The sequence below is a fragment of the Microbacterium azadirachtae genome, assembly GCF_000956545.1.
Taxonomy (GTDB): domain Bacteria; phylum Actinomycetota; class Actinomycetes; order Actinomycetales; family Microbacteriaceae; genus Microbacterium; species Microbacterium azadirachtae.
This window is the reverse complement of record NZ_JYIT01000066.1, coordinates 1-55607: the sequence shown is the minus strand read 5'-3', so window position 1 is coordinate 55607 and position 55607 is coordinate 1. Positions and strand designations below refer to the sequence as shown.

The window sequence follows — 55607 nt, the reverse complement described above, 5'->3', positions numbered from 1 at the left end:
AGTCGGCGGCCACCTCGGGCAGCAGGCCCATGATGACGAACTCCGTGAGGCCGATTCCGAAGGCGCCGAGGGCGAGGGCGATCAGGCCGAGAGGCATGGGGGAACTCCTGGTACAGTGAGATAGCTGCAGACGCGGGTTTTTGCGTCGGTGATCACAATACTTGCACGCGCAAATAAAAAGCGCAAGCAACTACTTCTGGAGGATCCATGGGCATCGCCGATGACGCCGTCGAGATCCGCGCCCGCGGATGGCGCACGATGGCCGCACTGCACGCCATGATCGAGGCGGAGTTGGAACGCGCCCTGTCCGCCGAGGCGGGGCTCTCGGTCGTCGAGTACACCGTGCTGGAGGCGCTGAGCCGTCAGGACGGCTGGCACATGCGGATGCAGCAGCTCGCCCGTGCCGCCGCGCTCAGCCCGAGCGCGACCACGCGACTGGTGAACAGGCTCGAGGACCGCGGGCTGCTGACCCGGATCCTCTGCGCCGACGACCGCCGGGGGATCTACACCGAGCTCACCGCGAGCGGCCAGAAGCTGTACGAGCGCGCCCGGCCGGTGCACGACGAGACGCTGGAGCGCGTGCTCTCCGACGCCGCCGAGCAGCCCGAGCTGCTGCCGATGGTGGACGCCCTGCACGACGTCGCCCGCGTGGGCTGACCGCCCTCCTCCGCGGCCCGAGACCCGGGCTGTGGATAACTTCCGAGCCCGGATCCCGGATCCTGCGACGATGCGGGGATGAGCCTCAGCACCGCCGCCGTCACCGAGAGGGTGCGTGCGCGGCTGCGCGCCGACCGCACGGACCCGTCCGTGCATCCCGAGGAAGCGCACCGCATCGCGCAGTTCGAGGTGCGTCGGCACAACGATCAGGCGCTCGCCCGGGGCACGGCCACGATCGATGACGAGGCGGCCTGCGTGCGCGACATCCTCGCCGGGGTCGCGGGGTACGGTCCGCTGCAGCCGCTGCTCGACGACGACACGGTCGAGGAGATCTGGCTGAACGGGCCGGCACACGTGTTCGTGGCGCGGGATGGGCGCAGCGAGCGGGTGCCGCTCGCGCTGACCGAGGCGCAGCTCCGCGACACGGTCGAGCGCATGCTGCACGCCGCGGGCCGTCGCGTCGACCTCGGTCAGCCGTTCGTGGATGCGTCCTTGCCCGATGGCTCCCGTCTGCACGTCGCGATCGCCGATGTGGTGCGCGGCGCGTGGTCGGTCAACCTGCGGAAGTTCCTGCCCCGGTACCGCAGTCTGGACGCCCTGGTGCGACAGGGCATGGTGCCGGCCGAGGTCGCCGGGACGCTGGCGGAGGCGATGCGCGCAGGGCGCAGCGTGATCGTCTCGGGCCCCACGCACGCCGGCAAGGCAAAACCTGCGATTATGCCTCATTCTGACCAGGGCTTTTCTGGCGTGCGGGATTGCAGCCCTGCGCCGAGGGGTCACCAGACGTCACCAGCGAGCCGTGGACGGCCCTCCGGGCGTCGTGCTACCTCCGTGCAGCATGGCGAGACTTCGCAACGTCTCGCGGGCGCTGAGGCAATCGTGCGTGCGGGTGCTACGCGCCGACCGGCTGATACCCGAGGAGGGCGTTCACGCTCTCGCGGATCTGCGACAGGTCGATGTGATCCCACGGGTGCGCGTTGGGCTGGGTGCCCTGCGGGAGCGCTGCCCAGCCGATCAGGCCGTCGATGTGCTCAAGGGACCGGAGGTAGTGCGGCATCCCCAGGAAGTCGCGGACGCTGAGGGCCATGGCCTGCTGGCCGACTCCCTGCGCTCGGTCGATCGCGGCGTCACAGCGCGGGCAGACCACGCCGTCCAGGGTGTCCGGCATCGGCCTGCCGCCGATGGCTACGCTGTCGGCGGACATGAGGGTCCAGACGCTCTCCGCGTCCTCTCGGAGCGCGTGCACGGCTCCCACGCCGCACAGGAGGCATCCCGAGGGGCTGTCGTCGTCCGAGGGCGCGAACACGTCCACAGGACGCGCCACGTCCCGCGCGAGCAGGGGTGCGACCGCATCGCGGAGCACCTGGCGCTGTCCTTCGGGCACGTGCTCCCACCGGCTGTGGTTGGCCGGCGTGCGTGGGGCACCGCTGTACCCCGCCGCGCGGGCGTGCAGGGTCCACGCGGCGCTGCCACCCGGGATCGTCAGGGTGTCCATGAGCTTGAGCAGCGCGGTCATCGTGCCGGTCAGTCGGTCGATGGTGCTCGCGCTCGTGATGCCGACGATATCGAGGGCATCAAGGGCGCTCTCCAGCCGGTCGGCGGCGATCTCGGGGTCACCGATGCGGCGGCGCAGGTCGGCGTTGGCGCTGAGGAGGTCCAGGGCCACCGCTCGAAGCAGGCGGCACGTCTCACAGCGCGTCGTGAGCAGGTCCACCCTCTCGGGTCCGTGGACGCCCTGCGCGGGCCGGTAGACGCTCAGCACGTCGAGCGCCGAGTCATCCACAGGCCGCTGCACCGCGATCCCACACGCTCCGCAGGGCAGGGCGTAGGCCGGAATCGAGGTCCAGGCGTCCGCGGTCTCGATCTGCTGATCGCGGAGGGTCATGGTGTTGTTCGTGGACATCAGAGGGCACCTCGGGTCTTCGCGTTGAGTTCGGCCTCGGCTGCGCGGAGCCGGGCTCGGGTCTGGGGATCGTTCGTGACCTGGCGGGCCTGGCGGAACATCGACTGGATGACCCGCACATTGTCCGCGTTCAGCGTCGCGCCGCCTTCGGGGGCAGACGGGACGACCACGCGCACGCCGCGCCCCCGGCCACTGCGCATCTGAAGCTGCGCGGGCGGCAGGGTCGGCTCGGGGGTCGCCTCCCACGCGGCGGGCGGCTCCGGTTCCCGAGGGGTCGGGACGGGCTTCGCGTCCTCGCGGTACTGCTCCGCGCGTCGGGTGCCCTCGTGATCGACGGGGATCATACGGGGTTCGTATCGGCGGGTCATCGTTGAACCGCCCGTCGCACGACGCGCCGCCAGCAGACGCCCCGCGTGCCAGTGCGGAAGCAGTAGGTCCCTGCCTCAGCGTCGTGCTCGGCGCACGGGACCGTCAGCACCGAAGGCACCATCGCCGTCCGGCGGATGCCCTCGCGGACGTGCATGGCATACTCCTCACGCGCTCTGAGGGCGGGGTCGGGCTCACCGCGGGCGGCCCCCAAGACCGGACCCGCGGTGAGCCGTCGTCCGTCCCCTGCATGCCCTCGGACAGGGGACGTGGGAGGCTCCCCCGCGGTCGGCGCGTTACCACCGCGGAGGAGCCGGTCAATGGTCGCTGCCGCGTCGGCGTCAGCGAGGTTGCGCGAGCGGTTCGCGCTCTTGAGGTTGCCGCCGTGCGCAAGGACGGTGAGCGCGTTCACGGAGGCGTCCACCTTGCTATCCGAGATGTGCTCAGGACGGCGGGCTTCGTGGACGTGGTGCGGAGAGAGGGCGCTGCGGGTCATGTGGGGGCCTGTTCGATCAGGCTCCGGCCCTGCTGCCAGACGAGCACCTTGCGGGCCGTGGCATCGGCCCTATGCCGGAAGCGTACTACGTTAGGTTTTCGCGTGGTACCCCCGGGGGGTATTTGGGTACGCTGGAAGCGTCGCGAGGGTGCCGAGAAGAGCCCTCGCGACCTCACCGAGAAGGAGCCCGCGATGACCCGCATGCCGATTGCCGCCCGAGACACCATGTCGATGACCGCGCGGACCATGAACATGACCGCGCGCACGATCGACCCGATGCGACAGAACCCGATCACGTCGATCGTCGCGGGCATCCGCGACCTTCAGGCAGGCCTCTCCCCGGCAGGCGGTGCCGTCCGTGACGCGGGCCGTCGCGAGGTTGACGCGCTCGTTGCGACTGGTCTCTACAGCCTCGCGCCCCGGCGCTGAGCACGTGCGGTGACACGGTGGCGCGTGCCCTGCACTGCCCTGCCCTGTCGCCCCTCTACGTAGTAGAGAGGGGCGCAGGGCATGGGCAGGGCAGGGCGCTAAGCCTCCGTAGCACCGCGCTTGCGGCGGGTCTGGGCGGCCTCAATCGTGTTCTTCGCAGGACGGCCAGGCAGGCCAGCGGACAGCCGCCATGCCTCGCGCTGGCTGGCCGTCGGCGGGATCTCGTTCTTGTCCAGCCAGGTCACGGCCTCATCCTCGGTCATCGCCGCCGCGCCGGACGACGCTACGACCTTCCTCGGAGCCGCACCGAGGATTCCTCGCGCCCACTCTCGGCGCTCGGCAAGGACCTCCGAGGCGGTGAGCAACGTGTCGTCGTTCACCTGAACCCACCACGCCAACGCCGCGTCGGGGGCCTGCAGCCAGGCCGTCGCCTCAGCCTCGACCTGGAGGCGCAGGAACGCGTCCAGGACGAAGGAAATCGGCGCCGTGGAGCCGACCACGCCGAGCCTGGGATCGAATGAGTGTCGGAGCCCGTGCCCTGGGCGATGTCGCGGGCTGTTCTCGTCCGCTTCACAGCGCGGACACGTCAGCAGCAGCCGCTCTATGACGTCCGGGGTGCAGTACTCGCACGGTGAGTCCGGATCGACGCTCAGCCAGGCCGTGTCCTCGACGATCATCCGCACGTGCGCGAAGTTGCGTCGGTCCGGGGTGCGGTGCTCGAACGGACACGGGATATCGATCACGAGCGGCAACGTGCGGGTGCTCGAGCCGTATCCCTCCCAAGCCTTGCGCGCCTTCGGGAAGCCCGCGGCCTTGAGAGCATCGATCCAGGCGTCAACGATCATGGTCAGGCTCAGCGTCCGGCCTCCGAGGTGGAGGTACGTCGCCCACAGGATCACGGCGGTGTCGAGTTGCGAGTACGACGGCGACACCGCCCCGTCGATTCGTTCGCTCATGACAGCGCCTCCTCGTCGCTCGGTTCGTCGTACCAGCCCGAGGCCACGCGCTCCTGGAACTCGCGCAGGGCTTCCGCTCCCTCGGCCTGCTCCTTCGGGGTCAAGGGGCCGCGTGCGCGCCGGTAGGTGATGATCTCCTCAGCCTTGATGCGACGGACCAGCTCGGCCTCGTCCTCGCCGGCGCTCATGAGGCACCGCCTGCGGGCCGCCCGAGGGACAGCAGAGCGGCCACGCGGGCGCACTGTGCGTCGGTGAGGGTGATGGAGGGAGGAGAGGCGGCCGGAGCGGCCTGAGGCGCGGCGCTCATTCGGGCACCGCCGTGATCGGCATGGGCTTGACGACGCCGTTGGTGCCGCGCTTGCGTCCGTCGCGCATCGCGCGCGGATTCAGCTTCATCGCGAGCTCGACGGCTTCGAGGTTGTACTTGATCGTGCCGTGATCGTCGTAGCCGTCGATCAGCCCGCGGTCGTGCCACAGGTAGATCGTCCGCTCGGACTTGTTGAAGTGGGCGGCGAGTTCCGCCCGGGTGAGGAAAGCCATGATGGCGTGCCCTTCGGATCGAAGTGACACACGCCCGCTGTTGGTCTCGTATCGGCAGCCAGTTCGCTTCGCTCGACCGTCTCGACGACGGGTGCGGTCCCTCGGCCTCCGTCCCTCTCGCTCTGCGGAGAGGGCCAGCGCTCGCCTCGTGTGAGGCCCGCCGAACGTGGCCTGACGGCCCGTTCAGCGATATGACAATTTTACGGGATTGCGCGCCATGCCGCGAGGGTGCACGGATGCCGGTTTGCACCGTCTTTCCGCCTCCGTGCGGCCCGTGTGGCACCGCAAACCAGCATCCGCACACCCTCGCAGCATGGCGAGATTTCACGGCGTCTGCGGGGCACGTGGCCCAAGAGGGTGAGTTGATGCGTGCTACTGGATGTCGCTTGTTGTCCGGTTACCGGTACTGTCGGGGCAGACTTCCAGCGACTTCATCGACGAATGTGTGTAAAGTTATGACCGAACAAGGTGTGACACCAACACCGGTGTTCGACGGCAGTGACGCAATCTTCACGGTCAGTAACGCCAAGGGAGAGGACGAAGGCGATGAGTTCATCCGATCGCTTCAGGCCCGAGATCAGGCGAAGTTCCAGCGATACCTTGAGTGGCTGAGAGACGGCCATCACATCAAGTCGCCTGAGAACATGCGACACATCGCAGCCAAGGACCCCATGGACCGGGGTGCCGAGGTGCACGAACTAAAGACCCACAACCAGGGCGGACTCCGCCTCTACCTCGTACGCTTCCAAGGCCGTTGGTACATCACCCACGGTGACCGGAAGGGAAGCGACAGGCAGGTTGTCAAGAACGCCAAGAAGGCGTTCGCCATCTTCTGGGATGGCGATATCGAAGGAGAAGCTGATGGGGCTGTTCCCAACCGATGACCCGCAGTACCGTGCGGTATACGCCGAAGAGGCGGCAATGGTGGACGCATCGGAGCTCATCGCGCACGCACTCGAGACCAGCGGTATGAGTCGTGCAGACCTTGCTCGAGCCTTGAACGTGACCCGTAGCGAGGTAACCGAGAGACTCCGGGGTGACCGAAACATAACGGTCCGCAATCTTGCTGCGACTCTGCACGCGCTGGGCGCGAAACTGAAGCTCGACTGCGACCTGCCGGTCGCTGATGTCGTCCGCGAACCCATCGATATGGCGAAGTACCGTGCCTGGTCGCAGAACTCTTCGATGCACGAGCCGCATACGCGACGCGAGAGCGACCCGACTTCGGGCTACAGAATGGTGCGCGGCCGATGAGCGCAGCTAAGCCCGCGCTCACCTTGCTCAGCCCGGAAGTGATCGACGTCAGCTCTGTACGACGACCAGTTGAGAAACCGCACCTCAATTGGCTCGTCGGTTACGCCCCCGAACGGGACGAGGATGATCTGGGCCGCATCGTTTTCGGCACGATTCATGCGGGTGCATCCAACGGTTTCGCGGAAGTCACTGTTGCTTGTCTGATGGGTTACCCAGCAGAAGCCGAGCCGGGGACCGAGAAGTTCAAGAAGCTGCTGAAGAAGTCGGACGCGCTGGAAGCCCTCTACGACGTAGCCCGTATCGCATTCCGATCGACGGCGGCCATCACTGACATCGGAGTGGAACTACCGCGCAAGGCTCCGGATCCGGAGATGAATGAGCTTGTGCGTGCGAGTGATGATTCACAGGCCGAGGAAGCAGCACCCGAGAGCAATTAGGACAGGCCACTGAGCAAGACTTCGGGTCGGGCGGCAACGCCCTCCGGCTCCGCGGGCTCGATGCTCACCCGCTCGCGCAGCAGGTCGTCGTTGAGTCGCTTGCCTCGTGCCTCGGGGCGGCTCTGGGACACGCTCACGCGCACGACGGTCGCGAGCACCGCGCGCTGGATATCGACGGGAGCCGCGAGGAGCGCCGCCCCGGGGTCGGCTGCCGAGAGGATCGGGCTCGACGTGCTCCGCTGGGTCGCGTGGGCCATGCGCTTCTCGATGACGGCGATCTCCGCGTTGAGCTTCGCGGTCTTCACGCGGTGGCGCTGGCCGTCGATCAGGTCGTTGTCGTAGTCCAGATCCGTGCGGCGCAGGCGCTGACGGAGGACGGCGACAGCCTGCCGGTCGGGTTCGAGGTCAACGCCCTTCGGGGTCAGCGCGTCGATGATGCGCGGATCGCGGATGACATCGGCCACGACGCCGAGCACGTAGGCGTCAAGCTGTGGCTGAGCGATCGCAAGGTGCGCCTGGTCGGGGCAGCGGTAGAACCAGCGTGACGGCGACGGGTCCGAGGGCGTGTTGCCCTTCCGAGCGACGCGGAGCGGAGCCCCGCACGCCTTGCCAGTGTCGGGGTCCACGACTCCGCAGCGATAGACGCCGGAGCCGAGCCACGTGAGCGAGGACTTACCGCCGTTGGTCGCGCGGTCGGGGTGGGTGAGCTTGTCCTCCACAGCCCGCCAGACCTCCTCGGTAACGATCGGATCCCACACGGCCTTCTGCTCGTGGATCTTGAAGTTGCCGTGCGAGCGCTGGCCGGTCGAGATGAGGCCCGCATTCCTCGGGCGTAGAACCACGCCACGAAGCGCGTTCGTCTTCCACTCCTTGCCGCTCGTCGAAGGGACGCCGCGCTCGTTCAGCTCGTGCACGAGAGCGCGGATCGAGCGCCCCTCCAGTAGCTGCCGGGAGGCCCATCGGATGATCTCGGCTTCTTCCTCGCGGATCGTGGTGCCGTCGAACTCGAATCCGTACGGCCGCGGTCCGCCCCTCCATCTACCCTGCTCGACGGCCTGAGCTTTCGCGCGCTTCACGCGATCGCCGATCTCCTCAGCTTCGCGGGCGTCCCAGGCCGAAAGCGTGATCGCGAGTCCTCGGCCGGCCGATGTGCCGAGGTCGAGGTCTCCTGATGCCAGCGTGTGGATCTTGGTGCCGTGACGCTCCACAAGGTCGATCAGGTCGAGGAGTTCGCGCACACGGCGCGTGATCCGACTGGTCGAGTAGGCGATGATCGCCTGAATCTCGCCGATTTTCGCGGCCTCGATCATCTGGTCGTAGAGCGGGCGCGGCTTCCGTGATCGTGTGCTCGCGCTGATGTCGTTCTCGATGAACACGAGATCTTCGGAGAGGTCATACCCAAGTCGTTCAGCGAGCGCCCGGCAGTCGCGTTCCTGTCGTGCGACGCCCCGGGCTTCTCCGTCCTTGTCGTCGCTGATGCGACAGTAGATCGCCGCTCGTGGCCGCGTAGGGTTCTTGGTGGTCATCGAGTTCACTCCTCGGTGGTCAGGCCCGTTCGGTGTTGGCGCACCGGGCGGGCCGCTTGCGTCTGGGCCGTGCCTCCCGGCCCTACTTCAATTTTACGGCGAGGGGAGGCATAATGCGAGGTTTCGGCAAGACGACGCTCCTGGCGGCTCTCGTGGCCGAGTGCGCGGATCAGCGGGTGATCACGGTCGAGGAGACGTTCGAACTCGGCGTGCAGGCCCCCGATCTCGTCGCCCTCCAGGGACGCCAGGCGAGCCTCGAGGGCACAGGGGAGATCACGCTGCGGAGGCTGGTCAAGGAGGCCCTGCGGATGCGGCCGGACCGGCTCGTCATCGGCGAGGTGCGCGACGCCGAAGCGCTCGATCTCGTGCTCGCGCTCAACACCGGCGTGCCAGGAGCAGCGACTGTGCATGCGAACTCCGCCGCCGAGGCGCTCGAGAAGCTGTCCCTGCTGCCGCTGCTCGCCGGCCGCAACATCGATCGAGCGTTCATCGCGCCGGCGGTGGCGGCGTCCGTCGACCTCGTGGTGCACTGCGGGAGGGACGCCGACGGGGCGCGCCGGGTCGTCGAGGTGATCAGCCCCGCCGCCGCGGACGCGGACGGACGGATCGGTCACCGGGTCCTCTTCGCCGGTGGGCCTGCGTCGGGGGTCGGCCGGTGACCCTGCTCGTGGGGGCTCTGCTCGCGATGGGCGTCGTTCTGACCGCCTCCCCGTGGCTGTGGCCTGCGGGCGCGCGCCGAGTGCGGACGCCGCGTGCCGGTGCGGCGACGCGGCTCCTGCGCGAGGCGGGGCTCCGCGCCGACGCCCGGGTGCTCCTCGTCGCGGTGGCCGCGGGCGGCCTCGTGGCGGGGTCGGTCGCGTGGCTGGTCACCGGGGCGGCAGCGTTCGCGGTGGTGGTGACCATCGGGGGCGCAGCGGCGCCCGTCGCATTCCTGCGCGCGCGGCGGCATCGCCTGCTCCGCCTGCGGCGCGGGCTGTGGCCCGACGTATGCGATCTGCTCATCGCCTCGATCCGCGTGGGCATGCCGCTGCCCGACGCGGTCGCCGCGCTCGAGGAGGCGGCACCGGGGCCGCTGCGCCCCGCGTTCGCGGCGTTCGCTCGCGACCTGCACGCCACCGGACGCTTCGACGCGGCCTCCGCGGACCTCAAGGAGGCGCTCGCCGACCCGGTGGGCGATCGGATCATCGAGACGATGCGGATGGCACGCGAGGTCGGCGGCACCGAACTCAGCGGCGTCCTGCGGGCGCTGTCGGGGTCGGTGCGCGCGGAGGCGGCACTGCGGGCGGAGGTGGAGGCGCGCCAGTCCTGGATCCGCGGCGCCGCAGTCCTGGGGGCGGTCGCGCCGTGGGTGATCCTGGTGCTCCTCCTGCTGCGTCCCGAGGGGGCGGAGGCGTACACGAGCCCGGAGGGAGTCATCCTGATCCTCGGCGGGGCGGCGGTGTCGTTCGTCGCGTTCCGGATCATGCTGCGGATCGGCCGGCTGCCGGAGCCTCGGAGGTGGTTCCGATGAGCCTCCTGTCGGGTCTCGCGCTCGCCGTGCTGCTCGGCGGCGCGCTCGCCGCCGGTCTCCTCCTCGCGCTCGCGGCGTTCCCGAGCTGGCGCTCGGCCGATCTCAGCGCGCGTATCGCGCCTCACCTGCGCGACGTCGCCGATCTTGCCGGATCGACGGCGCGTCTGCCCTGGCGGATGCCGATCGGGGGATCGTGGGCGTCGAGGATCAAGGGCGTGTTCGGGCTCTTCGGCGGAGGCGACGCCGGCGTCGCTCTGCGGATGGCTCAGGCGGGTCTGTCGGGCGGATCCGCGGCATTCCGCAGTCGTCAGCTGATCTGGGTGCTTCTCGGGCTCGGCGCGGGCGCGGCAGGGACGATCCTCTTCGTCGTGGCCGGCCGCCTTTCCGTGTCGGCGGTGCTGCTTCCCGTGCTGACCGCGGTCATCGCCGGAGTCTGCTGCGACGTGCTGCTGAGCACCCGGGCGAGGGCGCGCGTCGACCGGATCCGGGAGGAGCTGCCGACCGTGCTGGAGTTCCTGGCCCTATGCCTGTCCGCAGGGGAGGGGCTGCCCGAGGCGCTCCGCCGGGTGGGCGCGGCCGGATCGGGCGAGCTCAGCGGCGAACTGCGCGGGGTCATCCTCGCCGTGAACACAGGATCCTCGCTCGGCGAGGCGCTCGGCGACTGTGCGCGCCGCGTGCAGATCGCGCCGCTCACGCGTGCCGTGGACCAGATCGTCGCGGCGCTGGAGCGGGGCGCGCCGCTCGCCGCGGTGCTCCAGGCGCAGGCATCGGATGCGCGCGAGGAGACCAAGCGCAGCCTGATCGAACAGGCCGGCCGCAAGGAGATCCTCATGCTGCTGCCCCTGGTCTTCCTCATCCTTCCCCTCAGCGTCCTGTTCGCCGTCTTCCCCGGCGTCTTCATCCTGCGGCTCGGCATCGGCTGATGCCGCACTGGTCGCATCCACGAAAGGAAACCCCGATGTTCGCAGATCGAGCGCACGCCGCGCCCGCCCGCCAGGATCCCTCCCTCGGCTCGACGGACGATCCGGAACGCGGCGACGTTCCCGGCTGGGTACTCATCACACTGATGACGGCGGGACTCGTCGTGCTGATCTGGGCCCTGGCCGGGCCCGCCCTCACGAACCTGTTCGAGCAGGCCATCGCGCGTGTGAGCGGGCTCTGAGCTGATGAGCCGGAGTCGGAGGGAGCCGATCCGCGGGGGCCGCGGGGAGACGGACATGCGGGGGCTCGATCGGGGATCCAGCCCGGTCGAGTTCGTGCTGGTCGGCGCACTGCTGACCGTGCTCACCCTCGCGGTCGTGCAGTTCGCCCTCGCGGTCTATGTGCGCAACGTCGTGCACGACGCCGCGGTCGAGGGGGCGCATGTGGCGGCCCTCGCCGACACGGCACCGACGGAGGGGACGCAGCGCACCGTGCAGGTGATCGGCCGGGCGGTGGGGAGCGAGTACGCACGAGACGTGCGCGTGCGCGAGACGACGGCCCTCGGCGTTCCCACCATGGAGGTCAGCGTGCGGACGACACTGCCGGTGTTCGGCCTGCTCGGGGTGCCTTCGGCCTGGGAGGTGACCGGTCGTGCTCCTGTGGAGTCGCTCACGGCAGGTCCCTGAACCACGGGGCGCGACGCCGGAACGGGGTCCGCTCGGCGGGGATCAGGGATCCGCAGCCCTGGAGTTCATCGGGCTCGGCGTGGTCCTGCTCGTACCGCTCGTCTATCTCGTGCTCGCCCTCGGCGCGATCCAGGGGCAGCTGCTGGGCGTCGAATCGGCCGCCCGGCATGCGGCCCGCACCATGAGCGGCGCCTCCGACGAGGGGGACGCCGCAGCCCGCGCCGACGCCACCGTGCAGTCTGCGATCGAGGAGTACGGGATGGATCCGGGATCCGTCCAGGTGACCATCAGATGCGCCCCGGAGGGGGCAGGGTGCCCGTCCGCCGGCGCGACCGTCGTGGTCACCGTCACGGCGAAGGTCCCTCTGCCGCTCGTGCCGTCGGTCTTCGGGCTGGACCGGATGGGCACCGTCCCGGTTCAGGCGTCGTCCGCGTACAAGGTCTCGCGCACGTGGACCGGCGGATGAACGGCGGGGCGTGGGCGCGGCAGCGGGTGACCGACCGCGGGGCGGGACGCTCGCAGGCTCGTCCGGTGGGTGCAGACGACAGGGGGAGCACGCTGCCGCTCGTGCTCGGGTACCTGGTGCTCGCGATCGCGCTGATCTACGTCTGCGTGTGCGCGACGGATCTGTACATCGCGCAGAAGCGCCTCGACTCGGTCGCGGATGCCGCAGCGCTCGCCGGGGCGGACGGCTTCCGGCTGCAGGTCGAGGGTGCCGCGGTCCATGCGGAGCTCGAGGACGCGGAGGTCGCGGATCAGGCCGCCGCGGTGGTCGCGGTGCTCGACGACGGCACGGAATTGGTCTCGGCGGACAGTCCCGACGGGCTCTCCGCGCGGGTGACGGTGCGGACGACGTGGACGCCGCCGCTGCTCAGCGACCTCGTGCCGTCGATGGTCACGATCCAGGCCACGGGCACGAGCCGCACCGCACTCGAGTGAGTTCGCCACGCCAGTGGCGATCACCGCGGTCTCAGCCGCGGCGCGGCCGGTACACCGTCAACGCGCGGCGCACGGCCCTGACCCGCAGCACGTCGCCTTCCTCGCCCACCTCGCCGTCGCGTGCGATGCGCTCCGACCCGCCCGGCAGGCCGATCTCGAACTCGGGAGCGGACACCTCGTGGTACTGCTTCACCCGAGCCAGCTGGCCGGTGAGGGTGGCGAGCAGGACGACGAAGCGCGACCAGCGGTCGGACACGTCCAGGATCCGCACGTCGATCAACCCGTCCTGAAGGTCCTCCCGCACATTCGGCGCGAAGCCGTGCGGCTCATACTGCCCGTTCCCGATGAACAATAGGCTCGACTCCCGCGTCGTGCCGTCGACCGTCACCGAGACCGCACGGTCCTTGCGCATCGAGCGCCAGCCGGCGGCCAGCGCCGCGAGCGGCTTGCCGATCCGCTTCTCCAGACCCTCACGGATCCGCACGAAGTCGGTGTACGCGCCCACGCTCGCCGTGTTGAGGAAGATCCTGTCGTTCAGATACGCGACGTCCACCTTCGTCGCGGTGCCGCGCCGGATGGCCTGCACCGTGTGCCGCGCGCTGTCGGCGCCGATCGTGCGGGCGAAGTGATTGAACGTCCCGCCGGGGAACACCGCGAGCGGCAGATCCCTCTCGATCGCCGCCTGCGCGGCCGTCGCGACCGTGCCGTCGCCCCCGGCGACCGCGAGCACCTCGGCTGCGGCGGCCGCTCGGCGCATCACGGCCTCGACGTCGTCCGACCCGCGCAGCTCGACGACCCTCATCGCGGGCAGCGCTCGCCGCAGGGTACGGGTGAGCGCGGCGCCGCGCCCGCTGTGAGACGCGGGATTGACGACGAGCGTCACGCCCTCGCCGCGGGGGCGCGGGGGCAGCTGGTCCAGCTCGCGGGGTGCCGGCACCGAGGGCGGCGGCACGGGCGGCACGAGCCGCCGGCCGATGGCCGCCACCGTGCTGCCCAGCACGAGACCCGCCGCGACGTCGGAGGGGTAGTGCGCGCCGGTCGCGACACGGGAGAAGCCCACCAGCCCGGCGAGCACCTGGAGCGGCACGCCCGCCGCCGGAAGCTCGGCCGTGACGCCCGCCGCGAAGGCGGCCGCGCTGGCGGAATGGCCGCTCGGGAACGAGGACGAGATCGGCGTCCTGCGGGACAGTCGGCCGATCGGCACGAGCGACCGGATCGGGCGCTCGCGGTGATGCAGGCGCTTGGCGAGCTGGTTCGCGATGAGGCTCGTCGCCCCGAGCGTCACGACGCCGCGCAGACCGGCGCGCCGTGCACGGCTGCGTCCGGTCAGGTACAGGCCGCCGGCGATCGCCAGCCAGAGCACCGAGTGGTCGGCGGCGTTCGTGAGCCGGGGCATCCAGCGGTCCAGGATCGGGCTCGGCGTCGTGGCCACGGCGGAGAACACCGCCGCGTCCAGGGCGTGCACCTGCTCCCGGACCTCGGCGGCCGCGCCGCGGACCGGGCGCGTGGTCTTCCTGCGTGCCATCGGACACCTCCTCGATCCACGTTAGCGAAGAGGCTCTGGGGGAGCGGGCCCCGGGCAACGACGGCAGGGGGCCGGCGCCCTACGGCAGGGGCCGGCGCGGAACGAACCGGGGGATGAAGCGCAGGAACCCGACCGCGCCCAGGATCCCGATGGCGCCCATCGCGGCCGCTCCGATCGCGAGCGAGCTGATCGCCGCGATCCCCGAGAACAGCAGGGGTGCGACCGCCCCGCCGGCGTCGGTGAGCGTGCGCCACGATCCGAGGAACGCGGCCGGCTCGGACTGCGGGGCGACGTCGGCGCCGAGCGTGAGCAGGATCCCGCTCGACAGCCCGTTCCCGACGCCGAGCACCGCAGCGATCATGCCGAACCAGAGCACCCGGGTGTCGGCGTCGTGCGTGAGCGAGAGGGTGAGGAAGCCCAGCCCCATCAGCACCATCGCCGGCAACGCCGCCCAGAGCCGCCCGAACCGGTCCATCACCTGACCGCTCGCATAGAAGAGGGCGAAGTCGATCGCCCCGGAGACGCCCACCACGAGCGCGATCGACGAGGCGTCCAGCCCGATCGACACGCCCCACAGCGGCAGCACGACCTGGCGGGCGGAGCGGACCGCCGACAGGCTCGCCGCCGCGAGGCCCAGACGCGAGAGCACGCCGCGGTTGCGCCACATCGTGCGGAACACACCGGCGCGCTCGACGGTGGGGATCGAGCCGCTCACCGCCTCGCCGGTGTCCTCGACCTCCGCCGGCTCGCGGTCGGCGGCCGCCGCCTGGGCCTCCGGATCCGGCCCGAACAGCACGAGCAGCACGAGGGCGACGAGGCAGACCGAGAAGAACCACAGCGCGGCGTTCTCGGTGTGGAACACGGCCAGCAGCACGGCGGCCAGGAACGGGCCCACGAACATGCCGGCGCGGAAGGATCCGCCCAGCAGCGACAGGGCGCGGGCGCGGAACTCGAGCGGCACCCTGGTCGTCATGAACGCGTGGCGGGCGAGCCCGAACGCGGCCGCCGACATGCCGACCACGAACACGGCGACGGTGAAGACTACGAGACTCGGCGCCAGCGCTCCCGCGATCACGCCGATCAGCGACAGGACGCCCGCGATCACCATCGTGTACCGCTCGCCGACCCGGGAGACCAGCCAGCCCGCGGGGATGTTGCCGCACAGCTGGCCCACGACCAGCGCCGACGCGATGAGGCCGGCCGAGGCGAGGGTCGCCCCCCTGCTCGCCGCGATCACCGGGATCAGCGGCACCACGGCGCCTTCGCCGAGCGAGAACAGGAGTGTGGGCAGGTACACCATCGGACCGAACTTCCACAGCACCGACGACGCTCGAACCATCACGCCTCCACGGTAGTCTGGTAGCGCCATGCTCGAACTTGATCTCTCCGCCGAAATCGCGGCCCTCCGTCAGACCTTCGGCGACATCCGCGAGGTCGTCGACGTCGAAGGGCTCCGCGCCGCCATCGAACGCCTCAGCGAGGAGGCCGGCGCGCCCGACCTCTGGGACGACCCGGAGAAGGCGCAGAAGGTGACCAGCGCCCTCAGCCACCGTCAGGCCGAGCTCAAGCGCGTGACCGAGGTCGAGCAGCGCCTCGACGACCTCGAGGTGCTCATCGACCTCGCCAACGAGATGGAGGACGAGGACTCCGCCGCCGAGGCGCGCGCCGAGCTCGCCAGCCTCACCGACACCATCAGCCAGCTCGAGGTGCAGACCCTGCTCGACGGCGAGTACGACGAGCGCGCCGCGATCGTCACGATCCGCTCGGGCGCCGGCGGCGACGACGCCACCGACTTCGCCGAGATGCTGCTGCGCATGTATCTGCGCTGGGCGGAGCGGCACAAGTACCCGGTCAAGGTCATGGACACGTCCTACGCCGAGGGCGCGGGCATCAAGTCCACGACCTTCGAGGTCGACGCCCCCTACGCGTTCGGCACGCTCTCGGTCGAGGCGGGAACGCACCGTCTCGCCCGGATCAGCCCGTTCGGATCGGCCGACAAGCGCCAGACCTCGTTCGCCGCGGTCGAGGTCATCCCGCTCATGGAGGAGGCGACCGAGGTCGACATCCCCGAGGGCGACATCCGCGTCGACGTCTTCCGCTCCTCGGGTCCCGGCGGCCAGTCGGTCAACACCACGGACTCGGCCGTGCGCATCACCCACCTTCCGACCGGCATCGTCGTCTCGATGCAGAACGAGAAGTCGCAGATCCAGAACCGCGCCGCCGCCATGCGCGTGCTGCAGACCCGCCTGCTGCTGCTGCAGAAGGAGGAGGAGGCGGCGAAGAAGAAGGAGCTCGCCGGCAACATCACGGCGAGCTGGGGCGACCAGATGCGTTCCTACTTCCTCTACGGTCAGCAGCTCGTGAAGGACCTGCGGACCGGCCACGAGTCGGGCAACCCGACGACGGTCTTCGACGGCGACCTCGACGGCTTCATCTCCGCGGGGATCCGCTGGCGCAAGCGCAAGGACGACGACGACTGAGCCCTTCCGGACCCGGCCACGGTCAGAGGCTTCCCAGGTGACGTCCGGGGGCCCAGCCCGTAAGGTGGTCTTCCGATGACTGTGACACGGAGAATCCCGATGACTGTGACACGGAAGACGGCAGCCGGCTGCGCCATCGCGGCACTGATCGTTCCGCTCGCGGCGACGGCCGCGTTCGCCTTCGCCCCGGCCGACGTCACCACGCCTCGCCGTGCCGTGTCGCTGGTGGTCGACCCGCAGCACTACACGGTCGCCTCCGTCGCGCAGGAGCCGGTCACGGCCCGCGCCGCCTTCGACGTCTACACCCCTCCGGCTCCCGCCCCAGTGGCGGATCCCGCTCCGGCCGCCACCGCGGCCGCGCCGGCCGCGGCCGCGCAGTCGTATTCGGGCGAAGCCGTCGTCGCGTACGCCCAGACGTTCGTCGGCGTGGTGCCCTACGGCTGGGGCGCGGATCCGAGCGACTCCTTCGGCTGCGACGGCCTGGTGCAGTACGTGTTCGGCCACTTCGGCATCAGCCTGCCGCGTGGCGCCGACAACCAGGCGGCGCTCGGCACCGTCATCTCCGCCGACGAGGCGCGGGCAGGCGACCTGGTGTGGTGGCCCGGGCGGCACATCGGCATCTGGGACGGCGCGGGCGGCATCATCGACTCGCCCGACTGGGGGCGCTACGTCGAGCACCACGCTCCGTGGGCGAGCTCCGGGCCGCCGATCTTCATCCGGCTCTGATCCGGCACGGGATCCCAGCCACCTCATAGCCCGGAACCCGCCGCCGTGGGGTGTCGCTCGCCGACTGCGCGCGGTGCCCGCTTAGGCTCGACACGCCATGATCCGATTCGAGAACGTCACCAAGCGCTATCGCGGCACCAAGCGTCCCGCGCTCTCCGGGGTCGATTTCGAGGTGCAGCGAGGCGAGTTCGTCTTCCTCGTCGGCGCGTCGGGATCCGGGAAGAGTTCCTGCCTGCAGCTCATCCTCCGGGAGGAGTCGCCCACGTCCGGCCGTGTCGCCGTGCTGGGCCGCGACCTCAAGTCCATCGCGAACCGCAAGGTCCCCTACTTCCGCCGCAGCATCGGATCCGTCTTCCAGGACTTCCGCCTGCTGCCGTCGAAGACCGTGTACCAGAACGTCGCCTTCACCCTGCAGGTGACGGGCGCGTCGCGCGGCTTCATCCAGCAGGCGGTGCCCGAGGCGCTCGCTCTCGTCGGTCTGAGCGGCAAGGAGAAGCGGCTTCCGCACGAGCTTTCCGGTGGAGAGCAGCAGCGCGTGGCGATCGCCCGCGCGATCGTGAACCGCCCGCAGATCGTGCTCGCCGACGAGCCGACCGGGAACCTCGACCCCGGCACGTCCGTCGACATCATGCAGCTCCTGGCGCGCATCAACGCCGGCGGAACCACGGTGCTCATGGCCACGCACGAGGCCGCGTTCGTCGATCAGATGCAGCGCCGCGTGATCGAGCTGCGCGACGGCGAGATGGTGCGCGACGAAGTCGGCGGCGGATACGGCGACACGTCCAACGTGCCGCGCCTCGAGCCCGAGGCGATCCGTGGCGCGGCCGCGACGGCCGCGCTGCAGACGGTGCGCGAGGTGCATCGCGAGACCGAGGCCGCGATCGCGGAGCCCGTTCCCGCACCCGCGCCCGCTCCTGAGCCGCAGGCTCCCGCTCGGCCGACGGTGAAGCCCGCCGACGAGGCGCGTCCCGCGACGCACCCGATCACGCTTCCCGCCATCGACGTCGCCGAGCTCGGCGTGGCGGATCGGCTCGGACTCGATACCGGTGACGACGAAGAAGTGGGGCCGGTGTCATGAGGTTCGGACTCATCCTCGGCGAAGCGCTCACGGGCCTCCGCCGCAACGCATCCATGGTCATCTCCGTCGTGCTCGTGACGTTCGTCTCGCTCACGTTCGTGGGGGCGGCCATCCTCATGCAGGCGCAGATCGGCACCATGCGCGCCTACTGGCAGGACCGCGCCCAGGTCGCGATCTACATGTGCTCCTCGGTGTCCACGTCTCCGGGGTGCGTCGACGGCGTCGCCACGGAGGACCAGATCAAGGCCGTGCAGGCGGATCTCGATGGCCCCACGCTCAAGCCCCTGATCTCGAAGAGCTCCTTCCAGACCGCGGATGAGGCCTACCAGGAGACCCTGAAGCTCGTCGGCAAGGACTACGCGGGCGTGCTCACGCCCGACCAGGTCAGCGCCGTCTTCAAGGTCAACCTCAAGGACCAGACGCAGTCGGCGGTCCTCGCCGAGGCGTTCAGCGGGCTCAAGGGCGTGGACGAGGTGAAGGACCAGCTGGAGTATCTGGATCCGCTGTTCCGCGCGCTCACGGTCGCGACCTACATCGCCGTGGGCATCGCGGTGCTCATGCTGATCGCTGCCGTGCTGCTGATCGGCACCACCATCCGCCTGTCCGCCTATGCCCGACGGCGCGAGATCGGGATCATGCGTCTCGTCGGCGCCTCGAACCGCTTCATCCAGACGCCGTTCGTGCTCGAGGGCGTGTTCGCGGCCGTGATCGGATCCGTGCTCGCGAGCGCGGCCGTGCTGCTGGGCGTGAAGTTCGGCGTGCAGGAGTACCTCGCCAAGACGGTCGGATTCGTGACCACGTGGGTGGGGTTCAACGAGGCGCTGCTCGTGGTGCCCGTGCTCATCGGCATCGGCGTGATCCTCGCCGCGCTCAGCGCCGGCTTCGCGATCCGCCGCTGGCTCCGCGCCTGATAAGCTGACAGGCTGCCGTGCGCCCGCGCGGCGCAGAATCAGGAGATCGCCATGCCCAGGGAACGCGGGGAGAAGGTCGTCGCGACCAATCGTCGCGCACGTCACGACTACAACCTCGAGAAGTCGTACGAGGCGGGACTCGTGCTCACGGGCACCGAGGTGAAGTCGCTGCGCCAGGGGCGTGCGAATCTGACCGACGGATACGCCTTCATCAAGGGCAACGAGGCGTTCCTCGACGCCGTGCACATCCCCGAGTACTCGCAGGGACACTGGACGAACCATTCGGCCAAGCGGATCCGCAAGCTCCTGCTGCACAAGGAGGAGATCGCGAAGCTCTCGCATGCGGTGTCCGCAGGCGGCTACACGCTCATCCCGCTGCGGCTGTACTTCTCCGACGGACGGGCCAAGGTCGAGATCGCACTGGCCAAGGGCAAGCGCGAGTACGACAAGCGGCAGACCCTGCGCGAGCGCCAGGACTCCCGCGAGGCGGAGCGCGCCATGCGCCTGCGCAACCGCGTCGGGGAGTGACGCCGGTTCTTCCGCCGGAGTGATGGGTCAGGGCGTCGGCTCGAACCCGAACACCGACCCGAGGAAACGCAGCTCCGCCTCGGCCGCTGCGATGACGGTGTCGGCCTGCCGGAATCCGTGGCCCTCGCCCGGGAACAGCAGGTATTCGTGCCGCACCCCACGTGCCGCCAGCGCGTCGCGGATCGCCTCGGACTGCGAGGGTGGGACCACCGCGTCGTCCGCCCCCTGCAGGATGAGCACGGGCACGTCGATGCGGTCCGCGTGGGTCAGCGGCGAGCGGTCGATGTACGTCTGCTCGGCCTCGGGCAACGGGCCGACGAGCCCGTCGAGGTAGTGGCGTTCGAAGTCGTGCGTCTCCTGCGCGAGCAGGCGCAGGTCGGCGACGCCGTAGCGGTCGATCCCGGCCGCGAACACGCCTCCGCGGACCAGCGCCGACAGCACGGTCCAGCCGCCCGCTGACCCGCCGCGGATGGCGATGCGCGCCGGATCCGCGATGCCGGCGTCGGCGAGCCCCTGTGCCGCGGCGAGCACGTCGTCCACGTCGACGACGCCCCACTGCCCGTCCAGCCGCGCGCGGTAGTCGCGGCCGTAGCCCGTCGATCCGCCGTAGTTCACGTCGAGGACGCCGATGCCGCGACTCGTGAAGTAGGTGATCCAGCCCGCCTGCGCGCCCGCCGAATGCGCGGTGGGACCGCCGTGCACCTGCACGATGTACGGCGGGAGGGCGTCTGGGTCCGCGTCGACGTGGGGGTTCGCCGGGGCGTGATCGAACGCGTGCACGGGCCCGTGCGGTCCGTCGAACGTGACGGACCGCGCGCCGGGCACCCACGCCGGATCGACGGGGTCGCCGCCGCGGATCGTGCGCGCGACGCCGGCGTCGACGTCGAGCTCCCAGAGACCGGGGGTGACCCGGCGGCCCTGCCCGGTGATGAGCACACGCGATCCGTGCGTGTCCTCGAGGCTGAGGTCGGCGTCGAACGGCACGTCGAGTTCGCGCAGCAGCGCGCCGTCCGGATCCAGCAGCGCCAGCGTGTCCGAGCCGTTCGTCCGGATCGCGAGGATCCGCCCGTCGTCCAGGATCCGGAACCAGCGCTGGCCGAGCACCCAGAGACCGCCGCCCGTGTCGGCGTCGGCGAGGGCGAACGGCCGCGTGACCGCCGGCGGCGCCGGAGCGGGCGGCTCGGGCTGCACGCCGATGCGCGCGCGATGCAGGTTCCAGCGTCCCGTCGCGTCGTCGGCGAACAGCAGCTCGTCGTCGGAGATCCACTCGGGCTGCAACGCGGCCCTGGCCGGGATCGCGCTGTGCGCGCCGTCGGCGAGGTTCGCGACGACCCCGATCGCCGCCTCCCACGGCATGCGCGTCTCGCCCCACTCGACGAACGCGAGCCGGGTGCCGTCCGGGGAGAGCGCTGGATGGGCGAAGAAGCCGCTGCCGGAGCGGATCCGGCGGACCGCGGCGTCGTCATCCGCCGCCGAGCCGTCGACGGGGATCTCGGCGATCGCCCGCTCGTGGGGTGTCGGGCGCAGATCCTCCCGGACCGCGAAGAGGCGCCCCTGCTGCAGGCGCAGGCCGCCGTACTGCGCGCCGGCGGCGGTCAGCGGCACCGGGACGTCGGCGCCCGGATCCCATCGGTGCACGCGCTGGTCGTCGCCGTCCACGAAGAACAGCGTCCCGTCGTCGGCCACCGTCCACGCGCCGCCTCCGTACTCGTGCACGCGCGAGCGCGCGTTCCAGGGAGCGGGGAGCACCTCCTGAGCCGGTCCGTCCGCATCCTGCCGGAGCACGCGCATGCGTCCGCGCTCGGCAGGCACCGACTCGCTCCACCAGATGTCGCCCGCGGCGTACTGCGCGCCGTCGATCCGGATGCCGGCCGCGGCGAGGGCGGCGGCGGACAGCGGGGAGGGCCAGGAACCGTATGCAGCGCTCATGTCTCGAGCCTAGAAGAGCCGGTCGTCGGCGAGCCGCGCCGACCCGGCACGGCGGGACCCGACAGGGGGCGGAACCGGGACCCGACACATGGTGAAACAGAGAATGCGTGCGACCCCGGCGCCGCCTAGCGTGGGGGGACCGCCCCGATGCTGGAGAGAGATGTCCTTCGACGTGCCGCCGTTCGCCCCGACCGGGGCCGTCTCGCCGCGCGTGCCGATCTCCTTCGAGCTGTACCCGCCGCGCACCCCCGCGCCGGTCGAGGCGCTTCACGAGACGATCCAGAAGCTGGCCTCCGTGTCGCCGCGCTTCATCTCGGTAACCTATGGTGCCGGCGGCTCCGTGGGCGGCCGGTCGCTGGACGTGCTGCGCTACATCCGCGAGCAGACCGCGGTCGAGCCGCTCGCGCACCTCACCTGCGTCGGCAGCACCTATGCGGGCGCGTCCCGGTTGATCCGGGAGTTCCTCGACGCCGGGATCCTCAGCTTCCTCGCGCTCCGCGGCGATCCGCCGCTGGGCGAGAGCGAGCCGTTCCTGGGGGATCTGGAGAGCTCGGCACAGCTGGTGCAGCTGATCGACCGCGCACAGGCGGAGCGTGCGCCGTATCAGGAGAGGCCGATCCCCGGCGTTCCCGGGGCGGTGCAGGTCACGCCGCGTCGCAAGGTGAACATCGCCGTGGCCGCCTACCCGAACGGGCACCCGCGCTCCACGTATCGCAATCAGGACATCGACGCGCTGCTCGCGAAGCAGGCGGCGGGGGCCACCCTCGCGATCACCCAGCTCTTCTTCCACCCCGACGACTACTTCGCCTTCGTCGAGCGCGCGCGTCGTGCCGGCGTCACGATCCCGATCCTGCCCGGCATCATGCCGATCACCTCGCCCGCCCGGCTCCGTCGCGTGCTGGAGCTCAGCGGTGAGGAGCTCCCGGCCGAGCTGTCGATCGCCCTCGAGGTCGAGCCGACCACCGAGGGGCGCACCGAGATCGGCGTCGCCCAGGCGGCCGCGCTCGTGCGCGAGCTCGTCGACGGCGGCGCACCCGGCGTGCACCTGTACGCGTTCAACCAGCACCGCACCGTGCTCGACGTGCTCGAGGAAGCAGGGGTGCTCGACGCGGCGCCTCCGGCGTCCCGCCATGTCGACCGGCGACCCGCGGTGCCCACAGGCCGGCGCTGAGCCGCATCTTCCCCCTTCCGTCAGAGAGGACCGTCATGACCGCATTCCCCGAGGGCACCGTTCTGGGCTACCCCCGCATCGGCCGCCGCCGCGAGCTCAAGAAGGCCGTCGAGGCGTTCTGGGCCGGACGGATCGACGAGGCCGAGCTCGAGCGCACCGCCGCCGAGCTGCGCGCCGCCACGCGCGAGCGTCTCGCCGCACAGGGGCTGGGCGAGAACGACTCCGCGATCCCCGAGTCGTTCTCGTACTACGACCAGGTGCTCGACGCCGCCGTGACCGTGGGTGCGATCCCGGCCCGCTTCGAGGACCTGCGCGCCGAGGACGGCACGATCGGGCTGCCCGCGTACTTCACGATCGCACGCGGCGAGGGCGATCGCGCCCCGCTCGAGATGACGAAGTGGTTCGACACGAACTATCACTACCTCGTGCCGGAGATCGGTCCGGAAACCGTGTTCTCGCTCTCCAGCGACCGGATCGTGCGCCAGGTGCAGGAGGCGGCGGACGCCGGCTTCCGCACCCGTCCCGTGGTCGTCGGCCCTGTCACGTTCCTCGCGCTGGCCAAGGCCGCAGACGAGGCGCCGGAGGGCTTTGACCCGCTGTCCCGGCTCGACGACCTCGTGCCGGTCTACGCGGAGCTGCTCGGTGCGCTCAAGGCCGCGGGTGCCGAGTGGGTGCAGCTGGACGAGCCCGCCCTCGTGAGCGAGTCGCTGCCGGCTTCCGTCGCGGAGCTGGGCGCCGCCGCGGCGCGCGCCTACGCAGTCCTCGGCGGACTGGCCGAGCGCCCCGCGATCTTCGTCGCGGCGCCCTATGCCGCCCTCGATGCCAACCTCTCCGTGCTGGCCGCCGCGCCGATCGAGGCGATCGGTCTCGACCTCGTCCGCGGCACCGTGCCCGCGGCCGTTCCCGGCCTTGCGGACAAGGTGCTCGTCGGCGGTGTGATCGACGGCCACAACATCTGGCGGGGCGACCTCGCCGCGGCGTTCGACACCCTCGAGGTACTGCGAGGCCTCGGGGCGGCCGGAGTCTCCGCCTCGACCTCGACCTCGCTGCAGCACGTGCCGCACGACGTCGAGGACGAGTCCAAGCTCGACGCGCGCCTGGTGAGCTGGCTCGCGTTCGCCGACCAGAAGGTCGCGCAGATCACGACGCTCGCCCGCGGTCTCGCCGAGGGGCGTGCCGCGATCGGCGCCGAGCTCGACGCCGCCTCGGCCGCCCTGGCCGACCGTCTGAGCGCCCCGGGCGTGCGGGTCGATGCCGTCCGTGCGCGCACCGCGGCGCTGACCGAGGCCGACTTCACCCGCGGCGACTACGACGCCCGCGTGGCGGCGCAGTCGATCGCCCTGGATCTGCCGGCGCTGCCGCTCACCACGATCGGATCCTTCCCGCAGACCGGCGAGATCCGCCGAGCACGCGCGCAGTTCACGAAGGGCGAGATCACGGCGGAGGAGTACGACGGCTTCCTCCGTGACGAGATCGGCCGCGTCGTCGCGCTGCAGGAGGAGCTGGGGCTGGACGTGCTCGTGCACGGCGAGCCCGAGCGCAACGACATGGTCCAGTACTTCGCCGAGAACCTCGACGGGTTCGACGTCACCGAGAACGGCTGGGTGCAGTCCTACGGATCCCGCGCCACGCGTCCGTCCATCCTCTGGGGCGACGTGTCGCGTCCCGCTCCGATCACGGTCGCCTGGTCGCAGTACGCCCAGTCGCTCACCGCGAAGCCGATGAAGGGCATGCTGACCGGCCCGGTGACGATCCTCGCGTGGTCGTTCGTCCGCGACGACCAGCCCCTGGCCGAGACGGCGAACCAGGTGGCGCTGGCGCTGCGCGACGAGATCGCCGACCTCGAGGCCGCCGGGATCGGCGTGATCCAGGTCGACGAGCCCGCCCTGCGCGAGCTGCTGCCGCTCAAGAAGGCCGACCAGCCCGCGTACCTGGATTGGTCCGTCGCCTCGTTCCGGCTCTCCACCGCGGGCGCCGAGATCGCGACCCAGGTGCACACGCACCTCTGCTACTCGGAGTTCGGCGTCGTCATCGACGCGATCCGCGCCCTCGACGCCGACGTGACCTCGATCGAGGCCGCGCGCAGCCGCATGGAGGTCGTGACCGACATCGCCGCGGCCGGCTTCGACCACGGCATCGGCCCGGGCGTCTACGACATCCACTCGCCGCGTGTGCCGGAGACCGCGGAGGTCGAGACGCTCCTGCGCCGCGCGGTCGCCGAGATCCCGACGCGCCAGCTCTGGGTCAACCCGGACTGCGGTCTGAAGACGCGCGGCTACGAGGAGACCAACGCGTCGCTGCGCAACATCGTGGAGGCGACCCGTCGCGTCCGTGAGGACGTCTCGGTCGCCGTCTGAGCGAAAAAGACGAAGCCCTCCCGGATCCGCTCCGGGAGGGCTTCGTCGTGAGGGAGGGCGTCAGACGGCGCGCAGCACCGCGACGACCTTGCCGAGCACGGTGGCGTCGTCGCCGAGGATGGGCTCGAACGCGCTGTTGCGGGGCAGCAGCCACACGTGACCGTCGCGGCGCCGGAAGGTCTTCACCGTGGCCTCGCCGTCGAGCATGGCGGCGACGATCTCGCCGTTCTCCGCGGTGCCCTGGGAGCGCACGACCACCCAGTCGCCGTCGCAGATCGCCGCGTCGATCATCGACTCGCCGGAGACCTTGAGCATGAACAGCTCGCCCTTGCCGACCAGCTGGCGGGGGAGCGGGAAGATCTCCTCGACCTGCTGCTCCGCGGTGATGGGGACTCCGGCCGCGATCCGGCCCACGAGCGGCACCAGCGCGGCGTCGCCCACGGAGGGCGTCGTGTCGGCGGGGTTCTCCGTGGAGGTGCCTGGCAGGTCGATCAGCACCTCCATGGCGCGCGTCTTGCCCGCATCGCGGCGGAGGTAGCCGCTCAGCTCGAGCTGGCCGAGCTGATGGGTCACGCTGCTCAGGGACTTGAGGCCGACGGCGTCGCCGATCTCGCGCATGCTCGGCGGGTATCCGTACCGGGCGATCGAGGTCTGGATGACCTCGAGGATCGCCATCTGCTTCGCACTGAGGCTCTTGCGGCGCCGCGTCCGCGGGGCCTCGGAGCCGGGGGTCGCGCCGTCGCTCATGCCATCTCCTTCGTGTGCGTCGTGCCCCGCGGATCCGGTCGAACGAGCCGATCTCGCGGGCGGCGATTCGAATGTCGGTGGTCCGTGATGGGGTCTTCGTATCGAAACCGTATCCGAGATCGGGGCGGAATCGGTAGATCTGTTCGAGCGTGTCGGCGAAGTGGGTGAACCGAATTTCGAAGAACGCTTGACAGATGTTCGAACTCGAAAGTAGTTTCGGAACGTAGGTTCGCCTCTCCAGAGGCCCGGATCCCCAGATCGTCACACAGAGGATCGGGATCCGGGGAGAGGCGGACCCGCACCACACAGAGGAGAAGCACCATGAGCAGCATCACCTTCGCCGGTCCGGTCACCGCCACGCGCCTGCGGATCACCCCGCGCGGACGACGCGTGCTGGCCGCGCTGGTGGCGCTGCCTGTCGCGGGTGCGATCGCGTTCGCGGCTCTCAGCGGCGGATCGGCCCTCGCCTCGGGCGAGCACACGGCGGGCGACGGCTTCGCGACCGTCACGGTGCAGCCGGGCGACACGCTGTGGTCGATCGCCGGCGAGGTCGCTCCCGACGCCGACCCGCGCGACGTGGTCGCGGAGATCTCCAAGCTGAACATGGTCGACGGCGGCGTGATCGAAGTCGGTCAGCACCTGGCGATCCCGGCCCGGTACGGTGCCACCGGCCGCTGAGCCCCCGCAAGGAGCTCAGCAACCGTGCTTCGACGGAGCTCAGCAACGGTGCTTCGACGGAGCTCAGCAACCGCTGACATCTGTGCTCGGCGCACAGCGGAGCCGCCTAGCATGGCAGGGTGACTGTCTCGCTCGACGACTTACCCCTCCGTGACGATCTCCGCGGTCTGCGCCCGTACGGCGCACCGCAGGCACCGCTTCCCGTGGCGCTCAACGTGAACGAGAACACGCATCCGGTGCCCGAGCACGTCGCCAGCGACATCCTCGACGACATCGCCGTCGCACTGCGCGATGTCAACCGCTACCCGGATCGCGAGTTCACCGAGCTTCGGCGGGCCTTCGCCGGCTACCTCGGGCACGATCTCGACGCATCGAACATCTGGGCGGGCAACGGCTCCAACGAGGTGCTGCAGCACATCCTTCAGGCGTTCGCGGGCCCCGGTCGCACGGTCTTCGGGTTCGCCCCGACCTACTCGATGTATCCGCTGCTCGCGCAGGGGACCGGCGCGACCTGGGTCGCGGGCACCCGGCACCCGGATTACGAGATCACGGTCGACGAGGCGGTCTCCCAGGTACGCCGGCACGATCCCGACGTGATCCTGCTGTGCGCGCCGAACAACCCCACGGGCACGCCCCTTCCGCTCGACGTGATCGAAGCGGTCTACGAGGCCGCCCGGGGGATCGTGATCGTCGACGAGGCGTACCAGGAGTTCGCCCCGCGTGACTCGCCCTCCGCCCTCACGCTGCTCGAGGGCCGCCCGCGGCTCGCCGTCTCGCGCACCATGAGCAAGGCCTTCGCCTTCGCCGGCGCGCGCGTCGGATATCTCGCCGCCGATCCCGCCTTCATCGACGCGCTCCGGCTTGTCCGCCTGCCGTACCACCTGAGCGCTCTCACGCAGGCGGCCGCCGTCGCGGCGCTGCGCAACGCACCGACCATGCTGGCGATGGTCGATGAGATCGTGGCTCAGCGGGATCGGATCACGGCGACCCTGGAGGCCCTGGGGTACGCGCCGCACCGCTCCTGGTCGAACTTCGTGCTGTTCGGCGGGGTCGCCGATCCCGCCGCGACGTGGCGCGCCCTCTACGACAAGGGCGTGCTGATCCGCGACGTCGGGATCCCGAACCACCTCCGCGTCACGGCCGGCACCGAGGCCGAGACCACCGCGTTCCTGGACGCGCTCGCCTCGATAGGATCGGCCTCATGACCGCTCGCACCGCCCGCCGCACCCGCTCCACGTCCGAGTCGACGATCGAGCTCGAGCTGAACCTCGACGGCACCGGGCAGAGCCACATCGACACCTCGGTGCCGTTCTTCGACCACCTCCTCACGGCGTTCGCGAAGCACTCGCTGACCGACCTCACGGTCCGCGCCTCGGGGGACACCCACATCGACGCGCACCACACCGTCGAGGACGTCGCGATCGTGCTCGGACAGGCGATCCGGGAGGCGCTCGGAGACAAGTCCGGCATCTCCCGCTACGGCGACGCGCTCGTCCCGCTGGACGAGGCGCTCGTGCAGGCCGTCGTCGACATCTCCGGACGCCCGTACCTCGTGCACGAGGGCGAGCCCGCCGGCCACGAGCACCACCTCATCGGCGGTCACTTCACCGGATCCCTGGTGCGGCACGTCTTCGAGGCGATCGCTTACAACGCCGCGCTCACCGTGCACGTGCGCGTGATCAGCGGACGCGACCCGCACCACATCGCGGAGGCCGAGTTCAAGGCGTTCGCGCGGGCGTTCCGCCAGGCCAAGGCGCTCGATCCGCTGGTGGTCGGGGTGCCCTCGACCAAGGGCGCACTGTGACCGCCGCCGCCGAGGGGCGCCGCCCCACCGTGGCCGTGTTCGACTACGGCTCCGGCAACGTGCACTCCGCGGTGAAGGCCCTGATCCGCGCCGGCGCGGACGCCGAGCTCACGGGCGACCGCACCGCGGCGCTCGAAGCGGACGGCCTCGTGGTGCCGGGCGTGGGTGCCTTCGCCGCGGTCCGTGAGGCCCTGGCCGCACACCACGGCGACGAGATCATCGAGCGCCGCCTGGCCGGCGGGCGCCCCGTGCTGGGCATCTGCGTCGGCATGCAGGTGCTGTTCGCAGGGGGAGTGGAACGCGGCGCGGAGGTCGACGGCCTCGGTGAATGGCCCGGCGTCGTCACCGAGCTCGACGCCCCGGTGCTGCCGCACATGGGCTGGAACACCGTCGAGCCCGATGCGGGCAGCGTGCTGTTCCGCGGCATCGAGCACGAGCGGTTCTACTTCGTGCATTCGTTCGCCGCGCAGTCGTGGGAGCTCGACGTCATCCCGCCGTTCCCGCAGCCGAGGCTGACCTGGGCCGAGCACGGCTCCCGCTTCCTCGCCGCGGTGGAGAACGGCCCGCTCTCGGCGACGCAGTTCCACCCGGAGAAGTCCGGAGAGGCCGGCATCCAGCTGCTGCGCAACTGGATCTCGACGCTCTGAACACCCGGGCCGTGCGACGGCGGGGGATTGGTGCCCCGTCGACGCCCGGACTACTCTCTTCTCTCGTGCCGCGCCCGCAGCGGGCCGGCGCATCGTGACCCGAAGGACGACATGAACGAGTTCGCGCAGTCCCCCTCCCTGACCCTGCTCCCGGCCGTCGACGTAGCCGGAGGACAGGCCGTGCGCCTGACCCAGGGCGAGGCCGGAAGCGAGACCAGCTACGGCGACCCGATCGACGCCGCGGCCGAGTGGGTCGACCAGGGGGCGGAGTGGATCCACCTCGTCGACCTCGACGCCGCCTTCGGACGCGGCAGCAACGCGCCGATCCTGCGTCGCGTGATCAAGCAGTTCCGCAGCGTCAACGTGGAGCTCTCCGGCGGGATCCGCGATGACGCCAGCCTCGAGGCGGCGATGGAGTCCGGTGCGGCCAGGATCAACCTCGGCACCGCCGCACTCGAGAATCCCGAATGGGCCGCCGACGTGATCGCGCGCTACGGCGACGCCGTCGCGGTCGGCCTCGACGTGCGTGGCACGACGCTCGCCGCCCGCGGCTGGACGAAGGAGGGCGGCGACCTCTGGACGGTGCTCGACCGTCTCGAGGACGCCGGCTGCAGTCGTTACGTCGTCACCGACGTCACCAAGGATGGAACCCTCAAGGGCCCGAACCTCGAACTCCTCCGCGAGATCACCGCGCGCACCCCGAAGCCTGTCGTGGCGTCGGGCGGGATCGCCAACCTCGACGACATCGCGGCGCTGCGCGAGCTCGTGCCGCTGGGCGTCGAGGGCGCGATCGTCGGCAAGGCACTGTATGCGGGTGCGTTCACCCTGGCCGAGGCCCTGGATGTCGCCGGATCCTGATCGTCCGTCCGCAGGCTGCGACCACGGCGATCACGCGGGCGCGGCGGACTCCGCCGGCGTCCCGTGGGCGGGGCGCTCCTTCCAGGAGAACACGCGAGCGGGGGATGACGGGTCGGCCGACCCCGCGCTCTGGGCGGCTCTGACGCGCTTCCGCGCCGGCGAGGGCTCGCAGTCGGAGGTGGTCGACGCGTTCCGCGCCGCCCGCGTGCTCGTGCCCCTCGTCGCGGAGAAGGGCGAGGAGGGGGTCGCTCCCTCGGGGCTCGCCGTCGACAAGACCCAGGAGTTGTCGCTCGTGACGGTCGCCGCACCCGATGGGCGCACCGTGCAGCCCGCGTTCACGAGCGTCGACACCATGCGCTCGTGGGATCCGATCGCACGGCCGATCCCGGTCGAGGCCGCCCGCGTCGCGCTCTCCGCCTCGTCCGGCGACGCGGAGCTGATCGTGCTCGATCCCGGATCCGAGACCGAGTTCGTGCTGCGGCGGCCCGCGGTGTGGGCGGTCGCCCAGGGGCAGCACTGGGAGCCGAGCTTCCTCTCGCCCGAGGTCTACGCCGGTCTCCAGGAGAGCGTGGGCAGCGAGCTCGCCGTGATCGACGTGGCGGTGTCCGCCGGGGATCCGGAGGCGCGACTGCGCGGCCCGGAGCTCGTCGTCACCCTCGAGCTCGTCGAAGGGCTGGACCGCGAGACCCTCGACGCCGTGCTGGCCCGACTGGCCCAGCGCTGGGCGGCGGATGACCGCATCGCGGTGCTCGTCGACTCGCTCACCGTGCGGCTGCGCGCGAGCGCCTGATCCGCGTCACGTCGCCGGGTCCGGGCGACGCGGTCGCACCCCGGCGGGCGCGGCCGCGTCGCGCGCGCTCAGCTGACCGGACCGGTCCACTTCTCGCCCGGACCCTGACCGATCGGGTCGGGGATGACGGACGCCTCGCGGAACGCGAGCTGGACAGAGCGCAGCCCGTCGCGCAGGGAGCGCGCGTGCATGTCGCTGATCTCCGGAGCGGCGGCGGTGATGAGGCCGGCCAGCGCGTTGATCAGCTTGCGCGCCTCGTCCAGGTCCTTCTGGGCCTCCGGGTCATCGGCGAGGCCGACCTTGACGGCGGCGGCGCTGAGCAGGTGCACGGCGGCGGTCGTGATCACCTCGACGGCCGCGACGTCGGCGATGTCGCGCGCGGCGCTCACGGCGCCGTCGTCGTTCGCGGAGGTGGGGGAGACGTGCTCGTGGCCGTCGGGCGCGGGAATGCTCACTGTGCCGGCTTTCCGAAGGTCTTGCCTTCTGATAGACTCTTGCGGGCTCCGGGGCTTATGTCCCGGCACGAAAGAGGATTCACTTCCCACCCGCGCTTGCCGCTCAAGGCTACCGGGTCCAGCACTCCGCCGATTCACGTCGGTAGCCGTCGCGCAGCGAGAGCTGCACGACGGGTCAGGGTGCCGCCGACGTCTGAGTGTCGGCGGGTGGGACGATTCCGCTTTCGCCCGTGATCCGTCCGGATCACGGTGGCCGAAACCATCGTCTAAGGAGTCCGCATCAGCGATCCCCGCACCAATGAGCGCATCCGCGTCCCCGAGGTCCGCCTCGTCGGCCCCGCGGGTGAGCAGATCGGCGTCGTCCGTATCGAGGCGGCGCTGCGTCTTGCGCAGGAAGCCGACCTCGATCTCGTCGAGGTCGCCCCGAACTCGAAGCCTCCCGTGGTCAAGATCATGGACTACGGCAAGTTCAAGTACGAGGCTGCGCAGAAGGCGAAGGAAGCTCGCCGCAACCAGGCGAACACCATCCTCAAGGAGGTGCGCTTCCGTCTGAAGATCGAGGCGCACGACTACACGACCAAGCTCAAGCGCGCCGAGGGCTTCCTCAAGTCCGGCGACAAGGTGAAGGCCATGATCCTGTTCCGTGGTCGTGAGCAGTCCCGCCCCGAGCAGGGCGTCCGGCTGCTACGCAAGTTCGCAGAGGACGTCGCGGAGTTCGGAACGGTGGAGTCCAACCCCACCATCGACGGACGCAACATGGTCATGGTGATCGCCCCGCTGAAGAACAAGTCCGAGGCGAAGGCCGAGCAGAACGCGGTGCGTGCGGCGAACAAGCAGGCCGCGCGCGACGCCAAGGCGCCGGCCGAGCCGGCCGCGCCGGCCGCCCCGGCCGAGTGATCCACCGGATCCCGTAGCCCCACACAGACCTCCCGCAGCATGCGGGCAGAACCCTGTCGCCCAGCTGGGCGCCATACGAAGGAAGAGAAGATGCCGAAGCAGAAGACCCACTCGGGTGCCAAGAAGCGCTTCAAGATCACCGGCAGCGGCAAGCTGAAGAAGCAGCAGGCCGGGATGCGCCACAACCTCGAGCTGAAGTCGAGCCGTCGCACCCGCCGCCTGAACCAGGACGAGGTGCTGTCGAAGGCAGACACCAAGGTCGCCAAGAAGCTCCTCGGCCGCTGACGCGCCCGAACGCACGAATAGGAACACACGAAAATGGCTAGAGTCAAGCGCGCCGTCAACGCTCAGAAGAAGCGCCGCGTCATCCTCGAGCGCGCCTCGGGTTACCGTGGCCAGCGCTCGCGCCTGTACCGCAAGGCGAAGGAGCAGGTCACCCACTCCCTCGTCTACGCGTACCGCGACCGTCGCAAGCGCAAGGGCGACTTCCGTCGTCTGTGGATCCAGCGCATCAACGCCGCTGCCCGCCAGAACGGCATCACGTACAACCGCTTCATCCAGGGCCTCGGTCTCGCCGGCGTCCAGGTCGACCGCCGCATGCTCGCCGAGCTCGCGGTGAACGAGCCGGCGACGTTCGCCGCTCTCGTCGAGACGGCCCGCAAGGCTCTGCCGGCGGACGTCAACGCGCCCAAGTCGGCTGCGTAAGCGCGGCTCGACAGGCTCAGCGACCGAGCACCGCACGGGGCGTCATCCTTCGGGGTGGCGCCCCGTCGTCGCACCCGCCCGGTATCCGTAGACTGTGACCGTGCTGGAGAACCCTCGATCCCCGCGCGTGCGCGCCGTCGCCAAGCTCACCAAGCGCAGTGCCCGCACCGAGACCGGCCTGTTCCTGCTGGAGGGACCTCAGGCCGTCCGCGAGGCGCTGTCCTACCGGCCGGATGCGATCGTCGAGCTCTTCGCGACGCCCGCCGCCTGGGACAGGCACAGCGATCTGCGCCACGCGGCGGCCCAGGCGGACGTGCGTCTCGAGTACGTGACCGAGTTCGTACTCGCCGCGATGGCCGACACCGTGACCCCGCAGGGGGTCGTGGCCGTCGCCCGGCAGACGCCGACCTCGGTGCGCGACATCTTCGCGGCCTCGCCGCGGCTCGTCGCGATCTGCGAGGAGGTGCGCGATCCGGGCAACCTCGGCACGATCATCCGCGCCGCCGATGCCACGGGCGCCGACGCTGTCGTGCTCACCGGTCGCACCGTCGACCTCTACAACCCGAAGGTCGTCCGCTCGACGACCGGATCCCTGTTCCACCTGCCGGTCTCGGTCGGCGGCGACCTCGCCGATGTCGTCTCCCGCGCCCACGAGGCCGGGCTCCAGGTGGTCGCCGCGGACGTGAAGGGCGACGACCTGCTCGCGGCGCGCGCCGAGGGCGCCCTCGCGCGTCCCACGGCGTGGCTGTTCGGCAACGAGGCGCGCGGACTCGAGGACGAGGCCCTGGCGCTGGCGGACCGCGCGCTGCGGCTGCCCATCTTCGGACGGGCCGAATCCCTCAACCTGGCGACGGCGGCGAGCGTCTGCCTCTACGAGAGTGCTTTCGCGCAACGCGCCTAGGGCAGGAGACCTGCGTCCGGTATGAAGATCCTCATCGTCGAAGACGACGAACGCGTGGCCGATGCCCTCGCCGGCTTCCTCGGCCGCGCCGGCTACGCGGTCGAGCGAGCGGGCGACGGGCGCGCCGCGCTCGAGATGCTCGGAACCGACACCGAGGCGGTGATCCTGGATCTGGGCCTCCCCGACGTCGACGGCATCGATCTGTGCCGCCGGATCCGCGCGGTCAGCGGCGTGCCGATCCTCATCGCCACGGCGCGCAGCCAGGTGCACGAGCGCATCCGCGGGCTCCGCGCCGGGGCGGACGACTTTCTGGTGAAGCCCTACGACGTGCAGGAGCTGCTCGCCCGGATCGAGGCGGTGACTCGCAGGACCCAGGCCATCCCGGGGGAGGTCGGTCCGGTCGGCATCGACATCGACGGGGTGCGGATCGACCTGGTCGCCCGTCGCGTGCTGGTCGACGGCGAACAGGTCGAGCTCACCCGCAAGGAGTTCGACATCGTCGCGGTGCTGGCGCGCTACCCCGGTGTCGCGGTGCCGAGAGAGCGGCTCATCCGCGAGGTGTGGAACACCGACTGGCAGAGCTTCGCGCGCTCGCTCGAGGTGCACGTCGCCTCGATCCGCCGCAAGCTCGGCCGGCCCGCGCTCATCGAGACCGTGCGCGGCGTCGGATACCGCCTGACGGGACTCTGAGCCGTGCGCCGGCGCCTGTTCATCGTCTTCCTCGTGCCGCTGGCGGCGGTGCTGCTCCTGCTCGGCGGTGCCTACGGCTGGGCGGCGTCGCGCAGCGTCCAGCAGTCGTTCTACACGCAGCAGATCGGCGACATCGGCACGTTCGTGACGAGTGCGCGGCAGGCGCTGCTGTCGGGGAGCGCCGAGGTGCTGGACGGCGAGCTGCGCCGGTACCACGAGCTCTACGGCACGCAGGTGGTCGTGGTCGACCGCTCGGGCCGGTCCTGGTCGCCGCAGCAGGCGGACACGGAGCTGTGGGACCAGGCCACCGCCGACAAGGTGCAGCTGGCGCTGTCCGGCCGCCGCAGCGACCTTCCGGAGCCGGTGCTGCTGCCCTGGCAGTTCTCCGAGCAGTCGCTCGTGGAGCCGATCTTCGACGGCGGAGACGTGATCGGCGCCGTGATCATGTCGGCGAGCGTGGACGCTCCGCGTGCCGAGATCGTGCGGCAGTGGATCCTGCTCGGAATCGTGAGCGTGCTCGCGATCGGCTTCGGCCTGCTCGTGGTGGTACGCCTGGCCGGGTGGGTGTTGCGGCCGGTGCGGCGCGTGGACGAGGCGATGGAGGCCATCGAACGCGGCGACATGGAGGCGAGGATCGCCGACGACACGGGACCTCCCGAGCTGCACCGCATGATCCTGCTCTTCAACCGGATGGCCGAGGAGATCGAGCGAGTGGTGTCGCGGCAGCAGGAGTTCGCGCTGAACGCCTCGCACGAGCTGCGCAACCCGCTGAGCGCCCTCCTGCTGCGCGTCGAGTCGCTGGCCACGGGCCTGGACCGCAGCTGGGCCCCTGAGGTCGAGGCGACCAGGGAGGAGGGGCGGCGCATGACGCGGATCCTGGACACCCTGCTCGCCTTCGCGCGCGGCGCGGATCCCGCCCCGTCGCGCGATCCGATCGACCTGGTGGCTCTCGCCGAGCGCCGGGTCGCGGCCTGGCGGGATGCCGCTGCGGCGAACGGCGTGGATCTCGCGCTGCACGTCGACGGCGCGGGTCCCGACGGCCGGGTGCTGTCGGCGACGGACGAGACCATCGCCGAGAGCGCCCTGGACGCCGTCATCGACAACGCGGTCAAGTTCTCGCCGTCCGGCACCCGCATCGACGTCACCGCGTCGCACGCCGACGATCGGTGCGAGCTGGCCGTCCGCGACCACGGCCCCGGTCTGCCCGAGGAGGAGCTCGCGCACGCCGCCGACCGCTACTGGCGCAGCGACCGCACCCGCACCGTGCCGGGATCGGGACTGGGCCTCGCGATCGCGACGGATCTGCTCGCCACGGTCGATGCGCGCGTGCGGTTCGAGGCGCCCGACGGCGGAGGGCTCCGCGTCGTGCTGGAGCTCCCTGCGGCGGAGACGCGATGAGCGCCGCGACGGGGCGCCTCCTGCGCGCGGGCGGCGTCGTGCGCCTGCTCGCGATGCTGCTGTGCCTGGTGAGCGCCCTCGGCCTCGGCGCGTGCGCGCCCGCGGACCGCAGCTGGGCGGACAAGCCGCAGGCCATCGCCGGCGGGGGAGCGACGGGCGTGTACTACGCGTACGGACAGCAGTTCGCCCGGGCGCTGAGCACGCATCTCGGCGCGACGTTCACCGCGCAGCGCACGAACGGATCGGTTGACAACCTCGAGCGCGTCGGGGACGGCACCGCGGTGCTCGGCTTCGCCCAGGGCGACGCCGTGGCGGACGCGGTCGCGGGCACGGGCGCGTTCCACGAGCCGATACCGATCGTCGCGGTCGCGCGGCTGTACGACGAGTACGTGCACATCGTCGTGCGGTCCGGCTCCGACGTGCACGATCTCCGCGACCTCGCCGGGCGCGCCGTCTCGCTCGGCGCGAGGGGCTCCGGCGTCGAGCTGGTCGCCCGGAGGATCCTCAGCGCCGCCGACGTGGATCCGGCGTCGATCCGCAACCCCGAGCTCGGATTGGAGGCCTCGATCGGGGCGCTGCGGCGAGGAGAGATCGACGGCTTCTTCTGGGTCGGCGGACTGCCCACTCCCGGCATCGCGGCGCTCGCCGCGGACACCCCGATCCGCCTGCTGTCGATCCCGCCGGCCGTCGTCGATGCGGTCAACGCGGCGCACGCGGGCGCCTACCGCCAGGCCGATTTCCCGATCGGCGCGTACGGCGTCGACAGCGCGACCGTGACCATGACGGTGCCCAACTACCTGGTCGCGCGCGCCGACGCGCCGGAGGCGCTGATCCACGACGCCACCGCCGTGCTGTTCGAGCAGCGCGCCGTGATCGCGCGCGGCGCTCCGGCCGCCGCCCTGCTCGACCGCAGGCAGGCGATCTTCACCGATCCGATCGCCCTGCACAGCGGCGCCGCGCGGTACTACCGCGAGACCCACGACTGACCGTCGGACGCCTCCGCGGGAACACCGCTGTCGCCTGCCGGAAACGGCACGGAAACCTGAGCGACGAAACCCTCAAGGAATCCTCAAGCGCAGTGCTCCTGCGGGCGCGGAGCCAATAACGTCATCGGCACCCCGCGGTCTCATCCGCCCCGCTCGTCCTCACGGAGTTCCGACATGCCCGATTCCCGCCCTGCCTCCGTCGGTGCGCCCCTGGTCGTCGTCGACCACGTGCAGAAGCACTACGGCGACTTCCAGGCCCTGACCGACATCGACCTCACCGTGCACAAGGGCGAGGTGGTCGTCATCATCGGCCCGTCCGGATCCGGCAAGTCGACGCTCTGCCGGACGATCAACCGCCTGGAGACGATCACCAGCGGCTCGATCACGATCGACGGCAAGGAGCTCCCGGCCGAGGGCAAGGGGCTCGCGCAGCTGCGCGCGGACGTGGGCATGGTGTTCCAGTCGTTCAACCTGTTCGCGCACCTCACGATCCTTGAGAACGTCACGCTCGGGCCGATCAAGGTGCGCGGGATGAAGAAGGCGGATGCGGAGAAGGAGGCCATGCAGCTCCTCGAGCGCGTCGGCGTCGCGAAGCAGGCCGCCAAGCTCCCCGCGCAGCTCTCCGGAGGCCAGCAGCAGCGCGTGGCGATCGCCCGCGCGCTGGCCATGCACCCCAAGGTGATGCTCTTCGACGAGCCGACCAGCGCGCTGGATCCGGAGATGATCACCGAGGTCCTCGACGTCATGGTCGAGCTCGCCGCGAGCGGCATGACGATGATCGTCGTCACGCACGAGATGGGCTTCGCCCGCAAGGCGGCGAACCGCGTCGTGTTCATGGCCGACGGCCGGATCCTCGAGGAGGCCGGCCCCGAGGAGTTCTTCACGAACCCGAAGTCGGACCGGGCCAAGGACTTCCTGTCCAAGCTGCTCACCCACTGACCTGATCCCGCACCACAGCACCTGCACCGAAGGAGAAGCACATGCGCAAGTCACGGATCCTCACCGGCGTCGGCATCGCCGCCGTCGCCCTGATCGCCCTCACGGGCTGCAACAGCGGCAGCCCGACCAGCCCGGGCGCGACCGGCGAAGGCGTCGCGCCGACCAGCGACAAGCCCCTGTTCGAGGTGGCCAAGGACGTGAAGCTCGAGGGCAGCCCCACGTTCGACCGGATCACCAAGAACGGCAAGATCACCGTCGGCGTCAAGGAGGACCAGCCCGGTCTCGGCTTCAAGGACGCGACCACCGGCAAGCGGAGCGGTTTCGACATCGACATCGCGCGCTGGATCGCCGCGTCGCTCGGCTACAGCGAGGACAAGATCGAGTTCAAGCCGATCCCGTCGGCCAACCGCGAGCAGTCGATCGTGAACGGCGACATCGACTACTACGTCGGCACCTACTCGATCACCGACAAGCGCAAGGCCGTGATCGACTTCGCCGGACCGTACTTCGTCACGGGCCAGGGCCTGCTGGTCCGCAAGAGCGAGGACACGATCAAGAGCGAGAAGGACCTGGCGGGCAAGACCGTCTGCTCCGCGACCGGATCCACCCCGCTGCAGAACATCCAGGCGAACTTCCCCGACACCAAGACGGTCGGACTCGACCTGTACTCCGCCTGCGTCGAGCAGCTGATCAACAAGCAGGTCGACGCGGTCACCACCGACCAGGCGATCCTGATCGGCTACGCCTCGCAGGACCCGGAGGAGCTGAAGGTCGTCGGCGAGCCGTTCACGACGGAGAAGTACGGCGTGGGCCTGGCGAAGGGCGACACGGCGCTGCAGACGTTCATCGACACGATGTTCACCGACGGAGGGGACACCTGGAAGGCGATCTTCGAGAAGAACCTGGGCGCGAGCGGCATGAAGGTCACTCAGCCCGCGGTCGAGAAGTGACCCGCGGCGGCCGGCGGGACTGACCCGCCGGCCGCCTCTTCCTCCGGCGTCCTCGGACGCCCCCGACCCGAACCCGAAAGAGAGAACGCGTGGACGCACTCCTGGGCAATCTCGACCTGTGGGGGCAGGCGACCCTCAACACCGTCGTGCTGTTCCTCGGCGGCGGGGCGCTCGCCCTCGCGCTGGGCACCATCGTCGGCGCCATGCGCGTGTCGCCCGTGCCGATCGCCCGCGCCGTGGGCACCGTGTATGTGAACCTGGTGCGCAACACCCCGCTCACCCTGGTGTTCTTCTTCTTCGTCTTCGGATACCCGAAGCTCGATCTTCCGGAGATCCCGTTCATGCCGCTGGGCATCATCGCCCTCGGCATCTACACCGCGACGTACGTCGCGGAGGTCCTCCGCGCCGGCATCAACACGGTGCCGGTCGGTCAGGCCGAGGCCGCACGCGCGATCGGTCTGTCGTTCGGCCAGGTCATGACCCTGGTGGTCGTGCCGCAGGCCTTCCGCTCCGTGGTGCCGCCCATGATGAGCGTGTTCATCGCCCTGCTGAAGAACACGACGGTGGCCGCCGGCTTCTCCATCGCCGAGCTCGCGGCGCTCCGCGCCACGGTCGCCGATTCGCCGAACCGGCCGGGGACCGTGATGGAGATCCTGCTCTGGGTCGCCGTCGTGTTCGTCGTCCTGGTGACGCTGCTGAGCCTGGTTCAGCGGCACTTCGAGAAGAAGTGGAGGATCGTCCGATGAGCGGCGCATCCGTGCTCTACGACGTCCCCGGCCCGAAGGCCGTGCGGCGCAACCGGCTCCTCGGCCTCGTCACGGTGCTGGTCGTGCTCGCCGTCGTCGGCTTCATCGTCTACCGCTTCGCGGTGACCGGCCAGTTCGACGCCGCGCGCTGGAACCTCTTCACCTACACCCTCGTGTGGCAGGGCATGGCGCAGGCGCTGTGGGCCACCGTGAGCGCCTTCCTCGCCGCAGGCGTCGGAAGCATCGTCCTCGGCTTCGTGCTGGCGATCGGTCGGCTCTCCGACCACGCCTGGGTGCGCGTGCCGGTCACGCTCGTCATCGAGCTGCTGCGCGCCGTGCCGGTGCTGGTCATGATGATGATCTTCTTCTACGGCGTGAACTCGATCCCCGGATCCACGTTCCGGATGTCGGCGTACGCCGCGGTCGTGATCGGGCTCGTGCTCTACAACGGCTCGGTGCTCGCCGAGGCGCTGCGCGCGGGTGTGGAGGCGCTGCCGAAGGGGCAGAAGGAAGCGGGCTACGCGATCGGGCTGCGCAAGTCGGGCGTGATGGCGTTCATCCTGCTGCCTCAGGCGATCCGGGCGATGCTGCCGGTGATCGTGGCGCAGCTCGTGGTGACGCTCAAGGACACGGCGCTCGGCTTCATCATCACCTACCCCGAGCTCATCTACTACGCGAAGTACCTCAGCTCGCAGCCCGGACGTCCGCTGCTGCAGGCAGGGCTGATCGTCGCCGTCATCTACATCTCCATGTGCCTTCTCCTGTCGGGAGTCGCGAAGTGGCTCGAAGTGCGCACCCGGCGCTCGCCGAAGGTGCCGCACGGGCCCGGGGGCAACGCGGCGGCCGACGACGAGTCCACGCTGACCGAGGTGATCGCGCTCCAGGGACGGGCCGGTCGCCTCGACGCCGGCGGGGGACCCCGCTGACTCCGGCGCGCTCAGCCGGGGGGCCTGAGCGCGCCGGTAGGCTCGCACCCATGCAGCGCGTCGATCCGGTCTCCGCGTATCCGCCTGCGTCGAGCCGGACCATCGAGCAGTGGCTGGATCCCGACCTCGGATCGCGGTACTCCGCGGAGTTCGGCACCCGTCTGCGCGAGATCGCCGACGCCCGCGCCGGCGTCGCCGCCATGTGGGCAGCCTTCCTGAGCCTGGGCCTCTCGGCCGTGCTGTTCGCCCTCGTCATGCTCGCGGTCACCGCACGCGTCGACGCCACGGTCCCGTGGATGATCGCCGGGGCGGCCGTCGCCGCGGTCAGCGCGCTGTTCCTGCGCAGGGTGCGGCGCTGGATGCCGAGACCGGGGGCGTCCGTGGCGAGCCGCGGTCCGGGGGACCTGCGCGGCGGACTGTGGGCCGCAGGGGCGATCCTCGTCGCGCTCAACGCCCTCTTCGCGATCAGCGTGCTCACCACGGGCGACTTCGGTCCGATCCTGTTCGTCGACCTCGGCACGGTGCTGCTCCTTGCGTCGGCGTTCATCGTCCCGCCGGCGATCATCGGCAGGAGCCGGGAGACGCTGCGGCGGCAGGCGGCGAAGGATCCGCGGCTCCTCGCCACCCTGGAGCGGGAGCGGCTCACCTGGACGCCCCGCCCGGGGACGTCGATGTTCGGTCCGCTCTGAGCGGGCCTGCTCCAAGGGGGCGCGGACGCGCCGGTAGACTCGGTTCTCGTGTCCGACAACGCACAGAACTCTCCCGACATCACGCCCGAGGCGGTGGAATCCGCCGTCGAGGCCGCGCTCGCCGCGATCGGATCCGCGGCCGACACGGCCCAGCTCAAAGCCGCGCGCGCCGCGCACGTCGCCGAAGGGTCGCCGCTCGCGGTCCTGAACGCGTCGATGCGCCAGGTCGCGCCCGAGCACAAGGCCGCCTTCGGCAAGCTCATCGGGCAGGGCCGCGGCCGGGTCACGCAGGCGCTCGCGGCCAAGGAGGCGGAGCTCGCTGAGGCGGAGACCGCCGCCCGCCTGGAGGCGGAGCGCGTCGACATCACCGCCGTGGCCTCGCGCACCCCGGTCGGCGCCCGGCACCCGCTCACCCTGCTGCAGGAGCAGATCAGCGACGTGTTCGTCGGCATGGGCTGGGAGATCGCGGAGGGGCCCGAGCTCGAGCACGAGTGGTTCAACTTCGACGCGCTGAACTTCGACGTCGATCACCCCGCGCGGCAGGAGCAGGACACCTTCTACGTGGATCCGGCCTCGCGCCACCTCGTGATGCGCACGCACACGAGCCCGGTCCAGGTGCGCTCGATGCTCGACCGCGAGGTGCCGATCTACGTGCTCTGCCCCGGCCGGGTGTACCGCACCGACGAGTTCGACGCGACGCACCTTCCGGTGTTCACGCAGTTCGAGGGCCTCGTCGTCGACAAGGGCATCTCGATGGCGCACCTGAAGGGCACGCTCGACCACGTCGCGCGTCAGCTCTTCGGCCCGGAGGCGAAGACGCGCTTCCGCACGAACTTCTTCCCCTTCACCGAGCCGTCCGCCGAGCTCGACCTGTGGCACCCCACCTTCAAGGGCGGTGCGCGCTGGATCGAGTGGGGCGGCTGCGGGATGATCAACCCCAATGTGCTGCGCGCCGCGGGCATCGACCCCGACGTGTACAGCGGCTTCGCGTTCGGCATGGGCGTGGAGCGCGCTTTGATGTTCCGCAGCGACGTGCAGGACATGCGGGACATGGCCGAGGGCGATGTCCGTTTCAGCGAGCAGTTCGGGATGGTGGTGTGATGCGCGTCCCGCTTTCGTGGCTGCGTGAGTACGTGGATGTGGCCGACTCGGTCACGCCGGACGACGTCTTCGCCGCGCTCGTCGCGGTGGGCTTCGAGGAGGAGGAGCTGCACGGCTTCGGCATCTCGGGCCCGGTCGTCGTCGGGCAGGTGCTCTCCTTCGAGGAGGAGCCGCAGTCCAACGGCAAGACGATCCGCTGGTGCCAGGTCGACGTCGGCGAGGCGGACGCTTCGACGGGCTCAGCGACCGACCCGGCCCATCCGGGCCGCGATATCAGAGGCATCGTCTGCGGCGCCCGCAACTTCGCCGTCGGCGACAAGGTCGTCGTGACGCTGCCCGGCGCGGTGCTGCCCGGCCCGTTCCCGATCGCGGCCCGCAAGACCTACGGCCACGTCTCCGACGGGATGATCGCCTCGGCGCGCGAGCTGGGCCTCGGCGACGAGCACAACGGGATCCTGATCCTGGCCGAGCTCGGCATCGACGCCCCCGTCGGCGCCGACGCGATCGCGCTTCTCGGGCTCGACGACGTGGCCGTCGACATCAACGTCACGCCCGACCGCGGCTACGCGTTCTCGATCCGCGGGGTGGCGCGCGAGTACGCGCACGCCACGGGCGCATCCTTCCGCGACCCGGCCGAGCGCGACTTCGCGGAGCTGCAGCCCGGCACCGGCTTCACGGCGGTGGTCGAGGACGCGGCGCCCATCCGCGGCGCCGTGGGAGCGACCGAGTTCGTCACGCGCGTGGTGCGCGGCGTGGATCCGTCCCGCCCCACCCCGCCGTGGATGATCGCCCGGCTCACGCTCGCGGGCATGCGCTCGCTCGGGGTGCTCATCGACATCACCAACTACGTCATGCTCGAGCTCGGCAACCCCGTGCACGGCTACGACCTCGACAAGCTGGACGGCGGCATCGTGGTGCGTCGCGCCGCGGCGGGGGAGACCATGGTCACCCTCGACGGTCAGGAGCGCACGCTCAGCGACGAGGATCTGCTCATCACCGACGGATCCGGCCCGATCGGCCTCGCCGGCGTCATGGGCGGCGGCACGACCGAGATGAGCGATACCACGCGCAACGTGCTGATCGAGGCGGCCACGTTCGACCCGATCACCATCGCGCGCTCGGCCCGCCGTCACAAGCTGCCCAGCGAGGCGTCCAAGCGCTTCGAGCGCGGCGTCGACCCGCTCATCCCGTTCGCCGCGGCGCGGCGGGTGGCCGACCTGATGGTCGAGCTCGCCGGCGGCACCCTGACCGAGGAGGGTGGGGCCCTCTTCGCCGAGGTGTTCATCGAGGGCATCGATCTGCCGTCCGGCTTCGTGCAGGGGCTCATCGGCGTCGACTACGACGACGACGAGGTGACCGGCGCGCTCGAGACGATCGGCGCCGAGGTCACGGCGGTCGACGGCGGCTGGAACGTCATCCCGCCGAGCTGGCGCCCCGATCTCACCGACAAGTGGACGCTGGCCGAAGAGGTGGCGCGCATCCACGGGCTGGACCGCATCCCCTCGGTGCTGCCCACGCCGCCCTCGGGCCGCGGTCTCACCGAGCTGCAGCAGGGACGCCGCCGCGTCGCGAACGCCCTCGCCGCCGCAGGACTCGTGGAGACCCCCGCGTTCCCGTTCACCACGCAGGAGCAGAACGACCTGCACGGCTCCGCGTCGGGCGAGAGCCTCCCGGGCGTCCGCCTGGCGAACCCCCTCGACGGGCAGGCGCCGTTCCTGCGCCGTTCGCTCGTCCCCGGCCTGCTGCAGATCGCGCACCGCAACATCGCCCGCGGGCTGGTGGATCTGGCGATCTTCGAGACCGGCGTCGTGTTCCTGCCCGAGCCGGGCGTCGTGTACGGCACGGAGGACGTTCCTCCGCTGGGGATCCGTCCTTCGGACGAGACCCTTGCCGCCCTGAACGCATCGATCCCGCCGCAGGCGCGCCACGTGGCGGCGCTGTTCACGGGGCACGTCACCCCGCGTCAGCCGGGCCGCGCGGCCGAGGAGTACGGCCTCAGCGAGGCGCTCGACGCCGTGCGCGTGATCGCGGATGCCGCCGGCGTGCCGATCGACGTGGTGCAGGGCAGCCGCGCGGCGCTGCACCCCGGCCGCACCGGCGTGCTGCAGGTGCGCGGCGCCGAGGTCGGCTACGTCGGGGAGCTGCACCCGCAGGTCGCCGCGGACGCGGATCTGCCCGGTCGTGCCGTCGTCCTCGAGCTCGACCTCGACGGCGTGCTGGCGATGGCGGGCGAGCGCGTCGTCGCGGCGTCGCTGTCCACGTACCCGGCCGCCACGCAGGACGTCTCGCTCGTGGTCGCCGCCGAGGTCCCGGCGGCCGACGTCCGCGCGGCGCTGGCCGAGGGCTCCGGGGCGCTGCTCGAGTCCGTCCGCCTCGTCGACGACTACCGCGGCGAGGGCGTGCCGTCCGGGTCCAAGAGCCTGACCTTCGCGCTGCGCTTCCGCGCCGACGATCGCACGCTCACCGCGGCCGAGGCGACGGAGGCGAAGCTCGCCGGCGTCGCGGTCGCGACCGAGCGGCTCGGGGCGCAGATCCGCGACTGAGACGCGACACGTACGACGCGGGAACGCCTGCACGACCCGGATCCACGGATCCATCGTGCAGGCGTTCTCCCGTCCTGCACCCGGCGCACGGCGGACGCTGCGCCGGAGGCGTTCGTGGCTAGACTGACCGGCAGTGACACGGGGTGCCGCATCCGCGGCTGAGATCACACCCGTCGAACCTGATCTAGGTCGTACTAGCGAAGGGATGTCGCGATGAACGCGCGTCTGGAATTGTCGTCCGAGTCCGTGGTGGAGTCCGCCGCGGGCCTTCTCGAAGAGCTGCGGGCCGAGCCTCCGCTCGTGCACTGCATCACGAACTCGGTGGTGACCGGCTTCACGGCGAACGTGCTGCTCGCCCTCGGCGCCTCACCCGCGATGGTGGACATCACGGGTGAGGCCGGCATGTTCGCGGCGATCTCGTCCGGACTGCTCGTCAATCTCGGCACCCCGACGCCCGAGCAGCGCTCCGCGAGCCTCGAAGCCGTCGGAGGAGCGCGCACGGCGGGGACGCCCTGGGTGCTCGACCCGGTCGCGGTCGGCGCCCTGCCGGTGCGCACGGCGCTGGCGCAGGATCTGCTGGCTCTGCGCCCGACGGTGATCCGCGGCAACGCCTCCGAGATCCTGGCCCTCGCCGGCGTCTCCCAGGGAGGCCGCGGTGTGGACGCCCTGGACTCGACCGAGGCCGCGGCCGACGCCGCCCGCGACCTCGCCCGCCGGACCGGGGGAGCGGTCGCCGTCTCCGGTCCCGCCGACCTCCTGGTCGACACGGACTGCGAGCTGCGCCTGGCCAACGGCGATGCCCTGCTCACGCGGGTCACGGGGGGCGGCTGCGCGCTCGGCGCCGTGATGGCGGCGTTCCTCGGTACCGCCCGCCGCACGGGCGCCAGCCCGCTCCTGGCCGCGTCCGCGGCGACGCTGGTCTACACCCTCGCCGCGGAGGACGCCGCGGCGAGGGCCGCGGGGCCGGGCTCGTTCGCGGTAGGTCTGCTCGATGCGCTGTCGGCGGTCGAACCCGGGCAGATCGCGGCGCGGGCCCGCGTCGAGACGGGTGTCGCCGCATGACCGCCGTCGACCTGTTCGCCGCGGTGCCCGCCCCCGAGACTGCTCCGCCGGAGCGCGGAGGCGACGCGCTCGCGTCCCGTCTGCGCGCAGACGATCTCGCGCTGTACCTGGTGACCGATCCGGTGCTCAGCGGTGAGCGGGGCGTGGCCGCCGTGGTCGACGCGGCGGTGTCGGCGGGCGTGCGGATCGTCCAGCTGCGCGACAAGGAGGCAGACCACGCGTCGTTCGTCGCACAGCTCGAGGTGCTGTCCCGCGTGATCGACGGGCGTGCGCTGCTCGTCGCCGACGACCGTCTCGACGCGGTCGTCGAGGCGCGGCGCCGTGGTGCCCGGGTAGACGGCATCCACCTCGGCCAGTCGGATGCGTCGCCGACGGCGGCGCGTTCGCTGCTCGGTCCGGAGGCGATCATCGGCCTCACGGCGAACCGTCCGGAGCATCTGGACGCCGTGCGCGGGCTGCCGCCCGGGACGGTGGACTATCTCGGCGTCGGCGTCATCCGCCCCACGAGCACCAAGCCGGATCATCCTGAGCCTCTCGGCGTGGCGGGGTTCGCGGCCTTCGCCGCGCAGAGCCCGCTGCCCTGCGTCGCGATCGGCGGGATCGGGTACGACGACGTCGCCCCGCTGCGGGTGGCCGGCGCGGCCGGCGTCGCCGTGGTGTCCGCGCTGTGCGCGGCGCCGGATCCGCAGGGGGCCGCCCGAGGACTGCTGCGGGCGTGGGGCGCCGGCGGGGTTCCGCGGGTGCTCTCGATCGCCGGCAGCGACCCGTCCGGAGGTGCGGGCATCCAGGCCGACCTCAAGGCGATCGCCGCGAACGGCGGCTACGGGATGGCCGTGATCACGGCGCTGACCGCGCAGAACACCCGCGGCGTGAGCGCGGTGCACGTGCCGCCGGCGGAGTTCCTGCGCGCCCAGCTCGACGCGATCGGCGAGGACGTGCGCGTCGACGCCGTCAAGATCGGCATGCTCGCCGGATCCGCCGTGATCGCCGAGGTCGCGTCCTGGCTGCGCTCCCATCGCCCGTCGACGGTCGTGCTGGATCCGGTCATGGTCGCCACCTCCGGTCACAGGCTCCTCGACGACGATGCCGAGCAGGCGCTCCGGGAGCTCCTGCCGCTGGCGGATCTGATCACGCCGAACCTGCCCGAGCTGGCGGTCCTGCTCGGCGAGCCGCCGGCTGCCGACTGGGCCGCCGCGCGCGGTCAGGCCCAGCGGCTCGCGGCCGCGTCCGGCGCCCTGGTGCTGGTCAAGGGCGGCCACCTCGGCACAGCCGAGGCCCCGGACGCGCTCGTCGGCCCCCGGGGAACGCTGCGCGACTATCCGGGTCCGCGCCTGCGGACGACCAGCACCCACGGCACCGGGTGCTCGCTGTCCGCGGGCGTGGCCACGCGCCGCGCCGCCGATCACCAGTGGCGTGACGCGGTCGCGGAGGTGCGGGAATGGCTGCGGGAGTCGATCGCGGCGGGCACGGAGCTGCAGGTCGGATCCGGTCACGGACCCGTCAGCCACTTCTCCGGGCTCTGGCGGCGCGGCGGCCTGACCACGGCACCCGCCGCGGATGCCGTTGCGGCCGAATGGTGGGAGACCATCGCGCCGATCCGTCGCGCCATCGACGAGCTGCCGTTCCTGCGCCGGATGGCGGACGGGACGCTTCCCGTGCCGACGTTCCTCGGCTACCTCGCGCAGGACGCGCTCTATCTGCGGGAGTACGCGCGCACGCTGGCCGAAGCGGCCCGCATCGCGCCGACGCCGCAGGAGCAGGCGTTCTGGGCCCGGTGCGCCGAGCAGTCCGTGATCGCCGAGCTGCAGCTGCACGCGAGCCTGCTGTCCCCCGAGGGGATCGGCGCCGCGACGTTCGACGCGCCCGCCGCGCCCGCCACCGTCGCCTACCTCGACCACCTGCGCGGGGCGGCCTTCGACGGAGACTACGGCGTGCTCGCCGCTGCCCTGCTGCCCTGCTTCTGGATCTACGCCGACGTGGGCACGCGCCTGCACGCCGAGGCGGGAGGGGATCCGTCGCATCCGTTCGCGGCCTGGCTGGACGAGTATGCGGATCCGCGGTTCGCGGAGGCGACCGCGCAGGCGATCGACATCGTCACCGGGCATGCCGGGCGCGTCGACGCGGCGACGCGGGATCGGATGCGGGTCGCGTTCGTGCGCTCGAGCGAGCACGAGCGGGCGTTCTTCGCCGCCGCCGCTCCCTGAGCGGACGCACCGGTCCCTGAGCGAGCGCCGCGAGACGACGCACCGCCGCCCCTCGTCTGGCCGGGCAACGCGCTCAGGGACCGCCCGCTCCGCGCTCGATTTGGCGGAGGAGGCCGCGCCGCGATATCGTCGCGGCATGCTCGCGGCTCCGTACACGACCGCCCCGAAGGGCGCTGTCGTCGCGCGTCGACGCCGTTCGGGCGACCGCCGACTCTAGGCGACCCCGCGCTCCCGCGTCGCTCGCGGTCGAGTGCCGGCGTCGCCGCCTCCGGCCCCGCACCGCACTCCTGTCGCACGCCGTCTTCATGGGCGTCGTCGGCAGACCCGACCGTTAAGGTGGAAGCATGACGTATTCCGTCGCCGTCTCCGGCGCATCCGGTTATGCGGGCGGCGAGATCCTTCGCCTGCTCGCGAACCATCCCGACATCGAGATCCGCACCGTCACGGCGCACTCGAACGCCGGTCAGAAGCTCTCCGAGCACCAGCCGCACCTGCGCTCCCTCGCTCACCTCACCCTCCAGGACACGACGCCGGAGACCCTCGCCGGGCACGACATCGTCTTCCTCGCCCTCCCGCACGGCCAGTCCGGGCAGTACACCGACGCGCTCGGCGATGTCCCGCTCGTCATCGACGCCGGAGCGGACCACCGGCTGACATCGCAGAGCGCCTGGGACGCGTTCTACGGCGGCGCCTTCCACGAGCCGTGGACGTATGGCGTCCCGGAGCTGCTCGTCGCCGGCGCCAAGCAGCGCGAACAGCTCCGCGGCGCGACCCGCATCGCGGCCCCGGGCTGCAACGCGTCCACGGTGAGCCTGAGCCTCGCGCCCGGCGTCGCGGCGGGAGTGATCGACGCCTCCGACATCGTGACCGTGCTCGCCGTCGGCCCGTCCGGTGCGGGCAAGAGCCTCAAGACCCACCTGCTGGGCAGCGAGATCCTCGGATCCGCGAACCCGTACGCCGTCGGCGGGTCGCACCGGCACATCCCCGAGATCCGGCAGGCGCTCGCCGCCACGTCCGGCGCCGAGCCCGACGGGATCCGGATCTCCTTCACGCCCGTCATCGTGCCGATGGCCCGCGGGATCCTCGCGACCTCGACCGCGCCGATCGCCCCGGGCGTCACGGACGCGGAGATCCGCGCGGCCTGGGAGAGCGCCTACGGAGGCGAGACCTTCGTGCAGCTGCTCCCCGAGGGATCCCTGCCGCGCACGGCCGACGTGCTCGGCGCCAACACCGCGCTCCTCGGTCTCGCGATCGATCGTGCGGCGAATCGCGTCGTGGTCGTCGCCGCCGTCGACAACCTCGTGAAGGGCACGGCGGGAGCCGCCATCCAGTCCATGAACATCGCGCTCGGTCTCGCCGAGACCACGGCGCTCAGCATCAACGGAGTCGCCCCATGAGCGTGACCGCACCCCAGGGTTTCGAGGCGGCCGGCGTCGTCGCAGGCCTCAAGTCGACCGGCAAGCCCGACGTCGCCGTGGTGGTGAACCGGGGCCCGCGCAAGGTGGGCGCGGCCGTGTTCACCAGCAACCGCGCCAAGGCCAACCCGGTCATCTGGTCCCAGGAGGTCGTCAAGGACGGCGTCGTCGAGGCCGTCGTGCTGAACTCGGGGGGAGCGAACTGCTTCACCGGGCCGTTCGGCTTCCAGACCAGCCACCTCACGGCGGAGCGTGCGGCCGAACTGCTCGGCGTGAGCGCCGGCGACGTGGTGGTCTGCTCGACCGGGCTCATCGGGACCGGCGACGAGGTCTTCCGCGGCAAGGTGCTCGCAGGGGTCGAGGCGGGAGTCGCCCAGCTCAGCGTCGACGGCGGCCAGGCCGCGGCCGAGGCGATCATGACGACCGACACCGTGGCGAAGACCGTCGTGGTGAGCCGCGACGGCTGGACGATCGGCGGCATGGCGAAGGGCGCGGGCATGCTCGCACCCGGCCTCGCGACGATGCTCGTCGTGCTCACGACCGACGCCGAGCTCGATGCCGGCGAGGCGCATGCGCTGCTGCTTCGCGCGACCGGCACGACGTTCGACCGCCTCGACTCCGACGGATGCATGTCGACCAACGACCAGGTCACGCTCCTCGCCAACGGAGCGAGCGGGATCCGTCCCGACCTCGACGCGTTCGCCGCAGCCCTGACCGAGGTCTCCGATGAGCTGGCGCGCAAGCTCCAGGACGACGCGGAAGGCGCCAGCCACGCCATCTCGATCGAGGTGGTGCACGCGCGGAGCGAGCAGGACGCCGTGGAGGTGGGCCGCTCGGTCGCCCGCAACAACCTGTTCAAGGCGGCGATCTTCGGAAACGACCCCAACTGGGGGCGGGTGCTCGCCGCGATCGGCACCACGACGGCGGAATTCGACCCGTACGACGTCGACGTGTGGATGAACGGCGTGCGCGTGTGCACGGCGGGCGGGCCGGACCGGCCGCGCGAGGAGGTCGACCTGACTCCACGGGCGACGCACGTGCTGATCGACCTCAAGGTCGGCGACGCGGCGGCCACGATCCGCACCAACGACCTGACCCACGACTACGTGCACGAGAACAGCGCCTACTCCTCATGAGCGACCTTCAGGACACCGCCCCCGAAGAAGCCGCGGTCAAGGCGCAGACCCTCATCGAGTCCCTGCCGTGGCTGAAGAAGTTCCGCGACCAGATCGTGGTCGTCAAGTACGGCGGCAACGCCATGATCTCCGACGAGCTGCAGGAGGCCTTCGCGCAGGACATCGCGTATCTGCGCTACGTCGGCGTGCAGCCGGTGGTCGTGCACGGCGGCGGCCCGCAGATCTCCCACATGCTGGATCGCCTCGCGATCCCGAGCGAGTTCAAGGGCGGCTACCGCGTCACCTCGACCGAGGCGATCAGCGTGGTGCGGATGGTGCTCACCGGGCACATCAACCCGCAGCTCGTCGCGAAGATCAACAGCCACGGCCCGATCGCCACGGGGCTCAGCGGTGAGGACGCCGGCCTGTTCGGCGGCCGTCGTCGCGGCGTCGTCGTCGACGGGGAGGAAGTGGATCTCGGTCGCGTCGGCGACGTCGTCCAGGTGGATCCGACGCCGGTGCTCGACCACCTCGCTGCGGGCCGGATCCCGGTCGTGTCCAGCATCGCGCCGGACCTCGACCACCCCGGCCAGTCGCTCAACGTGAACGCCGACGCCGCCGCGGCCGCCCTGGCCACGGCGCTCGGCGCGGTCAAGCTCGTGATCCTCACCGACGTCGCGGGCCTGTACGCCGACTGGCCGAACCGCGACTCCCTGGTCTCGCATCTGACCACGGGGGAGCTGAAGCGGCTGCTGCCGTCGCTCGAGTCGGGCATGATCCCGAAGATGACCGCGTGCCTCGAGGCCGTGGAGTCCGGGGTGCACGCGGCGGCCATCATCGACGGACGGGTGCCGCACTCGGTGCTCGTCGAACTCTTCACCAGCAAGGGAATCGGAACGGAGGTGGTGGCGGGATGACCTCGCACGCCGCACAGACATCGGAGACGGCACAGGCCTGGCAGGACGCGGCCGACCGCGACCTGATCCTGAACGCCGGACCGCGATTCGAGCTGCTCGTCCGCGGCGAGGGCTCGCACCTGTGGGACGGCGAAGGCCGGCGCTACCTCGACTTCCTCGCGGGGATCGCGGTCACCGCACTCGGTCACGCCCACCCCGTGTTCGTGGAGGCCGTGTCGCGCCAGGCGGGCACCCTCGCCCACGTCTCGAACTACTTCGCCACGCCGCCGCAGCTCGAGGTGGCCGCGCGGCTCAAGCGGCTGGCCGGCACGGGGGACGCGGGCCGCGTCTTCTTCGGCAACTCCGGCACCGAGGCCAACGAGGCGGCGTTCAAGCTCGCCCGGCTGCACGGAGGAGTCGGGCGCCCGCGGATCCTGTCGCTCGACAACGCGTTCCACGGCCGCACGATCGGCGCGCTCGCGCTGACCGCGAAGGCGTCCATGCGGGATCCGTTCCAGCCGCTTCCCGGCGGCGTCGAGCACATCCCCGCGACCATCGAAGCGCTCGAAGCCGCGATGGACGACCGCGTCGCCGCACTCTTCGTCGAGCCCATCCAGGGCGAGGCCGGCGTGCTCGAGCTGCCGGAGGGGTACCTCCGCGCCGCCCGCGAGCTCACCACCGCCCACGGTGCGCTGCTCATCGTCGACGAGATCCAGACCGGCGCCGGCCGCACGGGTGACTGGTTCGCCTTCCAGCACGACGGCATCGTGCCCGACGCGATCACGCTCGCGAAGGGCATCGGCGGAGGCTTCCCGATCGGCGCGCTCGTCGCGTTCGGCGAGGCCGCGGCGCTGCTGCAGCCCGGTTCGCACGGCTCGACCTTCGGGGGCAATCCGCTCGCCACGGCGGTGAGCAACGCGGTGCTCGAGGAGATCGAGCAGTCGGGTCTCGTGCAGAACGCGCGCGACCGCGGCGCGCAGGTGCGCGCGGCGGTCGAGGGGATCGGATCCCCGCTGGTCGCTGGCGTGCGCGGCCGCGGACTGCTGATCGGCGTCGCGCTGTCGGCTCCCGTTGCCGGTCAGGTGGTGGCCGCGGCGCAGCGCCTCGGCCTGATCGTGAACGCCGCGAACCCCTCCTCGGTGCGTATCGCGCCCGCGCTCACCATCGGCGACGCCGAGATCGCCGAGTTCACCGACCTGTTCACCGCCGCCCTCGCCGAGGTCGCGGCCGCCGCCCCTACGGAGACCCCGAAGTGACCCGCCACCTGCTGCGCGACGACGATCTGACCACCGCCGAACAGACGGAGATCCTCGATCTCGCGCTCGAGCTCAAGAAGGACCGCTGGGCCGACAAGACCCTCGCGGGCCCGCAGACGGTCGCGGTGATCTTCGACAAGTCGTCCACGCGCACCCGCGTCTCCTTCGCGGTGGGGATCGCGGATCTGGGCGGCTCCCCGCTCATCATCTCGACGGCGAACAGCCAGCTCGGCGGCAAGGAGACCCCGGCGGACACGGCTCGGGTGCTGGAGCGTCAGGTGGCTGCGATCGTGTGGCGCACTTACGCGCAGGCGGGCCTGGAGGAGATGGCCGCGGGCACCAGGGTTCCCGTGATCAACGCGCTGTCCGACGACTTCCACCCCTGTCAGCTGCTCGCCGACCTGCTCACGATCCGCGAGCACAAGGGCGACCTGAAGGGGCTGACGCTGTCGTTCTTCGGCGACGGACGCAGCAACATGGCGCACTCCTACGTGCTGGCCGGCGTGACCGCGGGCATGCACGTGCGGGTGGCGTCGCCCGAGGCATATGCCCCCCGGGCGGACGTCGTGGCGGATGCGCACCGGAGGGCCGCGGAGACCGGGGGATCGCTGACCCTCGTCACGGACCCGGACGCGGCCGCCGACGGCGCTGACGTGATCGTGACCGACACCTGGGTGTCCATGGGCAAGGAGGAGGAGAAGGCGCAGCGCCTGCGCGACCTCGGCGGCTACAAGGTGACCGCCGCGACGATGGCGCGCGCGGACTCCGCGGCGATCTTCATCCACTGCCTGCCGGCCGATCGCGGCTACGAGGTCGACTCCGAGGTCATCGACGGCCCGCAGAGCGTGGTCTGGGACGAGGCGGAGAACCGTCTGCACGCCCAGAAGGCGCTGCTGGTGTGGCTGATCGGGAAGTCCTCGGAATCGTCGAGCGAGGGGGCGAAGTGACGAAGAGCGACGCCGCGCACGGCACCAACCAGGGCGCGCTCTGGGGCGGCCGGTTCGCGGGAGGCCCGAGCCCCGAGCTCGCCGAGCTCAGCCGCTCGACGCACTTCGACTGGATCCTCGCCCCCTACGACATCGCGGGATCGCACGCGCACGCGACCGCCCTCGAAGCCGCCGGATACCTCGAGGCCGACGAGGCCGTGCGGATGCACGCCGGACTGGACGCGCTCGCCGCGCGCATCGCCGACGGCACGCTGCTCCCGCAGCCGGGGGACGAGGACGTGCACGGGGCGCTCGAGGCGGCGCTCATCGCAGAGGTCGGTGCGGATCTGGGCGGGCGCCTGCGCGCGGGCCGCAGCCGCAACGACCAGATCGCCACGCTCGTGCGGATGTACCTGATCGACCACGCGCGGATCATCGCCCGCGAGGTCCTCGGCCTCATCGACGCGCTGGTCGCCCAGGCCCAGGCCCACGAGAAAGCGATCCTGCCCGGGCGCACGCATCTGCAGCACGCGCAGCCGGTGCTTCTCGCGCACCACCTGCAGGCGCACGCCTGGCCGCTGGTGCGCGACCTGGAACGCCTGGTCGACTGGCGCGCCCGCGCCGGCGTCTCGCCGTACGGCGGGGGAGCGCTCGCCGGCTCCACTCTGGGGCTCGACCCGGCGCTCGTCGCCCGTGAGCTGGGGCTCGACCGCCCGGCCGAGAACTCGCTCGACGGCACCGCGTCCCGTGACGTGGTCGCCGAATTCGCGTTCATCACCGCGATGATCGGCATCAACCTGTCGCGGCTCTCCGAGGAGATCATCCTCTGGAACACGCGTGAGTTCGGCTTCGTCACGCTCGACGACGGCTACTCGACCGGATCCAGCATCATGCCGCAGAAGAAGAACCCGGACATCGCCGAGCTCGCGCGCGGCAAGTCCGGCCGGCTGATCGGCAACCTCTCCGGCCTGATGGCGACGCTCAAGGGACTGCCGCTCGCGTACAACCGCGATCTGCAGGAGGACAAGGAGCCGGTCTTCGACTCCGTGCGCACCCTCGAGGTGGTGCTTCCCGCCTTCACCGGCATGATCGCGACGCTGCGCTTCGACACCGAGCGGATGGCGGCGCTCGCCCCTCAGGGATTCTCGCTCGCGACCGACGTCGCCGAGTGGCTGGTCAAGAACCGGGTTCCGTTCCGCGAGGCGCACGAGATCTCCGGATCGCTGGTGCGCGCGTGCGAGCAGCGGGGGATCGGTCTCGAAGACGCGGACGACGCGCTCCTCGCAGAGGTCTCTCCGCACCTCACTCCGGATGTGCGTGAGGTTCTGACGATCGAGGGCTCGGTCGCAAGCCGTGACGGCGTGGGCGGCACTGCTCCGGTGCGAGTCGCCGAGCAGCGCACCGAGCTCGTCGCCCGTGCACAGTCCGCCGCGCACGCGCTCGGCATGTGACGAGCGGAACCCCGCTCGAGGCACCCGATGAAGCATCGAAACCCCCTCCTGGTCGCCGGCCGGTAGGGGGTTTCGTCGTTCATCAGGTGTTTCACCGAGGAGGAGCGGAAACCCCCGATGCCCGACACGCCCGGGATGCGGCCCGGATTTGCCGGAACCCCGGGATCCGCGTAACTTATTACTTGTTCGCCCCAAGCGGTAGAGCGAAGGGCCGGAAGGCCTGACTCCCCAAGCGGCGAACGAACCCCCATCTCGATGAAGAACTTCCCTTGCGGAAGAACTTCAGCTATGATGGGGAACTCCCAGCTCAGGTTCGCCGCAAGGCGCAGCGAGCGGGAGTGAGATCAAGCCCTACTTGTGATGCCGCGAGGCTGAACTGTAGGAGCATCCGATCCTTGAGAACTCAACAGCGTGCACTTGTCAAATGCCAATTTATTCCTCGTCCAGTCTTCGGGCTGGTTGAGAAATTCCTTTGGATCAAAGACCAGCCCTTCGGGGTTGGCATTC

Annotated in this window: 59 protein-coding genes, 1 pseudogene and 1 riboswitch (1 of these 61 running past the window's edge); of the genes and pseudogenes, 48 read left to right on the top strand and 12 right to left on the bottom strand. The window is 70.9% G+C overall.

Going from position 1 to position 55607, the window contains the following annotated elements:
- Positions 1–97, bottom strand: the beginning of a protein-coding gene (locus RL72_RS05800; RefSeq protein WP_045249871.1) for an MFS transporter. The gene continues 1100 nt to the left of window position 1, outside the view; only the first 97 of its 1197 coding nucleotides appear in the window; its start codon is at positions 95–97; its stop codon lies off the left edge, out of view.
- 110 nt (positions 98–207) lie between these two features.
- Here RL72_RS05800 and RL72_RS05795 point away from each other — a divergent pair, with 110 nt between their 5' ends.
- The gene (locus RL72_RS05795) at positions 208–657 is read left to right on the top strand and encodes a MarR family winged helix-turn-helix transcriptional regulator (protein ID WP_045249870.1); all 450 of its coding nucleotides are present in this window, start codon (positions 208–210) and stop codon (positions 655–657) included.
- Between the two features lie 78 nt (positions 658–735).
- Positions 736–1350: pseudogene (locus RL72_RS20395) on the top strand (ATPase, T2SS/T4P/T4SS family); the annotation flags it as partial.
- A 199-nt stretch (positions 1351–1549) separates the two neighbouring features.
- Here RL72_RS20395 and RL72_RS20390 read toward each other — a convergent pair.
- On the bottom strand, positions 1550–2560 hold the full coding sequence (locus RL72_RS20390; protein ID WP_045249868.1) for a hypothetical protein: 1011 nt from the start codon (positions 2558–2560) through the stop codon (positions 1550–1552).
- On the bottom strand, positions 2560–2904 hold the full coding sequence (locus RL72_RS05780) for a hypothetical protein (protein WP_045249867.1): 345 nt from the start codon (positions 2902–2904) through the stop codon (positions 2560–2562). The genes RL72_RS20390 and RL72_RS05780 overlap by 1 nt, the downstream gene beginning before the upstream one ends.
- Positions 2905–3614: 710 nt before the next feature.
- Here RL72_RS05780 and RL72_RS05770 point away from each other — a divergent pair.
- Positions 3615–3851: a hypothetical protein gene (locus RL72_RS05770; RefSeq protein WP_045249865.1), complete on the top strand. Its 237-nt coding sequence runs from the start codon at positions 3615–3617 to the stop codon at positions 3849–3851.
- A gap of 98 nt (positions 3852–3949) precedes the next feature.
- On the opposite strand, the gene RL72_RS05765 is transcribed toward RL72_RS05770, so the two are convergent.
- From RL72_RS05765 to RL72_RS05755, 3 genes are all read right to left on the bottom strand, one after another.
- Positions 3950–4807 carry a hypothetical protein gene (locus tag RL72_RS05765; protein ID WP_045249864.1) on the bottom strand — a complete coding sequence of 286 codons (858 nt, stop codon included), beginning with the start codon at positions 4805–4807 and terminating at the stop codon, positions 3950–3952.
- Positions 4804–4995 (bottom strand): hypothetical protein, encoded by a 192-nt coding sequence (locus tag RL72_RS05760; RefSeq protein ID WP_045249863.1) that lies wholly within the window; start codon positions 4993–4995, stop codon positions 4804–4806. The genes RL72_RS05765 and RL72_RS05760 overlap by 4 nt, the downstream gene beginning before the upstream one ends.
- A gap of 115 nt (positions 4996–5110) precedes the next feature.
- Positions 5111–5347, bottom strand: coding sequence for a MerR family transcriptional regulator (locus RL72_RS05755; RefSeq protein ID WP_045249862.1), 237 nt, complete (start codon positions 5345–5347; stop codon positions 5111–5113).
- 455 nt (positions 5348–5802) lie between these two features.
- Here RL72_RS05755 and RL72_RS19750 point away from each other — a divergent pair, with 455 nt between their 5' ends.
- The 3 genes from RL72_RS19750 to RL72_RS19745 are packed head-to-tail and all read left to right on the top strand — an operon-like array spanning position 5803 to position 7038.
- Positions 5803–6231, top strand: coding sequence for a type II toxin-antitoxin system RelE/ParE family toxin (locus RL72_RS19750; RefSeq protein ID WP_156156717.1), 429 nt, complete (start codon positions 5803–5805; stop codon positions 6229–6231).
- Positions 6209–6601, top strand: a complete 393-nt coding sequence (locus RL72_RS05745) for a helix-turn-helix domain-containing protein (protein ID WP_045249860.1) — start codon at positions 6209–6211, stop codon at positions 6599–6601. The genes RL72_RS19750 and RL72_RS05745 overlap by 23 nt, the downstream gene beginning before the upstream one ends.
- On the top strand, positions 6598–7038 hold the full coding sequence (locus tag RL72_RS19745; protein WP_156156716.1) for a hypothetical protein: 441 nt from the start codon (positions 6598–6600) through the stop codon (positions 7036–7038). The genes RL72_RS05745 and RL72_RS19745 overlap by 4 nt, the downstream gene beginning before the upstream one ends.
- Here the strand turns inward: RL72_RS19745 and RL72_RS19100 are convergent.
- Positions 7035–8564, bottom strand: coding sequence for a recombinase family protein (locus RL72_RS19100; RefSeq protein ID WP_082072158.1), 1530 nt, complete (start codon positions 8562–8564; stop codon positions 7035–7037). The two genes, RL72_RS19745 and RL72_RS19100, sit on opposite strands and share 4 nt — an antisense overlap.
- A 113-nt stretch (positions 8565–8677) precedes the next feature.
- On the opposite strand from RL72_RS19100, the gene RL72_RS05735 reads away from it, so the two are divergent.
- From RL72_RS05735 to RL72_RS05705, 7 genes are all read left to right on the top strand, one after another.
- A complete protein-coding gene (locus RL72_RS05735; protein WP_082072156.1) occupies positions 8678–9223 on the top strand; it encodes a CpaF/VirB11 family protein in 546 nt (181 codons plus the stop codon).
- On the top strand, positions 9220–10074 hold the full coding sequence (locus RL72_RS05730; RefSeq protein WP_045249859.1) for a type II secretion system F family protein: 855 nt from the start codon (positions 9220–9222) through the stop codon (positions 10072–10074). The genes RL72_RS05735 and RL72_RS05730 overlap by 4 nt, the downstream gene beginning before the upstream one ends.
- Positions 10071–10997, top strand: a complete 927-nt coding sequence (locus RL72_RS05725) for a type II secretion system F family protein (RefSeq protein WP_045249858.1) — start codon at positions 10071–10073, stop codon at positions 10995–10997. The genes RL72_RS05730 and RL72_RS05725 overlap by 4 nt, the downstream gene beginning before the upstream one ends.
- 35 nt (positions 10998–11032) lie before the next feature.
- Complete coding sequence (locus RL72_RS05720; RefSeq protein ID WP_045249857.1) at positions 11033–11236, top strand: hypothetical protein; 204 nt, start codon at positions 11033–11035, stop codon at positions 11234–11236.
- Between the two features lie 55 nt (positions 11237–11291).
- Positions 11292–11681: a TadE/TadG family type IV pilus assembly protein gene (locus RL72_RS05715; RefSeq protein WP_045249856.1), complete on the top strand. Its 390-nt coding sequence runs from the start codon at positions 11292–11294 to the stop codon at positions 11679–11681.
- Positions 11647–12147, top strand: coding sequence for a TadE family protein (locus tag RL72_RS05710; protein ID WP_248700390.1), 501 nt, complete (start codon positions 11647–11649; stop codon positions 12145–12147). Before RL72_RS05715 ends, RL72_RS05710 begins: the two co-directional genes overlap by 35 nt.
- Positions 12148–12212: 65 nt before the next feature.
- On the top strand, positions 12213–12620 hold the full coding sequence (locus RL72_RS05705) for a pilus assembly protein TadG-related protein (protein WP_045249887.1): 408 nt from the start codon (positions 12213–12215) through the stop codon (positions 12618–12620).
- 31 nt (positions 12621–12651) lie between these two features.
- On the opposite strand, the gene RL72_RS05700 is transcribed toward RL72_RS05705, so the two are convergent.
- Together RL72_RS05700 and RL72_RS05695 are read right to left on the bottom strand one after the other, a co-directional pair.
- Entirely contained in the window at positions 12652–14145 is a 1494-nt protein-coding gene (locus RL72_RS05700; RefSeq protein WP_045249855.1) for a bifunctional phosphatase PAP2/diacylglycerol kinase family protein, read from the bottom strand.
- Positions 14146–14224: 79 nt separating this feature from the next.
- Positions 14225–15484: an MFS transporter gene (locus RL72_RS05695; protein ID WP_045249854.1), complete on the bottom strand. Its 1260-nt coding sequence runs from the start codon at positions 15482–15484 to the stop codon at positions 14225–14227.
- Positions 15485–15512: 28 nt separating this feature from the next.
- Here RL72_RS05695 and prfB point away from each other — a divergent pair, with 28 nt between their 5' ends.
- From prfB to smpB, 5 genes are all read left to right on the top strand, one after another.
- Positions 15513–16625, top strand: coding sequence for a peptide chain release factor 2 (gene prfB / locus RL72_RS05690; RefSeq protein WP_045249853.1), 1113 nt, complete (start codon positions 15513–15515; stop codon positions 16623–16625).
- A gap of 99 nt (positions 16626–16724) precedes the next feature.
- Positions 16725–17351 (top strand): C40 family peptidase, encoded by a 627-nt coding sequence (locus tag RL72_RS05685; RefSeq protein ID WP_052674218.1) that lies wholly within the window; start codon positions 16725–16727, stop codon positions 17349–17351.
- 97 nt (positions 17352–17448) lie between these two features.
- Positions 17449–18429, top strand: a complete 981-nt coding sequence (gene ftsE / locus RL72_RS05680) for a cell division ATP-binding protein FtsE (RefSeq protein ID WP_045249852.1) — start codon at positions 17449–17451, stop codon at positions 18427–18429.
- A complete protein-coding gene (ftsX, locus tag RL72_RS05675; protein ID WP_045249851.1) occupies positions 18426–19340 on the top strand; it encodes a permease-like cell division protein FtsX in 915 nt (304 codons plus the stop codon). The genes ftsE and ftsX overlap by 4 nt, the downstream gene beginning before the upstream one ends.
- A gap of 51 nt (positions 19341–19391) precedes the next feature.
- Positions 19392–19868 (top strand): SsrA-binding protein SmpB, encoded by a 477-nt coding sequence (gene smpB / locus RL72_RS05670; protein ID WP_045249850.1) that lies wholly within the window; start codon positions 19392–19394, stop codon positions 19866–19868.
- A gap of 27 nt (positions 19869–19895) precedes the next feature.
- Here smpB and RL72_RS05665 read toward each other — a convergent pair whose 3' ends face one another.
- Entirely contained in the window at positions 19896–21797 is a 1902-nt protein-coding gene (locus RL72_RS05665; RefSeq protein ID WP_045249849.1) for a S9 family peptidase, read from the bottom strand.
- 160 nt (positions 21798–21957) lie between these two features.
- Here RL72_RS05665 and RL72_RS05660 point away from each other — a divergent pair, with 160 nt between their 5' ends.
- Positions 21958–22968: a methylenetetrahydrofolate reductase gene (locus RL72_RS05660; protein ID WP_045249848.1), complete on the top strand. Its 1011-nt coding sequence runs from the start codon at positions 21958–21960 to the stop codon at positions 22966–22968.
- 35 nt (positions 22969–23003) lie between these two features.
- Complete coding sequence (gene metE / locus RL72_RS05655) at positions 23004–25325, top strand: 5-methyltetrahydropteroyltriglutamate--homocysteine S-methyltransferase (RefSeq protein ID WP_045249847.1); 2322 nt, start codon at positions 23004–23006, stop codon at positions 25323–25325.
- 60 nt (positions 25326–25385) lie between these two features.
- Here metE and lexA read toward each other — a convergent pair whose 3' ends face one another.
- Positions 25386–26072 carry a transcriptional repressor LexA gene (gene lexA, locus RL72_RS05650; RefSeq protein ID WP_045249846.1) on the bottom strand — a complete coding sequence of 229 codons (687 nt, stop codon included), beginning with the start codon at positions 26070–26072 and terminating at the stop codon, positions 25386–25388.
- A gap of 321 nt (positions 26073–26393) precedes the next feature.
- Here lexA and RL72_RS05645 point away from each other — a divergent pair, with 321 nt between their 5' ends.
- The 6 genes from RL72_RS05645 (at position 26394) to RL72_RS05620 (ending at position 30849) form a co-directional block, all read left to right on the top strand.
- A complete protein-coding gene (locus tag RL72_RS05645; protein ID WP_045249845.1) occupies positions 26394–26750 on the top strand; it encodes a LysM peptidoglycan-binding domain-containing protein in 357 nt (118 codons plus the stop codon).
- A gap of 119 nt (positions 26751–26869) precedes the next feature.
- The gene (locus RL72_RS05640; protein ID WP_045249844.1) at positions 26870–27955 is read left to right on the top strand and encodes a histidinol-phosphate transaminase; all 1086 of its coding nucleotides are present in this window, start codon (positions 26870–26872) and stop codon (positions 27953–27955) included.
- Entirely contained in the window at positions 27952–28554 is a 603-nt protein-coding gene (gene hisB / locus RL72_RS05635) for an imidazoleglycerol-phosphate dehydratase HisB (protein ID WP_045249843.1), read from the top strand. Before RL72_RS05640 ends, hisB begins: the two co-directional genes overlap by 4 nt.
- Positions 28551–29201 (top strand): imidazole glycerol phosphate synthase subunit HisH, encoded by a 651-nt coding sequence (hisH, locus tag RL72_RS05630; protein ID WP_045249842.1) that lies wholly within the window; start codon positions 28551–28553, stop codon positions 29199–29201. Before hisB ends, hisH begins: the two co-directional genes overlap by 4 nt.
- Positions 29202–29312: 111 nt before the next feature.
- A complete protein-coding gene (gene priA / locus RL72_RS05625) occupies positions 29313–30059 on the top strand; it encodes a bifunctional 1-(5-phosphoribosyl)-5-((5-phosphoribosylamino)methylideneamino)imidazole-4-carboxamide isomerase/phosphoribosylanthranilate isomerase PriA (RefSeq protein WP_045249841.1) in 747 nt (248 codons plus the stop codon).
- Positions 30043–30849, top strand: a complete 807-nt coding sequence (locus RL72_RS05620; protein WP_045249840.1) for an SseB family protein — start codon at positions 30043–30045, stop codon at positions 30847–30849. Before priA ends, RL72_RS05620 begins: the two co-directional genes overlap by 17 nt.
- A gap of 68 nt (positions 30850–30917) precedes the next feature.
- On the opposite strand, the gene RL72_RS05615 is transcribed toward RL72_RS05620, so the two are convergent.
- Positions 30918–31298, bottom strand: coding sequence for a DUF1844 domain-containing protein (locus tag RL72_RS05615; protein ID WP_045249885.1), 381 nt, complete (start codon positions 31296–31298; stop codon positions 30918–30920).
- A 285-nt stretch (positions 31299–31583) separates the two neighbouring features.
- Here RL72_RS05615 and infC point away from each other — a divergent pair, with 285 nt between their 5' ends.
- From infC to argH, 22 genes are all read left to right on the top strand, one after another.
- Positions 31584–32201 (top strand): translation initiation factor IF-3, encoded by a 618-nt coding sequence (gene infC / locus RL72_RS05610; protein WP_082072154.1) that lies wholly within the window; start codon positions 31584–31586, stop codon positions 32199–32201.
- Between the two features lie 90 nt (positions 32202–32291).
- Positions 32292–32486 carry a 50S ribosomal protein L35 gene (rpmI, locus tag RL72_RS05605; RefSeq protein WP_045249838.1) on the top strand — a complete coding sequence of 65 codons (195 nt, stop codon included), beginning with the start codon at positions 32292–32294 and terminating at the stop codon, positions 32484–32486.
- A gap of 33 nt (positions 32487–32519) precedes the next feature.
- The gene (gene rplT, locus RL72_RS05600; protein WP_045249837.1) at positions 32520–32906 is read left to right on the top strand and encodes a 50S ribosomal protein L20; all 387 of its coding nucleotides are present in this window, start codon (positions 32520–32522) and stop codon (positions 32904–32906) included.
- A gap of 100 nt (positions 32907–33006) precedes the next feature.
- On the top strand, positions 33007–33807 hold the full coding sequence (locus RL72_RS05595) for a TrmH family RNA methyltransferase (RefSeq protein ID WP_045249884.1): 801 nt from the start codon (positions 33007–33009) through the stop codon (positions 33805–33807).
- Positions 33808–33828: 21 nt separating this feature from the next.
- Positions 33829–34497, top strand: coding sequence for a response regulator transcription factor (locus tag RL72_RS05590; RefSeq protein WP_045249836.1), 669 nt, complete (start codon positions 33829–33831; stop codon positions 34495–34497).
- Positions 34498–34500: 3 nt separating this feature from the next.
- Complete coding sequence (locus RL72_RS05585) at positions 34501–35895, top strand: HAMP domain-containing sensor histidine kinase (RefSeq protein WP_045249835.1); 1395 nt, start codon at positions 34501–34503, stop codon at positions 35893–35895.
- Entirely contained in the window at positions 35892–36881 is a 990-nt protein-coding gene (locus RL72_RS05580) for a TAXI family TRAP transporter solute-binding subunit (protein ID WP_248700389.1), read from the top strand. The genes RL72_RS05585 and RL72_RS05580 overlap by 4 nt, the downstream gene beginning before the upstream one ends.
- Before the next feature lie 174 nt (positions 36882–37055).
- Positions 37056–37820 (top strand): amino acid ABC transporter ATP-binding protein, encoded by a 765-nt coding sequence (locus RL72_RS05575; RefSeq protein ID WP_045249834.1) that lies wholly within the window; start codon positions 37056–37058, stop codon positions 37818–37820.
- A gap of 41 nt (positions 37821–37861) precedes the next feature.
- Positions 37862–38770, top strand: coding sequence for a glutamate ABC transporter substrate-binding protein (locus tag RL72_RS05570; RefSeq protein WP_045249833.1), 909 nt, complete (start codon positions 37862–37864; stop codon positions 38768–38770).
- Positions 38771–38859: 89 nt separating this feature from the next.
- Positions 38860–39516: an amino acid ABC transporter permease gene (locus RL72_RS05565; protein WP_045249832.1), complete on the top strand. Its 657-nt coding sequence runs from the start codon at positions 38860–38862 to the stop codon at positions 39514–39516.
- Entirely contained in the window at positions 39513–40442 is a 930-nt protein-coding gene (locus tag RL72_RS05560; RefSeq protein WP_045249831.1) for an amino acid ABC transporter permease, read from the top strand. The genes RL72_RS05565 and RL72_RS05560 overlap by 4 nt, the downstream gene beginning before the upstream one ends.
- A 50-nt stretch (positions 40443–40492) precedes the next feature.
- Positions 40493–41131: a hypothetical protein gene (locus RL72_RS05555; protein WP_045249830.1), complete on the top strand. Its 639-nt coding sequence runs from the start codon at positions 40493–40495 to the stop codon at positions 41129–41131.
- 48 nt (positions 41132–41179) lie between these two features.
- Positions 41180–42232, top strand: coding sequence for a phenylalanine--tRNA ligase subunit alpha (gene pheS, locus RL72_RS05550; protein ID WP_045249829.1), 1053 nt, complete (start codon positions 41180–41182; stop codon positions 42230–42232).
- Positions 42232–44775, top strand: coding sequence for a phenylalanine--tRNA ligase subunit beta (gene pheT, locus RL72_RS05545; protein WP_045249828.1), 2544 nt, complete (start codon positions 42232–42234; stop codon positions 44773–44775). The genes pheS and pheT overlap by 1 nt, the downstream gene beginning before the upstream one ends.
- Positions 44776–44904: 129 nt before the next feature.
- A riboswitch (TPP riboswitch) is annotated at positions 44905–44998 on the top strand.
- Complete coding sequence (gene thiM / locus RL72_RS05540) at positions 44989–45837, top strand: hydroxyethylthiazole kinase (protein ID WP_045249827.1); 849 nt, start codon at positions 44989–44991, stop codon at positions 45835–45837. (Overlaps the previous riboswitch by 10 nt.)
- Positions 45834–48041, top strand: coding sequence for a bifunctional hydroxymethylpyrimidine kinase/phosphomethylpyrimidine kinase (locus RL72_RS05535; protein WP_082072151.1), 2208 nt, complete (start codon positions 45834–45836; stop codon positions 48039–48041). Before thiM ends, RL72_RS05535 begins: the two co-directional genes overlap by 4 nt.
- Before the next feature lie 344 nt (positions 48042–48385).
- Positions 48386–49438 (top strand): N-acetyl-gamma-glutamyl-phosphate reductase, encoded by a 1053-nt coding sequence (gene argC, locus RL72_RS05530; RefSeq protein WP_045249826.1) that lies wholly within the window; start codon positions 48386–48388, stop codon positions 49436–49438.
- Positions 49435–50592: a bifunctional glutamate N-acetyltransferase/amino-acid acetyltransferase ArgJ gene (gene argJ / locus RL72_RS05525; protein WP_045249825.1), complete on the top strand. Its 1158-nt coding sequence runs from the start codon at positions 49435–49437 to the stop codon at positions 50590–50592. The genes argC and argJ overlap by 4 nt, the downstream gene beginning before the upstream one ends.
- Positions 50589–51488 (top strand): acetylglutamate kinase, encoded by a 900-nt coding sequence (gene argB / locus RL72_RS05520; protein ID WP_045249824.1) that lies wholly within the window; start codon positions 50589–50591, stop codon positions 51486–51488. Before argJ ends, argB begins: the two co-directional genes overlap by 4 nt.
- Positions 51485–52723 carry an acetylornithine transaminase gene (locus RL72_RS05515; protein WP_045249823.1) on the top strand — a complete coding sequence of 413 codons (1239 nt, stop codon included), beginning with the start codon at positions 51485–51487 and terminating at the stop codon, positions 52721–52723. Before argB ends, RL72_RS05515 begins: the two co-directional genes overlap by 4 nt.
- On the top strand, positions 52720–53670 hold the full coding sequence (gene argF, locus RL72_RS05510) for an ornithine carbamoyltransferase (RefSeq protein ID WP_045249822.1): 951 nt from the start codon (positions 52720–52722) through the stop codon (positions 53668–53670). The genes RL72_RS05515 and argF overlap by 4 nt, the downstream gene beginning before the upstream one ends.
- Positions 53667–55100 (top strand): argininosuccinate lyase, encoded by a 1434-nt coding sequence (argH, locus tag RL72_RS05505; RefSeq protein WP_045249821.1) that lies wholly within the window; start codon positions 53667–53669, stop codon positions 55098–55100. Before argF ends, argH begins: the two co-directional genes overlap by 4 nt.
- Positions 55101–55607: the final 507 nt, after the last annotated feature.

Coding starts and splice junctions, on each gene's coding strand:
- RL72_RS05795 (WP_045249870.1), top strand. CDS start 208: ATGGGCATCGCCGATGACGCCGTCGAGATCCGCGCCCGCGGATGGCGC.
- RL72_RS20390 (WP_045249868.1), bottom strand. CDS start 2,560: ATGTCCACGAACAACACCATGACCCTCCGCGATCAGCAGATCGAGACC.
- RL72_RS05780 (WP_045249867.1), bottom strand. CDS start 2,904: ATGATCCCCGTCGATCACGAGGGCACCCGACGCGCGGAGCAGTACCGC.
- RL72_RS05770 (WP_045249865.1), top strand. CDS start 3,615: ATGACCCGCATGCCGATTGCCGCCCGAGACACCATGTCGATGACCGCG.
- RL72_RS05765 (WP_045249864.1), bottom strand. CDS start 4,807: ATGAGCGAACGAATCGACGGGGCGGTGTCGCCGTCGTACTCGCAACTC.
- RL72_RS05760 (WP_045249863.1), bottom strand. CDS start 4,995: ATGAGCGCCGGCGAGGACGAGGCCGAGCTGGTCCGTCGCATCAAGGCT.
- RL72_RS05755 (WP_045249862.1), bottom strand. CDS start 5,347: ATGGCTTTCCTCACCCGGGCGGAACTCGCCGCCCACTTCAACAAGTCC.
- RL72_RS19750 (WP_156156717.1), top strand. CDS start 5,803: ATGACCGAACAAGGTGTGACACCAACACCGGTGTTCGACGGCAGTGAC.
- RL72_RS05745 (WP_045249860.1), top strand. CDS start 6,209: ATGGGGCTGTTCCCAACCGATGACCCGCAGTACCGTGCGGTATACGCC.
- RL72_RS19745 (WP_156156716.1), top strand. CDS start 6,598: ATGAGCGCAGCTAAGCCCGCGCTCACCTTGCTCAGCCCGGAAGTGATC.
- RL72_RS19100 (WP_082072158.1), bottom strand. CDS start 8,564: ATGACCACCAAGAACCCTACGCGGCCACGAGCGGCGATCTACTGTCGC.
- RL72_RS05735 (WP_082072156.1), top strand. CDS start 8,678: ATGCGAGGTTTCGGCAAGACGACGCTCCTGGCGGCTCTCGTGGCCGAG.
- RL72_RS05725 (WP_045249858.1), top strand. CDS start 10,071: ATGAGCCTCCTGTCGGGTCTCGCGCTCGCCGTGCTGCTCGGCGGCGCG.
- RL72_RS05720 (WP_045249857.1), top strand. CDS start 11,033: ATGTTCGCAGATCGAGCGCACGCCGCGCCCGCCCGCCAGGATCCCTCC.
- RL72_RS05715 (WP_045249856.1), top strand. CDS start 11,292: ATGCGGGGGCTCGATCGGGGATCCAGCCCGGTCGAGTTCGTGCTGGTC.
- RL72_RS05700 (WP_045249855.1), bottom strand. CDS start 14,145: ATGGCACGCAGGAAGACCACGCGCCCGGTCCGCGGCGCGGCCGCCGAG.
- RL72_RS05695 (WP_045249854.1), bottom strand. CDS start 15,484: ATGGTTCGAGCGTCGTCGGTGCTGTGGAAGTTCGGTCCGATGGTGTAC.
- prfB (WP_045249853.1), top strand. CDS start 15,513: ATGCTCGAACTTGATCTCTCCGCCGAAATCGCGGCCCTCCGTCAGACC.
- RL72_RS05685 (WP_052674218.1), top strand. CDS start 16,725: ATGACTGTGACACGGAAGACGGCAGCCGGCTGCGCCATCGCGGCACTG.
- ftsE (WP_045249852.1), top strand. CDS start 17,449: ATGATCCGATTCGAGAACGTCACCAAGCGCTATCGCGGCACCAAGCGT.
- ftsX (WP_045249851.1), top strand. CDS start 18,426: ATGAGGTTCGGACTCATCCTCGGCGAAGCGCTCACGGGCCTCCGCCGC.
- smpB (WP_045249850.1), top strand. CDS start 19,392: ATGCCCAGGGAACGCGGGGAGAAGGTCGTCGCGACCAATCGTCGCGCA.
- RL72_RS05665 (WP_045249849.1), bottom strand. CDS start 21,797: ATGAGCGCTGCATACGGTTCCTGGCCCTCCCCGCTGTCCGCCGCCGCC.
- RL72_RS05660 (WP_045249848.1), top strand. CDS start 21,958: ATGTCCTTCGACGTGCCGCCGTTCGCCCCGACCGGGGCCGTCTCGCCG.
- metE (WP_045249847.1), top strand. CDS start 23,004: ATGACCGCATTCCCCGAGGGCACCGTTCTGGGCTACCCCCGCATCGGC.
- lexA (WP_045249846.1), bottom strand. CDS start 26,072: ATGAGCGACGGCGCGACCCCCGGCTCCGAGGCCCCGCGGACGCGGCGC.
- RL72_RS05645 (WP_045249845.1), top strand. CDS start 26,394: ATGAGCAGCATCACCTTCGCCGGTCCGGTCACCGCCACGCGCCTGCGG.
- hisB (WP_045249843.1), top strand. CDS start 27,952: ATGACCGCTCGCACCGCCCGCCGCACCCGCTCCACGTCCGAGTCGACG.
- priA (WP_045249841.1), top strand. CDS start 29,313: ATGAACGAGTTCGCGCAGTCCCCCTCCCTGACCCTGCTCCCGGCCGTC.
- RL72_RS05620 (WP_045249840.1), top strand. CDS start 30,043: ATGTCGCCGGATCCTGATCGTCCGTCCGCAGGCTGCGACCACGGCGAT.
- rpmI (WP_045249838.1), top strand. CDS start 32,292: ATGCCGAAGCAGAAGACCCACTCGGGTGCCAAGAAGCGCTTCAAGATC.
- rplT (WP_045249837.1), top strand. CDS start 32,520: ATGGCTAGAGTCAAGCGCGCCGTCAACGCTCAGAAGAAGCGCCGCGTC.
- RL72_RS05590 (WP_045249836.1), top strand. CDS start 33,829: ATGAAGATCCTCATCGTCGAAGACGACGAACGCGTGGCCGATGCCCTC.
- RL72_RS05580 (WP_248700389.1), top strand. CDS start 35,892: ATGAGCGCCGCGACGGGGCGCCTCCTGCGCGCGGGCGGCGTCGTGCGC.
- RL72_RS05575 (WP_045249834.1), top strand. CDS start 37,056: ATGCCCGATTCCCGCCCTGCCTCCGTCGGTGCGCCCCTGGTCGTCGTC.
- RL72_RS05570 (WP_045249833.1), top strand. CDS start 37,862: ATGCGCAAGTCACGGATCCTCACCGGCGTCGGCATCGCCGCCGTCGCC.
- RL72_RS05560 (WP_045249831.1), top strand. CDS start 39,513: ATGAGCGGCGCATCCGTGCTCTACGACGTCCCCGGCCCGAAGGCCGTG.
- RL72_RS05555 (WP_045249830.1), top strand. CDS start 40,493: ATGCAGCGCGTCGATCCGGTCTCCGCGTATCCGCCTGCGTCGAGCCGG.
- pheT (WP_045249828.1), top strand. CDS start 42,232: ATGCGCGTCCCGCTTTCGTGGCTGCGTGAGTACGTGGATGTGGCCGAC.
- thiM (WP_045249827.1), top strand. CDS start 44,989: ATGAACGCGCGTCTGGAATTGTCGTCCGAGTCCGTGGTGGAGTCCGCC.
- RL72_RS05535 (WP_082072151.1), top strand. CDS start 45,834: ATGACCGCCGTCGACCTGTTCGCCGCGGTGCCCGCCCCCGAGACTGCT.
- argC (WP_045249826.1), top strand. CDS start 48,386: ATGACGTATTCCGTCGCCGTCTCCGGCGCATCCGGTTATGCGGGCGGC.
- argJ (WP_045249825.1), top strand. CDS start 49,435: ATGAGCGTGACCGCACCCCAGGGTTTCGAGGCGGCCGGCGTCGTCGCA.
- argB (WP_045249824.1), top strand. CDS start 50,589: ATGAGCGACCTTCAGGACACCGCCCCCGAAGAAGCCGCGGTCAAGGCG.
- RL72_RS05515 (WP_045249823.1), top strand. CDS start 51,485: ATGACCTCGCACGCCGCACAGACATCGGAGACGGCACAGGCCTGGCAG.